Genomic DNA, 57,671 nt, shown 5'->3' on the forward strand with positions numbered 1-57,671 from the left:
AGAATACAAACGTTCAATGCCGGGAAGAATCATCGGAGTTTCTATCGATGTAAACGGAAACCGTGCGTTACGTATGGCTTTAGGTACCCGTGAGCAACACATCAAACGTGAAAAAGCTACTTCTAACATTTGTACTGCTCAGGTATTGTTAGCAGTTATGGCTGGTATGTATGCTGTGTACCACGGACCAAAAGGTTTACAGTACATTGCCAATAAAGTTCACGCTTCGGCAGTGACTACAGCGAAAGCATTATCCATCATCGGTGTAAACCAGGTGAACGCTGCTTTCTTTGATACCATCTTAGTGAAAGCGGATGCTTCTAAAGTAAGAGCCATCGCTGAGAAAAATGAAGTAAACTTCTTCTACCCGAACAACGAGAGCGTTTCGATTTCTTTCAACGAAACAACTTCTCTTTCCGACATCAATACAATCATTGCGATTTTCGCGGAAGCAACCGGAAAATCAGCGGTTCATGTTTCAGAATTGGCTTCGGAAGTTCAGGTTCCTGAAAAATTAATCCGTACCTCATCGTTCTTACAGCACGAGGTATTCAACAACCATCATTCGGAAAGCCAATTGATGCGTTATATCAAAAAATTAGAGCGTAAAGATTTATCCTTGAACCACTCGATGATTTCTTTAGGTTCTTGTACAATGAAATTGAATGCAGCAGCAGAAATGTTACCGCTTTCGATGCCAAACTGGAACAGCATCCACCCATTTGCTCCAACTGACCAAGTACAAGGTTACTTGACGATGCTTAAAAAATTAGAGCAGCAATTGAATGTAGTGACCGGTTTCAAAGGAACTTCGTTACAACCAAACTCTGGTGCTCAAGGAGAATACGCTGGTTTAATGGCGATTCGTGCGTACCACATCTCTCGCGGTGAAGGACACCGTAACGTATGTTTGATCCCTTCTTCTGCTCACGGAACCAATCCGGCTTCGGCTGCAATGGCGGGAATGAAAATTATCGTAACTAAAACCACACCGGAAGGAAACATCGACGTAGAAGATTTAAGAGCAAGAGCGATCGAGCACAAAGACGATTTGTCTTGTTTGATGGTAACGTACCCTTCTACGCATGGGGTTTACGAATCTTCAATCATTGAAATCACGAAATTAATCCACGATAACGGCGGATTGGTATATATGGACGGTGCGAACATGAATGCACAGGTAGGTTTAACAAATCCTGCTACTATTGGCGCTGATGTTTGTCACTTAAACTTACACAAAACCTTCGCTATCCCTCACGGTGGTGGTGGACCTGGTGTTGGACCAATCTGTGTGAACGAGAAATTGGTGGACTTCCTACCGACTAACCCGGTTGTAGCAACTGGTGGTGCAGCTGCTATCTCGGCTATCTCGGCTGCGCCTTACGGTTCTGCTCTGGTATGTTTGATTTCTTACGGCTACATCACCATGTTAGGTGCTGAAGGCTTACGTTCGGCTACGGAGCATGCGATTTTGAACGCGAACTACATGAAAGCACGTTTAGAAGAGCATTACCCAATTTTATATTCAGGGGAAATGGGACGTGCCGCGCACGAAATGATCTTAGACTGTCGTTCTTTCAAAGAAAACGGTATCGAAGTGGGTGATATCGCCAAGCGTTTAATGGACTACGGTTTCCACGCACCAACAGTATCGTTCCCAGTTGCAGGTACTTTAATGGTAGAGCCAACGGAATCGGAAGATTTAGCAGAGTTAGATCGTTTCTGTGATGCGATGATTTCCATCAGAAAAGAAATCGCTAACGCTACTGCAGACGACACGAACAACCCTCTTAAAAACGCTCCTCACACGTTAGCGATGTTAACGGCTGAGCGTTGGGATTTCCCATATTCAAGAGAAAAAGCGGCGTATCCGTTGGAGTATATTGCAGACAACAAATTCTGGCCTTCCGTGCGTCGTATCGATGATGCATATGGAGACAGAAACTTAGTTTGTTCTTGTGCTCCGATTGAAGCGTATATTGAGAATTAATATTTTTCTTTTATAGTGAAAAGCCCTTTCTGACGAAAGGGCTTTTTGTTTTCGTTTTCTTTTGTATAAGACGCTTTTGCATTGATGAAGTTCCGTACTTTGTCTTGACACAAAGTACCAAAGGTCAAGACTGGAACGCTACACCTAAAAAATAAAACCAACTCCTAAATTCTCCGAACTCCCTTCGGTCAAACAGCGGATAATTCTTAACGGAGTTGGTTTTATTTTTCTTAACGGTTGCGCGTTCTGAGGTCGAAGAGGGCTTTGATTCGCGTTTTGTTTTTGTACTTTGCATGCTGGAGGCAGTAACTTAAATTTATTCTCCTCAGTCGTTTAAGGTTCTTCATAATTCATAATTCATTTTACACTATCCTCAGAAATTTAAGAAATAAAAACACTTTGCTCAATTTTCATCTCCTTTCGAGGATTATTTATTAAAAATAACTTTTTGATAAACTTTTCACAACACTTCCACGTTTTAATACCTAACTTAGTATAAAGTTATCAAACAATGAATATTAAAATAACAGGATCAGGAAGTTATATCCCAACGAAAGTTGTTACCAATAAAGATTTTGCAGAACATGTTTTCTTAAACGATGACGGAACGCCGTTTCCCTTACCCAACGAAGTCATCACCGAAAAATTTCACGACATTACCGGTATTCTGGAACGTCGTTATGTTACCGACGATTTATTAACTTCCGACATCGGAAGCATTGCCGCTCGAAAAGCGATTGCCGATGCCAACATCGATCCTGAAACCTTAGACTACATCATTTTTGCCCACAACTTCGGGAATGTAAAACACGCTGCCATACAAACGGACATCCTCCCAAGTTTAGCCACCCGTGTGAAATTCGATTTACGCATCAAAAACCCTAAATGTGTGGCGTACGATATGCTCTTTGGCTGCCCGGGCTGGGTAGAAGGGGTGATTCAGGCGCAGGCATTTATTAAAGCGGGTATGGCAAAAAAATGTTTGGTAATTGGCGCGGAAACCTTATCCCGAGTGGTGGACCTGCATGACAGGGATTCCATGATTTATTCGGACGGTGCCGGTGCTACCATTGTGGAAGCCACTGACGAAGAAGGTGGTATCCTGGCGCATGAAACCGCAACCTTCACCTATGATGAAGCGTATTATTTACATTTCGGCAATTCCTTCAACAAAGAATACGACCCGGATGTGCGGTACATTAAAATGCACGGCAGAAAAATCTATGAGTTTGCTCTAAGCCAAGTTCCAAAAGCGATGGCAGCCTGTTTGGATAAAAGTGGCATCGACATTTCGGAAGTAAAAAAGGTTTTGATTCATCAGGCCAACGAAAAAATGGATGAAGCAATTATCCAACGTTTCTACAAAATTTACAAACAAACGCCTCCGGATGGCATCATGCCCATGAGCATTCACGAATTGGGCAATTCCAGCGTAGCTACTGTTCCCACTTTATATGATCTGATTGTGAAAGGTCAGATTGCAAATCAGGCGATTCATAAGGGTGATGTGATTTTATTTGCTTCTGTTGGCTCCGGAATGAATATTAATGCAATTGTGTATCGTTACTAGGGTTTTAATCGTGACTTAAAATCAATTTTTTCATTACTTTTTTACAGCGTTTGCTTTTCGCATGGCTTTGCATGGAGTATCCATGGCTTTAGCATGGGGTTACCATGGAGTAAGCATGGAGTAAGGATTTGTTTTCTTTTGTTTTAAAACAAGGTTTTTCCTATTTCTTTTTTTATCTAAGATGTTTTACTCTTTGATTGTTGTTCTGTACTTTGTCTTGATACAAAAGAAACAAAAAGTCAAGACAGAGAACGCTACACCTAAAAAATAAAACCAAACCCTAAATTATCTGAACTCCCTTCGGTCAAACAGCAGATAACCCTTAACGGTCTTGACCATATTTTTCATAACGGTTATGTATTCTTTTGTCGGGGTTCATTGTTGACCGTTTTGTTTTAGCACTACATTTTTCTGGATCCTTGAACTGTAATTCTATGAGCATAAAGTTTTTCAATCCCTATTTACACTCACATTAAACTTTTTGAAAAATCACCAAATTTGGTGATTGTATAGGTTATTCTTAACAGCTAAATTTACAACCCTTTGAATGGCAACTTAAGAAAACCAAAACTATAACCATGAAAACTACTAAAGCTTTATTAATAATCTTAATTATTACACTTAAAAACACAACTTGTTTTGCCCAATGGAATACAGACACATTTATAAACAATCCAATCTGTACTGTTCAAAATGATCAAAACGCTTCAAAGATAGTTTCTGACGGAAGCGGTGGCGCCATAATTGTCTGGTACGATTATCGAAACGGAACATCAAATGGCGACCTATATGCTCAACGTATTAATTCTAATGGCGTAATTCAATGGACACCCGATGGTATTCCAATTTGTACAGCACCGTTCAATCAAACAAATTTAACAGTTATTTCCGATGGCAATGGCGGAGCTATTATTGCGTGGAATGATAAGAGGACAAACAATTTTGATTCTAATTTATATGTGCAAAAAATCAGTTCTTCCGGAGTTACTCAATGGAATAACAATGGAATAGCGATTTGTAGTGCACCATTTGCTTATAATAAGGGAGAAATGATTCCAGACGGTAATGGAGGGCTTATTATCGCATGGCCAGACAGCAGAAGTCTTGACAACACTATGGATATTTATGCTCAATACATCAATTCAGCAGGAATAGCTCAATGGACAACTGACGGCGTTCTTATATATAATAATCCTACTAATGCAAGTAATTTTATAAAAATAGTCTCAGACGGTAGTAATGGCGCCATAATTACATGGCAAGATGCGAGGAATGTGGCAGGGTTTGACATATACGCTCAACGCGTTAATTCTTCTGGAGTTACCCAGTGGACCAACAATGGAATTGTTATTTGCAATGCAACAGATTCTCAAGCTTACCCCGCTATTATTTCTGATAATAATGGAGGTGCTATTATTACATGGAGTGATCTAAGAAATTCGGCCACGAGTGCAAGCTCCGATATTTATGCTCAACGAGTAAACTCAAATGGAATTGTTCAATGGACTAATAATGGCATAGCCATCTGCAATTCGATAAATGGACAAAATTCTTCAATTTTAGTTTCTGATAATAATGGCGGGGCTATTATCACATGGGAAGATCGAAGAACCTCAGCAAATTCGGCTGATTTATATGCTCAACGTATTAACTCGAATGGAATTGTTCAGTGGACAACTAATGGAGTTCCTATTTCAGCAACTGCATACAACCAGTGGTATCAAGAAATCATCCCCGATGGCAACGGTGGGGCAATCATTGCTTGGGCAGATTATAGAAACGGAACCAATAATGGAGATATATATGCTCAACGCATTAATTCAACCGGCGTTACACAATGGACTACTAATGGTGCAGCAATTAGCACTGCTTCTAACTCACAATCTTCGACTCAATTAATTTTGGATGATAATGGTGGAGCAATTATCACATGGACAGACTATAGATCCGGGACTAATAACGATATATATGCTCAACGTATCAATATGAATGGAAACCTGTCTGTAACCTCTCAATCCATTCATGAAACTTTTTTAAATATTTTCCCTAATCCTTCTAAAGGAAATATTACATTTCAGTCAGCAGAAAATTTGGCTGAAATCCAAATAATAAATCAATTAGGAGAGACAGTATATAAAAAAAACTCTGTAAATAGTAACAAAAAAGAACTTGATCTGGGTAATTTAGCAGATGGTATCTATATCTATAATATAATTTCTGAGAATAATATAATTTCAAACGGCAAACTGATAATAGCTCATTAATTTTATCAAAAAATTCAAAGACTCTTATAGAGTTTTACAACATGGCCTATACAGAAATAGTTTGAATTTCGATAATACTTTTAGGTATCTTCAAACAAGTCTATCATGATAAAGTCACTTATTACTTCTGTATTTTAGCCATACTATTGAAGTGAATCCATACTATTGAACCACAACTTACACCCCGACCTAAAAACGCGTAACCGTTAAGAAAAATTAGAATATTTGCGTTAAGAATTATCTGCTGTTTGACCGCAGGGAGTTCAGATAATTTAGCAAATGTTCTAATTTTTTAGGTGGAGCGTTTCAGTCTTGAAACCTTTAGGTTCACGAAATCCTTAGGCAAAATAACTCTTGAGTATTTTTTGTTTCTTTTGTATCAAGACAAAAGAAAAAACATTACAATCTCAAAAAACACTTGGTTTCCAGAGACTCAACCTCTACAAGCAGGGAACAAAAAAAGCGAGGCTCTAGAGCCTCGCTTTTTTATCGTTTTAAAGAAATTTAATTCTTAATTGCTTTAGCAACTTTCACACTGCCATCGCTCATGGTCATGTTCAGAAAATAAACCCCTGCTTTTAAATCTCCTAAATACATATCCGATTGCGGCTGTGCAATAGTTTTCACCTGCTTTCCTGTAACATCTGTAAGGACAATGGCTGCTACTTCATTAGCTTGATCAATATGAATCATATCCGTAAAAGGATTTGGATAAATGCTAATTGCTCGTTGGTTTGCCACATCGGTTGTAGATAAATTAGCCGGCACAAGTGTAACTGTTATCTTCCAAGTATTATTATCAACCTTATTATATGTTGCGTCACAACCTGAGCCTCCGTAAGTTCTCCAAGCTCTAAGTTCAAAATTAACATTCCCTGTAAGACCATTGGCAAGGCTTAATCCTGTTCTGTTATAAGAATAAGAACCTGTAGAATTCCCTGCTCCAGAGGCAACAGCCGCTTCAGGGGTAGTGTTAGTAGTACATACCAAAAGGCTTCGCTGCTCACTCATCCAGCCATTACTCGCAGTTGTCATCGTATAAGAAACATCGGTTGAACCAATTACATACCCAGTCGGAACATTTATTGTTAATGCACCCGAACATGAACTTGTAGTGGTAGTCGTAGGCGAAGAAGCATATTCCGTATTAATATCACCAATTGTATATGTCGTATTTATTTGACCTGTGGTAAACATTTTCATTTGCCAGAGACCTTGTTCGCTTCCGCAATTAGACCTCACCCAAAGGTAGTAAGTGGTTCCCAAATTAAGTCCGGTAAGCGTAAGCGTAGTTACACCGGCAGCGGTGCTACCCATTGGAGGCGTCGATGCGGTTGGAGCGGTTGGAGAAGTGCTGTAATAATATTGATACCCTGAAGATGGTGCACTAGCTGGTGCTGTCCAGTTAAAAATTCCCCCATCGTTTGTGGATGTATAGGTAATATTTGTTGGCCCAGGACAACTGGTATAGGCATCCGCAGAAAAAGCAAAAATGTTAGGAATCCCCCCTGTTCCTGTTTTTGTAACAGCAATACTTTGTATCAATTTGGATTGATTACCGGAACTTATAGCCAATGGAATTTGATAAAGTCTAGGATTGGTTCCGCCTCCTGATTCTAAACCATCATTCGAGATATTGATCCTTCCGATACCTTGTATTGCGAAATTGGATCCACCATACCAGTCTGCGATATTAATACCCGTGAATGTCTGATTGGTCGCATCAGAAAAGTTAACCGTTACCGTTACCGTAGCAGCCCCACTCCCACCGGTAGCCAGCATGTATAAATTAACTGCCGCTAATGGATTGGTTAAAACCAAAGTTCCCGTATCATTTGTATTTTGAAGTCGTAAAGAATTGTTTCCGCTATAGGAAGCAAGCTGGTAGGTTAACCCTGCCGGAGAACTTACAACACTGTTAATAAGTCCGTTTGTTGGAAGTCCGTACGTTAACGGAGTACTCCCTGAAGTCAACTGAAAATCTCTGGAAACAAAGGCATAACTCACTCCGTCCACATCGGAAGTTGTCGAAGTTGTAGCCGCACCAACTCCATTGGCAATTACATCGGCATTAAAACCGCTTTGAATCGAAATTGCTTGAAGATTTTGCCCAATTGTTTTTTGAGAAAACAACGAAGCCATTGCGATAAAAGGAATAAAAAGTAGTTTTCTTTTCATAAAGCGTAGTTTTTTTAATTTTTACTGACAAATTTACTACTTAAACCCTTATTCGTTTTGTTTTTTTTAAAACCCCGCTGCTTTTTCACATAATCGTTAGTTTTTGTTGTAAGCTTCAATATAATTAACTTAATAACAAATACATAACACTTTTAAAATTCAATTGTATCGAACACAAATGAAACAACACAAAACAACAACAGTATCAAATTTACAGCTGTCGGGAAAAACATAGAAAACCTACTTTTCCAGAATAAAACTTCTCTATTAAAATCAATAAGGGAATTGTCAATGATGACTTAAAAATCAAAGCGAATCCTAACTGCTTTTTGAATTCCTTTTTTATAGTATTAACTTACACAAACAACTTGAAGCTTACAATTTCAGAGACATTAAAGCATTACAAACAATTGATCATGACAACTAACAGCCATAAAAATCACTTGTTGCCAAATAGTGACTTTGGTAGCACCTCTTTGAATGGGATAATATTAAAGATTAAATTCCCAAGTGCAAAAATCACAAATGATACGGCAGGCTTGTAACAAAGCGTCAAAAACTTATTCTCAAAATCCGGCAAGAAGCTACCAACAATCAAAACAAGAATGAGAAGCCCTAATACATAAAGATACTTAGTACTAAAAGGATGCACTCCAAACTTTCGGTAGTTAAACACAATTTTAATTAAGTTGTATACCGTTAGTGAAATAGAAGTAGCGATGGCGACCCCCACAATTCCCATTTCAAAAATCAACAGGAAAACAAGGTTGTTTACGATCGTTAATAGCGCCAAAGCAATGGTGGTTGTATTGTTGAATTTGTAGTATTTAGAATTCGTAATGATGTAACCGTTAAAACCCGTAGCCAAATCGAACAATAGGGCAAAACCTAAAATATAAACCACCGGTAGCCCTTTTACCAATTCGCTCCCATTTTTCATCAAGAAGAACAAATCTTCAATACCGGAGGCAACCAATCCGAACAACACTGCTCCCATCGTGAACAAATAGAACGACGTTTTATGATGCAGGGATTTTAAATCGACCATATTATTTTCCTCAATGTGCTTGGCGATGATGGGTGCCGAAATAGTATAAACACCCAACGCCGGAACGGTAATCATACGCACTAAGTTTGCGGAGGTGTTATAAATAGCTAACTGTGAAAAGTCATCGATGAATTCCCCAATCATAACTGCGTCGATGTTGAGTGCCACAACTGACCCCAGACTTCCGAAGAACGTGTAGAACGAATACTGCATGAGTTCTTTCTGGAAATTGTTTTCTTTTAAAAACTTAAACGAAGTCTTTCCCGTAAACCGATCCAGACGTTGTACATAAAAATACATTCCGATTAGTGCCAAAAAGAAAAACAACACTACAATCCAAATAGCGGTAGCCGCGGAAACCTCAAAAAAGAAATAGGCGCTAAAAGCAAAAATCAGACCCAATTTCGGAAACACATTTTCGAAAATATTCGGGACTACGATTCTTTTTTTAATCGAAATAAACCTTGAGAACAACTGGATGAGCGCCAAACACAACATGACCGGAAAAATATATTCCGCAAAAGCATAAAACTGTGTTTCTCTAATTTGTCGGATAAAATAAGATAACAGCCAAAAAAGGAAGGTTACAATGGCAAAATTCCTGACAATGAACCAAATGGAATATTTTAAAAGATTATGCTGGTTTTGCGACTGTTCCATTTTAGGGTAAAATCGAACATTGGCGTGCATAATTCCAAAAGTAATCAGCGGCAAGTACAGTAAAGCCGTCGGTAAGATGTATTGTATTTTCCCGGCAAACTCTAAATCGTTCGGATACAAAAATACCGTTGACAGAATGCCTATCAAGGTACTGAAATAGCCTACGATGCTGTATTTTAAACTTTGACGAGCGACTACGGACATTATTTCTTTGGGATAAAAATAAAGTTGTTAATATAGCGATTAAAATCGTTTAGATATTCGTCTTTTTGAAACTCCGCCATTTGACTACAATCAAACGGAGCAGTTTTCAACGTTTTTCGGTCGAAGTAAAACACCTCATAACCAAAGCCGATAATGAAATCAAAAATGTCTTTAATCGGATAATGCGCGTGACGCAATTCAATTTCGATGATGAAAATCGGTTTGATGGTTCTCAGGATGTTTTCACAACCTTTTACGGCATCAAACTCATGCCCTTCCACATCGATTTTGATAACATCAATTCTGGACCATTGTTTTTCTTTGGCGAAATCGTCCAGCGCCACCATTTGGATTTCCACTTTTTCCACGTCCTCACCCATAGCTTCCAAAGAAGCACGTGTGTCCTGTAAGCCATTGCCTTTTTTCGGAATATTCAAGACAGCGGTTCCGGGTTGAGAAGAAACCGCCAACGGATAAATTTCCGCTTTAGGAAATAAGGGTTTGATATAATTCACCAGACTTTTGTTCGGTTCAAAACCAATTACTTTTCCAGTGGTAATGACTTTTTCCGCCTGATACAAGTAAATTCCTTTATTGGTACCGATGTCGACAAACACGGAATCCGGCTTCAGAACTTGCTGAATGTACAATAGTTCCGGTTCGCATTTGTAATTTCCGGTTGACAAGGAATCCAACGTTTTGTAATAACGTTTTTTGTACAACGAAGGCCAAAACTGATAGGCCATTTTGATTAAAAATTTCAGCATTTTATTTGGTAGTGGCCAGCGCCAGTAATTGATTTTCTAAATTGGTTTTTACGGTTTCAAAGGTATATTGCTGCAAATACGGTTGCAGTTTTTCGTATTCGGAAGCAAGTTGCTCAATCGTCAGGTTGTTTAAAATGGATTCTAAATCCGGAGCATTTTCGTAATACAGGTTGTGCCAATTCATTTTCGGATACGATGTTGGAAACAAACCAATTTTGCCGTTGTGAATGCAATCAGCTTCGCTTCCGCTCACTTTGGTTGTTCCGTAACTTTCATCCACCCAATAGAACGATGTTTGCGCTTTTATCGGACATAGTAACAAATGTGCCTTAGCAATTACACGGCTGTATTCTTCCCACGGAATGAATTGGTGATAATGGGTAATTTCGATTTGCGGCGAGCATTTTTGCTTTAACGCTTCCAACTGTTCCAATATTGCATCATTCTCAGGTTTTCCCAAAAACGTAAAATGCAGTTTGGATTTCGGTGTAAGCTTCGGCAAAATCGAGAACAGCATCGACACATCTTTACGCTTGTTCGACACGTTACCCGGCATCACAATATTAATGGTATCGGAGGTTGAAAAGGTATTCGATTGGCAATAATTCATCTGGATAATCGCTGTCCTCTCTGCAAATTTACCGTTGCGAACCACCTCATCATGCAAACTTTTGGACAAAACACCAAATTGCTTCGCTTTGACAATATGTTTTCGATGCGAACCGACTTTTTCCTTCAGATACAATTTCAGGAAATAGGTAAAACGTTCTTTTTCCTTAAAAACATTGCGCCATGAAATGGATTTGAAAAACAGGCTGAAGTTTAAGTTGTGCAGCAAACACAACACCGGTTTTTGCTCAAAAAGTGTTTGGTATTGATTAAAATTGCGGTGTAAGGTATTGATCACTATGGCGTCAAAACTGCTAAAAGAAATTTCGAAAACAGAAGGCACGACCGTAATTTTCTCTTTGGGAATGCTGCTGAGCTTGTGTAGTACTTTTTCATGTACAAAAAACTCAAACTCGATTTGGGACATTTCCTTTAACAAAAAGTACCATTGCTCGAGCAAAGCCGAATGGGTTTCCATTTCGATAAAGGCAAATCGTTTCTTTTCCAACGTGTAATTTTTCTAATCCCACAAAAATAAAGATATTTACACACTACTTTTGTACAATTATGAAATATTACATCGTAATCCCGTCGCATAACGAAGAAAAATTCATGGCACTGACGCTCGAATCGTTGGTAAAGCAAACCGTTTTACCTGCCAAAGTGGTGGTGGTGAATGATAATTCTACGGATAAAACTGCGGACATTGTTCAGGACTTTGCACAAAAACATTCATGGATTACTTTGGTAAACAAAACTTCGGATGCGGTGCATTTGCCGGGCAGTAAGGTGATTCAGGCGTTTCACAAAGGCTTTGAAACGTTGGACAACGAGTACGATCTGATTGTTAAAGCGGATGCCGATTTGATTTTTCCCGACAATTATTTTGAAACGATTATCGGTCATTTTAAAAGTGATGACCAAATTGGAATGGTGGGCGGCTTTGCCTACATCGAGAAAAACGGCGACTGGATTTTAGAAAATTTAACCGATAAAGACCACATTCGCGGGGCTTTTAAAGCGTATCGAAAAGCCTGCTTCGAACAGATTGGTGGACTCAAACCGGCTATGGGTTGGGATACCGTTGACGAACTGTTATGCAAATTTTACAATTGGAAAGTAGTGACGGATGAAAGCCTGAAAGTAAAACACTTAAAACCCACCGGAGCCAATTACAACCAAGCGTCCCGTTACAAACAAGGCGAAGCATTTTACACTTTAGGCTACGGATTTTTCATCACAGCAATCGCTTCTTTAAAACTGGCGATGCGCAAAGGGAAACCGCTTTTGTTTTTGGATTACTTAAAAGGTTTCTGGAAAGCGAAATCGGAGAAGAAAACGATGTTGGTTACGTCCGAACAGGCAAAATTCGTTCGAAGCTACCGCTGGAAAAAGATGAAAGCGAAACTATTTTAGTTTTTTCAGATTTTTGAACAATTGGCGATTTTGAAATGAATGCCGCGTGAGAGATTGCTTCGCCAGTTCGCATAGCTCGTGTGGAGCGGCATCCTTTTATGGAGCAACGCAGAATAAAAGATTACTTCGTCAGTTCGCTTCGCTCGGGTCAGCGGATAGCCAGACCTGAAAGGACACACCAAAAAAACTACTAACGCATAACTGATCCGCCAGTTCAAAAAATAAAACATTATTTTTCCCGGGTCATAACTTATAACTATTTTAGCAGATATTTTTACACGCATGATTCGATATTTATCCCAGATAGGAAAATACTTTTTGATGTTGAAGGAAGTCTTCAACAAACCCACCAAATGGTCGATGATGAAACAACTCATCATGAAAGAAATTGACGATTTGGTCATTGGTTCCTTAGGCATTGTCGCGTTCATTTCGTTCTTCGTGGGCGGGGTTGTGGCGATTCAGACGGCCTTGAACTTGACCAATCCGTTAATTCCGAGATATTTGATTGGTTTTGCGACGCGTCAGTCGGTAATTCTGGAGTTTGCCCCTACTTTTATTTCCATCATTATGGCGGGTAAAGTGGGATCGTTTATTACCTCAAGTATTGGTACGATGCGTGTTACCGAGCAAATTGATGCGTTGGAAGTAATGGGGGTAAACTCTTTAAACTATCTTGTTTTTCCGAAAATTATAGCGTTAATGCTATATCCTTTCGTAATTGGTTTGGCTATGTTTTTAGGGATTTTCGGTGGTTGGATTGCCGGAGTTTACGGCGGTTTTGCTACCAGTACTGAATTTCAAACAGGACTACAGGTTGAGTTTATACCGTTTCACGTTACTTATGCGTTTATCAAAACGGTGGTTTTTGCCTTTTTACTGGCTACGATTCCGTCTTTTCACGGCTATTACATGAAAGGTGGTGCGCTGGAAGTAGGAAAAGCGAGTACGACTTCGTTCGTTTGGACATCGGTAGCAATTATTTTAATGAACTATATTCTAACACAATTACTGTTAAGCAAATAAGAAAATGATTGAGGTAAAAAATGTAGAAAAATCTTTTGGCGAACAGAAAGTTTTAAAAGGGATCAGCACGACTTTCGATACCGGGAAAACCAATTTGATTATTGGGCAATCGGGATCCGGAAAAACGGTTTTACTTAAAAGCTTACTGGGAATTCACACGGTAGACACCGGTATCATTTCGTTCGATGGCAGAATTTATTCCGAAATGAATCCCGACGAAAAAAGAGAATTGCGTACCGAAATAGGAATGGTATTCCAGGGAAGCGCACTTTTTGATTCAATGACGGTGGAAGAAAACATCGGATTCCCTTTGAAAATGTTCAGTAATAAGAATCCCCGGGAAATTCAGGAGCGTGTAGATTTTGTAATTGACCGTGTAAAACTCATTAACGCCCATAAAAAGAAGCCTTCCGAGATTTCCGGAGGGATGCAGAAACGTGTTGCCATTGCGCGCGCCATTGTAAATAACCCAAGGTATCTTTTCTGTGACGAACCGAATTCCGGTCTGGATCCGAAAACCGCTGTGGTTATTGACAACCTGATTCAGGAAATTACAGAGGAGTACAACATCACTACCGTGATCAATACGCACGACATGAACTCGGTAATGGAAATCGGGGAAAAAATCGTATTCCTGAAAGAAGGGGTTTTGGCTTGGGAAGGTACTAAAAAAGAAATTTTCAAAACGGATAACGAAGCTATTGTGGATTTTGTGTATTCGTCAGAACTGTTCAAAAAAGTGCGAAAAGCACAAAACCGAGCTGATAAATTATAACAATAAAAAAGGAGTCAATTTAGACTCCTTTTTTTATGCGTACTATCTTCTTCTTAATGATTCAAATAAACCCAACCGGTTTTCACATCTCCGGAAGCAAACTTAACCACATAGTAATAGGTTGCCGGCGGGAGCAAACGCCCATTAAAATCTTTACCATCCCATTCGTCAATATAATTGTCTTTTTCATAAACGGTAACCCCGTAACGGTTGAATATTTTCGCATTGACTATACCAGTCAGACAGGATAAATCGAAAGTATCATTTAATCCGTCGTTGTTAGCCGACACACCTCTCGGAATACCACAATGGGTGCAGGCAACATCAATGGAATTAGTAACGGTACAGCCGTTTGGACTAGTCATGGTCAATATATAACTTCCCGTTACATTTCCGGTTACATTTATTGGATTGGTATTGGTTACCGTGGTTCCATCCGGATAGGTCCAAGTGTATTCCATTGAATCTAAATCGATAGCTGGATTTAACAATTCCACGGAAAGATACGTCAGACTGTTTTCGCAAGCATTTTTAACTGAAAAATATGGCAGGCTTTCCATCACGACCTCAACAGTACTAGCACCGGATTCACAACCATCCTGAAGTACGCTTACGGAATAAACGCCTTGATTCCCAGCTCCCATATTAGGAATTTCCGGATTTTGCTCGTTGGACACAAAACCATTTGGCCCTGTCCATTGGTACGTAACTCCGGCTATATCCGAGGCAAAAAGATGTAATGTTTCACCTTCACAAACAATAGTGTCCCCAGAGGCAACGGGAGCTTCAGGAATTTCCCCTATTTCAATTTGTACAAATGCTTCATCAAAAACACTACACAACCCATCCACACGGTATTTAAAGGTATAAGTTCCGGCTGCGATGGAAGTCGTATCCCAAAAATTATTGGTAAGCGTACCGCTTGATGAGATTTCTTCCCAAACTCCGTTAGCATCATAAGGCCCTGTCAGATAATCAAAAAGATTAATTACATTTTGCCCGCCACACAATACCACATTGTTATCCGAACCGGCAACAGGATTGTTTAATTCATTGGAAATGACAAAATCCATCACGGTATTCATACAGGAGTTAGGATTACTCGAATTGAAAATACGCACATGATAAGTTCCGAAATTGGCAGCCGAATTAAAACTGGGAAAAGTTAAAACATTCGTCGTACTCAAAATTGTTGCTGTATTGTTGTCTTTCCACCATTCGTAACTCAAAAAAGAAAAGTAGGGTACGGAAAGTGAACCGGTTTGCCCATCACACAAATTGCTGGAAGAAATGGCAAAACTTACCGGCGTACTGATATCGTATATCCTGTTAAATATATTACCACAGGAATCTTCAATCTGAAAATTGTAAACACCGGCATCAAGGCTTGAAAACAATGCAGACCCTCCGTTATTCACAACAAAAGGCTGCCCGTTTTTCAGCGTAATCCTGTATTGCAATGGTGCCGCCCCTACTGCATCTACAATCACATCCACTAAACTGTTGGAACAGGAATAACTGTAAACATTACTGATTTCCGGACCTGAAGTAAATTCAAACTCATGAAGCACGCGCTGACAGGTTCCATCTGCATTTTCTCCATTTGTAAAAACGCTGAAAGTGGTTACAATTCTGAATCTTCCTAAATAATTAAAATTGGTATTAACCATATTATTAATCATTGGGAGAGCATTTGCCGGACTTAACGGAAAATTGTCTGAATAGCCCGTTTGCGGATGCCCCCAACTGTTATTTTGCGGGAAATATTTTTGCAGCCAAAAATCCCCCGATGAAGAATTGGATGCAAAATTCAGTTGAACATCGAAAGAACTGCAATGCTCGGTTACAACTACCTGATTTGATGTTATCTGATAACCGGGTATTGTAATGGTTTCAACCTTCGACTGGTTACAGGTGTTCACATAACGCAGTGTATAGGTTCCGGCCGGAAGCGAATTCATCGAAAAAAAATCAATATCGCTTTTAATGTTGTGACTCACATCGTAAGGCAAAGTTTGCCCAAAGCCCGATGGTGCCGTCTCTATGTATACATTTTGAAAGCCCTCACCGTTTCTAAGAAATACAGAACCTTCCCCATCAGCACATCCTGGCAGCGTAAACACCATCAAACTGTTTCCTAACGGAATTGTAGTATATTCTTCTGTTGCTGTTCTTCCGCAAACATCAGTAATTCGTATCACATACGTTCCGTCCGGGTAAGGCACGGTTATATTAAAATATTCTGCCTGCAACACAAATGGTCCCGGATGAGCCGGGTTAAACTGTACCGGATTAAAACCGGCTGGTGCGGATAAAAACTCAACGGTAAAAGGTGACTCGGAGGCCGTCTCAATGGAAAACTTTTTAACACAGTCTTCCATATATTCCTGTATGGTAAACTCCAGAGGAAGCGGCCTTGTCGTATAACTTTTCGTAATCGTCCTGCCACAGGCATCGGTGATTTGTACTACATAATCGCCTTCCGGATAAGCTATTGCCGCATTTCCATACTCTGTTGGTTCTGTAAAAGGTCCTGGATGACTACTGTTAAACTGTAAGGGATTAAAACCCGGAGGAGCCGAAACAAAAGTCACGGTATAAGGAGCAACATAATTTATAGGATTAACGAGTAACTTTTGACCACAGAAAAACACCCCTTCTTGAAGTTCTAAATTTAAAACAATATTAACAGTATTATTATTTAGCTGATAAACGGTACCACAGGCATCCGTTATTTTCAGATTAAAAGTATAAGATTGATCTGGAAAAAAAGCAATGGGAACGGTCAACTGTTGCTGAGTAAGATGTCCTGCATTCACTGTCAAATTGCTCACTATAGGAGCTCCGGATGGCGGAAACACCGTAGTTTCCACATTCAGCGGATAGGCAATTATATTTTGCAGATCTGTAGTACCGCTTGAAATCCCAATTAACATATCAATTGAGTTACAAGTAAATTCATTGGGCATATACCCACCAATGATAAGATTTGGAATCGATGGCCGAGTAATGGTTACATCCCTTACGACACCGTTACCACAAGAATCAAATACACGCACTTGATAAGAACCCGTAGTCAATCCAACAAATCGATTGGACGTCTGCAAAGGAAAGGTCATCGGCCCTGATATGATTTCATAATTCACCGCACTTCCCTGCGTGACATTTACGGTAATTTCACCATCATTCCCACACAACACGTTTTTAACGTCTAAATTAAATTCAAGAGGTACAATCGCATTTACAATTACCGCATCCTGCTGCTGCGAATTGGATAAAGCTCCAAGGGATTGCGTCGCCACCACTCTGTAATTCCCGGCAACAAGTCCCGTAAAACTATTGGCGCTCGTTACGGTAATTGGCGTAGTCACATCCGGCAGCCTGTATACATTGTAAATGATGGTAGCTCCCGGTGTGGTATTCGTTACGGTAAAAGTAAGTACTCCATTACCGCTGCAGGTTTCATTCGTCGCGGTTACCTGCAATGTAAAATTACTTAACTGTCCAAAAGAAAAATTAGACACTAAAAAAAAGAAGAAAAAGATTAGGGCTCTTTTCATTATATAGTATTAAAAAGATTACTTCAATTCGTTCGCCATTGCTGTTATCCTCTTAATCTCCTGTTCCTTCCCTTTTGGATAAATTAACAACACATCGTCTTTATCAACAATAATAAAATCCTGAAGGCCATCCACCACTACTAATTTCTTGCCTTCTGTACGAATTATATTATTAGATGCGTTTTCCAGTATAACGGTTGCGTTGACTACCGCATTGTCTTGTTCATCTTTTGGCAATTTATCATACAACGAACCCCAGGTACCTAAATCGTTCCAGTCAAAAGTAGCCGGTAACACAAATACATTCTGGGCTTTTTCAAGAATAGCATAATCCACGGAAATATTCTGTGCCAGAGGGTAATTGTCTTGAATGAATGCATTTTCCTTATCGGTATTATAAACGTCGTAACCGTTCATGAAATGCGCATACATACTCGGCTGAAATTCTTCAAAAGATTTCAAAACCGTTTTTACACTCCAAACAAAAATACCGGCATTCCAAAGGAAATTACGACTCTGAATGAATTTACGTGCAGTAGCATAATCTGGTTTCTCACGAAACTGTTTCACTTTTTTTACGGGACGTGAATCAAGCTTATCGTATTCGATGTAACCGTAGCCTGTATTTGGAAAAGTGGGCAAAATCCCCAAGGTCATCAGGTTTTCATCACGATCACAAAAATCAAACGCTAATTGCAAATTGGCACAAAACTGCACCTCATCTTCAATCCAGTGATCACTTGGCGCAACAACCATAACCGCATCAGGGTTCATCTTCTTGATTTTTAAAGATGCGTATAAAATACAAGGTGCTGTATTACGCATCGCAGGCTCCAGAACAATCTGTTCCTGTTTCACCATCGGTAACTGTTCCAAAACAATGTCGTTATACACTTCATTGGTAAGAATTATAATGTTTTCCTTTGGAATAAGCTGCGATAAACGACTGAATGTTTTTTGAATTAATGTTTCTCCGGTTCCCAACATATCGTGAAACTGCTTGGGAAATTCTGTTGTACTAACCGGCCAGAAACGGGAACCTACACCGCCGGCCATTATGATTGCGTAATAATTTTTGTTCATTTTTTTTCTTAAGTTACTGAGTGACTTAAATTTACTTAACTCGGTAATAATTCTACTTCTGCATTCGGATTGAACAGATAAATCCTGCCCGTTTGCAATTCAATGCATTCATACCGTTTGGTGCGAAGCGCTATTTTTTTAAATATTTTTCCGTTGTGTATGCGAAAAGTACTACCATACGGGATCTCAAAGATATAATTTTTATCGTTAACCGGATCGAATTGTTTTAAGGCTAATGATAACGTTGCATCGGTATCGCTACTGGCTTTTGGATTTCTGAAATGACGCGCCAAAAGCGGCAACAACTGACTTGGAAAAACTTCCGGACGGATAAATGGCACCATCATTTTCTGAAATGTCAGCTTCCATTCATCGCCATGCGGTTTTATGTTTCGTCCATATTTTTCAAAAGCCACCAAATGGGCAATTTCATGAATTAAGGTAATCAGAAAACGGTATTTGTTCAGACTGGCGTTTACTGTAATCTGATGAAATCCATCGGGATGCCTACGATAATCACCATGACGGGTTACGCGCTCGTTGACAATCTTCAAATGTACACTATTGACTTTGATGAGTTCAAAACAAGCGGGAACAGCGTGTTCGGGCAGATATTTCAGAAGGACATCACTCATGGTTTAAGGCGTTGTAGAAGAAACCTGTAACACTTTCCCATTGTAATACTTGTTCCCTGATAAGGCAAAATCGAAAATATACTCCGCCATTTCCTTAGCCTTAATAGGGGCCTCATAACCGGGAAACGCTTCTTGTAGCATTTCGGTTTGAACCGCTCCTAACGCCAGTACATTGAAAGAAATACCTCTTTCTTTGTATTCCTCGGCTAGCAATTCGGATAACGTAATCACAGCACCTTTACTGGAACTGTAGGCAGACAAGCCTGGAAACTTCATACTTCCCTGAATACCTCCCATTGAACTTATCGTTACCACATGACTTCCTTTTTGAAGATACGGCAAACAAATTCGGGTAAGGCTCGCTACTCCAAAGACATTCACTTTATACACCTTTTCAAATTCTTCCGAAGAAATTTCTCCAAAAGGCTTGTTCAGTAAAGAGCCTGCGTTGTGAATAATCACATCTACTTTTTTCCAAGACGAATCGATAAAATGAGTGACTTTACTTAAATCTTCTTCAACTGATAAATCCACGGAAAAACAAGTAATGTTGGCATTTCCCAACAAGCCTTGCGGAATTTTACGCGAAAGCGCCAAAACCTGATGTCCGGCAGCCGCAAACTGCAAAGCCAGCTCAAAACCTATACCCCGTGAAGTCCCTGTGATGATAATATTCTTCATAAAACTAAAATACTAAAAATCCCGTCCTGAATTTCAAAACGGGATTTAATTTATTACAAACGACGGGCTTACGCCAACATCGTTACCGGATTTTCTAAATACTGACGCAATGTTTGTAAGAACTGTGCTCCTGTTGCTCCATCCACGGTTCTGTGGTCGCAAGCCAGAGTTACTGTCATAGTATTACCCACAACAATCTGCCCATTTCTTACTACTGGTTTTTCCTCAATAGCTCCTACCGATAAAATCGCGGAATTCGGTTGGTTAATAATTGAAGTAAACGACTGAATTCCGAACATTCCCAAATTGGAAACCGTAAAGGTACTTCCTTCCATTTCTGCCGGCGTCAGTTTTTTGTTTTTCGCTTTTCCAGCCAAATCTTTCACATTCGCACCAATTTGAGTCAAACTCATTTGATCGGTAAAATTTAACACCGGAACTACCAAACCATCTTCCACCGCAACGGCAACACCGATATTAACGTGGTGGTTGATAATCATGGCGTCTTCTCTCCATTGTGAATTTACCTGCGGATGTTTCTTCAATGCCATTGCACATGCCTTCACTACCATATCATTAAAAGACACTTTAGTATCCGGCACTGTATTAATAACTGCTCTCGATTTCATCGCTTCGTCCATTGCCACTTCAATAGTCAAGTAGTAATGCGGAGCCGTGAATTTCGATTCTGCCAAACGACGTGCGATCGTTTTGCGCATTTGCGAATTTTTGATTTCTTCCTGGAATTTCTCTCCAGCCGGAACAAATGGTTTTACAGCCGGCGCAGCAGTTGTAGCTGCTGGTGCTGCTACCGCTTGAGAAGCTGCAGCTTGTGGTGTAAAGCCTTCCACATCGCTTTTTACGATACGTCCGTTTTCTCCGGAACCTTTTACCTGTGATAAATCGATTCCTTTGTCTTGAGCGATTTTTTTAGCCAATGGAGAAGCAAAAACTCTTCCTCCAGAAGCGGTTTGTGTTTGCACTGGTGCCGTTACTTCCGCTTTTGCTTCGGTTACAGTCTCAGCCTTAGGAACTTCAACCGCTCCACCTGCAGTAAAATTAGCCGCAACCCCAGAAACATCAGTTCCTGCAGGGCCGATAATAGCCAAAATACTGTCTACCGGAGCCGTTTGCCCTTCGTTAACACCAATATATAAAAGAGTGCCTGCATTGAACGATTCAAACTCCATCGTTGCCTTATCGGTTTCGATTTCTGCTAAAATATCGCCTTCTTTAACGGTATCTCCAACTTTCTTTAACCAAGTCGCCACCGTTCCATCGGTCATGGTATCGCTCAAGCGTGGCATGGTTACCACTTTCACTCCTGCCGGAAGTTCTGCTGAAGCTTTTGGAGTCTCTGCTTTAACTTCAGCCACTGGAGCAGCTTCTGTTTTTGGAGCCGGCGCGCTTCCTCCATTTAATAAAGCGGAAATATCTTCACCCGGTTGTCCTATGATTGCTAAAAGTGAATCAACCGGAGCCGATTCGCCTTCTTGAATTCCTATATGCAAAAGTGTTCCTGCATTGAACGATTCGAATTCCATCGTTGCTTTATCGGTTTCGATTTCTGCAAGAATATCTCCTTCTTTCACTACATCGCCTACTTTTTTTAACCAAGTTGCCACAACACCTTCGGTCATGGTGTCGCTCAAACGCGGCATGGTAATTACTACTGCCATAATCGATTATAATTTATGTGGTAAAAATGGATAATTTTCCTGTTCGTAAACAACATCATACAACTGACCAACTTCTGGATACGGAGATTCTTCGGCGAATTTTTCGCATTCGTCTACCAAGTCTTTCACGCGCTGATCAATTACCTCAATTTCCGCATCGGTAGCATAGTTATTTTCTTTAATGATATCCAAAACCTGAGTGATTGGGTCAATTTTTCTGTACTCATCCACCTCTTCTTTAGTTCTGTAATGCTGTGCATCCGACATTGAGTGACCTCGGTAACGGTACGTTTTCATCTCCAAGAACGTTGGTCCATCACCACGACGTGCTCTTTCGATAGCTTCATGCATGGCTTCTGCCACTTTAATCGGATTCATTCCATCTACTGGCCCGCATGGCATTTCGTAGCCTAATCCTAATTTCCAGATGTCGGTATGGTTTGCGGTTCTCTCCACAGAAGTTCCCATCGCGTAACCATTGTTTTCCACGATAAAAACTACGGGAAGTTTCCACAACATCGCCATATTGAAAGCTTCATGAAGCGATCCCTGACGTGCTGCTCCGTCACCAAAATACGTTAAGGTAACCCCGCCAGTATTGAAATATTTATCCCCAAAAGCGATTCCAGCCCCTACTGGGATTTGCGCACCAACGATTCCGTGACCACCATAAAAACCGTGCTCTTTGTCGAAAATGTGCATGGAACCACCCATACCTTTAGATGTTCCGGTTACTTTTCCCAGCAATTCCGCCATTACGCGTTTAGGATCGGTTCCCATACCAATAGGCTGAACGTGGTTACGGTAGGCCGTAATCATTTTGTCTTTAGATAAGTCCATAGCGTGCAAAGCTCCAGCTAATACCGCTTCCTGACCGTTATATAAATGCAAAAATCCTCGAACTTTCTGTTGGATATACAATGCAGCGAGTTTGTCTTCGAACTTTCTCCAGAACTGCATGTCTTCGTACCATTTCAGGTAAACTTCTTTTGTAATTGGTTTCATTTGTTTAAACTATTTCTTTATCAGCCGGAACAAGCACGCTATACGAAACAAGCAACTCATTCACAAGCTTTAAGCGATGTTACACAATTTTGCGAAATGCAAAAGTAACACTTCAATTTTAGAAGTAAAAATTTAAAATCAGGATTTTAAAAATATCACAAAAAGTTTTTATCGAACGTTAATGGCAACAAATCCTTCAACGAATCCGACTTAAACACTTTTCCGACAGCACCCATAAAATAAATTTCAATCGGCATATCCTGACGGAATTCATATTCTGCAATAGATTGGCGACAAGCTCCACAAGGCGGAATAGGATCCGAAACCTCTTTACTGTCTGCAGTAGCCGAAATGGCAATTTTTAAAATTTTAGCTTCCGGATAAATGGCCCCCGCCTGAAAAATCGCCACCCGTTCCGCACACAATCCCGACGGATATGCGGCATTTTCCTGATTCGACCCTACTACAACTTTTCCGTTATCCAACAAAATAGCTGCACCAACTCTGAATTTAGAATAAGGCGCATACGCTTTCTTTCTGATTTCAACCGCCTGATCCATCAAACTCTTTATTTCCGGAGAAAGCTCTTCTGCAGAATCATAAACCAAAAAAGTTGACGTAATACTAATGTTCTTCATGCAATCAAATTATTAGAGACAAAAAATCCAAATTCATTGCGAATTTGGATTTTTAATTAAATTATGTTTCTTGCTACAAATCATCGTAGGAATCACCGAAATTAAATGACAACGAGAATCGTAGGGTATTTTCCAACGGATTTTTAACATTTGATGTCGAAAACAAATACGAAACATCCACTTTTACAACGTTGTATTTGAATCCAGCCCCGATGGTCGCAAACTTACGCGCTCCTTTTTCTACGCTTTCATTAAAATAACCGGCTCTGAAAGCAAATGATTCCTGATACCAGTACTCTGCTCCTAAAGCCCAGGTAAACTCTTTCATTTCTTCACCAAAACCGTCCGGTGCATCTCCGAAAGACTTAAACATTCCAGACACCCAACCTATGCTTCTGTAGCGTTGATTTGCTTCTGAATAAGCCGTATTTACTTCACTTGGCTCAATATTTCCATTACCGTTCAAATCTACAGGCGTTACTTTCTCGGGAGTAGGAACCATTAACTTATTCACTTCTCCGACCGCCGAAATCTTATTATATTCATCCAAAATAAAATCAAAACTTCCTCCTAATTTCAGATTGGAAGGCAAAAAGTTGGAACTGCGCTCTACATCACCATCATACGAAATCTTAGGCCCCATATTCTGAAGGTTCAACCCTAATCGGTATCGGGCATTAAAATCACTCATCGCAAATTCTTCCGACTGATAAAAAGCAGCCACATCCACTGCAAACGAATTCGCCGCAGAAGCATCTACATTATCTGTAGCGATTTTCAGATTGGAACGGATATAACGCCCCGCAATTCCCATGGAAAATTGCTCATCCAGTTTTAACGAATAAGACAGATCCACCGCAAACTCATTCGGGCTCACTGTATTAAGTTCATTTCCTTGGTTGTCCGTAAGCCCAATATCTCCTAAACCAAAATAACGAAGACTTGCCGCAAAAGCACTTCGTTCATTAAAGCGATTATAGTAGGTCACCTGCCCTAAGGAAATATCATTGGCGATACTTGTTAAATAAGGTGTATAACTAACCGAAAAACCATGTTTATAAGGCGAAAAAGCATACTTTGCAGGATTATATTGTTGTGAAAACACATCTGCTGAAGTGGCCACTCCCATATCCCCCATACCTGCCGCTCGGGCATCTGCGGTAATCAAAAGAAAGGGAACTCCTGTAGTAATTACCCTATCTTGAGCCGTAACCGTTTGAAAAACAGACAAGAGAAGAGCTGCTATTGCAATTTTTTTCATTTTTACTGTAAAAGTTAATTTGACAAATATACTATTTTCTTAAAGTATTACAAGTTTCTCAATCTTTTCGGAAGTTTTCCCCGTTGTTGAGGAACGTACTGTTAATTTATAAACATACACGCCTTTTCCGATGCGATCGCCAAAATCATCACGTCCGTCCCACTTTATATTACGGGACAAAAAGCCTTCCGTAGTAACCGACTGATTGATAGTTTTAACCAATTTGCCGTTAATAGTTAGAATCTGAACCTGAACATCCAAAGGCTCAAACGGCTTGTTGTGAGAAAACCAAAATTCTGTGTAACTCACAAACGGATTGGGATAATTCAACACGTTGGATAAAGTTACCTCGCCTTCATCCGCCACAACAAACTGAATTTCCGCCGTAGCAAAATTGTTATACACATCCCAGACTTTTAAGGTAAGCGTATGCAATCCTTTGGCTAAATTCCGAAATGGAAAACGAATATCGCCTTTGGTATAATCGTTCGGCTCGGTTTCGTAATAATCATTCAGTATATATGGATTGTTTTCATTACCGTCTAAAATTGCCACAATATCATGACCGATGCCGCTTGCTGTATTAATTCCGTTTTCATCTTCAAGTCTTGCCAAAAATATGGGTGATGCGTTTGTAATGCCACCCGAAACAAACGATTTGTCGTTCATCCACAATTGTATTCGCGGCGGTAAATTATCTGCAACAGCATTCGTATTAATATCTCCTACCTTTATGGTCTCGTCATACCCGGTCTGATCCTCAAGTTGGGAGCCGTTCTTGACATAAAAACTGATGCGTCCGTTACCAACCGGAATCCTGATATCTCTCGGCACCACAAATCCAAATTCAAACAAACCATTTCCTACGGAAGCATTCCCACGGAAAATCGTTTCTCCTAAAGTACTAAAATCCATCCTTATAAGACCAGACGAATTACTGATACCATCATTACCAAGTGTAGTTCTGCTCAATCTTTTATCAAAAATCTGAACCGCCAAATCACCATTATAGTTTGAAATGACATTGTCGGATTCATCCACAACTTCTCCTGACAACTTTACATAACTTAAAGCTTTTAAAGTATCTATAGGCTGCGTAATTGGTACATCGTTCACTTTGGTTAAACGCACTTTTGGCTTTGGAATCGCCAATTTCAACGCTGGATCACCAATAGAAAACACTACCCTGATATCAGATGAAGCCATCTGATTTTTCGCCCTTAAAAGCGCTTCTGCCACTGAAGGGTAATCATTTGATCCATAGGCAAACAAAGCCTGAGCTAATTTCTCATTCATCACCTCACCGGTAAACTGACTTATTTCCCTTGTAGTAGCCACCAAAGAAATCGCTCCTCCATTTGCATTCCAATACATGTATTCGCCTCCGGTTTGTCGCTGCGGATTATCAAACCGGGTAAACTCACAGGTTATGGTAACAAACAACGGATAACGATGACGGTTATTCAGATTTTGCGCATCCAGTTTTTCAAAAAGTCGCTCCTGAGCCAAACCATCTTCCCCACCATGCCCAAAATAGTTTATCACCAAATTACCCTGGTCGATTTCGTTCAGCATATCTTCTGTAGCTTTCGGATAACGGTTTCCTCCCGCCGTTGTCGTCTGCATATAGGAATCAGCATGAATTTTTTTAACATTCATAAATGGCTTTTGCACCTGTATCTGATTCGCCAGGTTATCCAAATCCGACTGTAAGGTAGCATCACCCTGCTTGTCAACATCATCCGAAACAAACAAACAACTGTTTCTCCATCTGCCATACGATTCTTCCGCATGGTACTCGATTACTTTATTTACCATCGCCTCCGCCTGAGCCACCGAACTCACCAACATTCTTCCAACAGCAACATCAAGCCCTTCCGAAGCATTTACTGTCCCTTCATTAATATCCATCAGGCCGTAAAAATCATCGGACATAAAAGCCATAAAATTTGAAAAATTAGTAGCATAACCTCCGGAATAAGGCATCGTATAACCATAAAAGGCATGAAAAACAGGTACTATGTTGGTATTATTATTAAGACGGTCTTTATAATCGTAGGAAGCATCTCCAAAAAGATTTACATATTTTATTTTTTCGGTAACTCTTGGATCATCCTGAGTATAGATATATTTAACAAGGTTTCTGATCGCACCAATATCCTGTTTCCCGGACGAGAACTCCTGATAAATTTGAGGCAGCTCCACAACCTTCACTTTAAGCCGCGAATAATTGCGGTGAAAATCAGCCAATTTTTCGGCTTGTGCCTTCAAAAAAGATGGCGTTACGATTAAATAATCCAAATTTTGAAAATTCCCAACACCATCTGTAAACAATGTTCCTTTCAAATTCTGATTCGCAATTCTTGCATTGGCACTTCCAGAAGGAAAATAAACATCGGCCAAATCCAAAGCAACATATTTTCGAACCTCTCCTAAACTCACCTTAAATGAATAAGATGCTTGGCCCGCATTCTCGTACTTCCCTACATTATAAATATCCGTCACATCCCATATTTCCGATATGGCAGACGCACCTGATAACTGATACTGCCCGATTCCCACATTGCTTCCAGCCAAATTGTTCTTAAAAAGGAATTGCTTTCCGTAGCCCTGAAGATTTCGTTTTGCTGAAAGGGAAATATAATCCAGATACCCATCAGAAGAAGGTACCCCTCCATTATTGTACTCCATTTGAATACTCACATTAGGTGTCGAAGCATTAAACTGCGCTACCATCAAATTCTCAAAAGCCGCATAATTCACACCTGCTGTAAGTGCCGAAAAAGGTATTGTTCCAATTTCCTGATTGTTGGCTTTCACTTTAAAGGAAGTTCCCACAAACGAAGCGGAAACAGCGTTTATCCTTATTTGTAAAGGCGAAGAAGTTACCAGATTGGGAAAGTTAAAGACAAAGTCTTGTATGTTCTCGAAGTTAAAATTATCTCCTACCCATTTTCTCCCCAACTTGCCGATATTGTTCTTATCCACTTCATAATACTGGTTATCATCAAAATCAGAGAATACAAAATCCGGATTTGCAGATGGCTGTGGTTTTACAGCAATCCTTTTTCCATCACCACCTACAACAGTAACATAATAATACGATTTCGAATCGTATAAATTGACACTCGTTAAACTCTCATCATTCCAGACATCGACTCCTTCAGCATAAAAAAGAATATAATCACTATCATCAAAAGAACCGTCTTCCTCCCCAACCACTTTAATCGCATTTTCTTCCAAATCTTCAGGATAAGCAACCTGATTGCTCAAAGGAATCATCCTCCCGCCGTTACCATAAATTTTAAGCTGACGGGGATTCACATTCGTATTCATCCCCAATTGCTGCAAAAAGCCTTTTGTAACCTTATAAATACCCGATTTTTCAACATGAAAACGATACCAATCTCCGCTTGCAAGCACCGAATTGGAAATTGCAAGTATGTCACGCCTTGAAGAGTTGGCATTGGCTTTATAAGAAAAGGAAAAGTCAATACTTTTTACTCTTTTTAGCAAATTCCCTTCCTTAATAATAGGAGAAAAAGAAAGCACTCCTGAATAATCGTTGCGCGAAACAGAATTAACAAGTGTTGCTTTAATTGACGAAGGCAGGTTCTCAAAAGACAAATCTTTAAGGTCTGATTTTGCCACCCCTTCATAAACAATCTTTTCAATTTTAAGACTCTTTTCATCAATAACAGCAGAAGTAGCAAACTTTTTCCTAAAGGCAAATGTCCGGTCCGCAGGATTGAAATCAATATTATCACTTTGGAATTTAGGAATGACATAAGAAATTGTATCGACATAAAATGCCGATGACTCATTCCACTGAACTATTACACTTTCTTTTTGTTGGGAAAAACAAAAAAAAACATTTAAAAGAAGAACAAAAAGTACTGTATTTCTCATTCTATACAAAACGTTATTTCTAAAAAGTTATTACAAATAGAAAAAATATTTTTCGTAATAGCTAATTTTGAACAATATATCTCACCGGAACACGTTACTATTAATGACTTTAACACCAATTTAAGTTTTTTTTAATAATTTGAAAAAAAGTTGTTGCAGTTTAATGGTTAATTACTATATTGCGGCACTAAATTTATTACCTACTTAAAGTATGAAAATTAGAAGAATTATGACTTTACAGATGTTGGCAGCGCTAGCGCTTACAATATCATTTGCTAGTTGCAGCAAAAAGGGGTCGTCTAAAGGAGGTTCTCAGGCAACAGGTTGGAAAATCAACGACAAAAAAGGTGGTTTCCAATACAATGACAAGTTTAAAAAACAGGAAACTCCTCCAGGAATGGTTGCTGTAGAAGGCGGTACCTTTACAATGGGTAAGGTAGAAGATGACGTAATGCACGATTGGAACAACTCTCCAAATCAACAGCACGTTCAATCATTCTACATGGATGAAACTGAGGTAACCAACATGATGTACGCTGAGTACCTGTTCTGGTTAAAAACAGTATTCCCTCCGGATGATGAAAACTATAAAAACATCTATACAGGTGCGCTACCTGACACGTTAGTATGGAGAAATCGTTTAGGATATAACGAAACGATGACTAACAACTATTTAAGACACCCTGCATATGGACACTATCCTGTAGTTGGTGTTAACTGGATCCAGGCTACTGAATTCAGCAAATGGAGAACTGACCGTGTAAACGAAGCTATCTTAGAAAGAGAACAGTACCTTAAAAAAGATGCTAAAATCAACGATGTTGATGCTCAAAACACATTCAGCACTGAGGCATATTTAGCAAGTCCTTCAACCGCATTTGGCGGAAACGAAGAAGTTGTTTTCAGAGGAAGAAAAGGTGCTAAAGGTAAAAATGCAAAACCACAAACCACTAAAGACGGTAAAACTATCGAGCCTAAAAACGTGTTCGCACAGAGAGCTTCAGGTATCATCTTACCGGAATACAGACTTCCAACCGAAGCTGAGTGGGAATATGCTGCTACCGCTTTGAACGGAATCCGTGAGTACAACATCTACAGAGGTAAGAAAAAATACCCTTGGAAAGGTCAATACACTCGTTCTGGAAAAAGACAAATGAGAGGCGATCAATTAGCCAACTTCAAACAAGGAAAAGGAGATTACGGCGGTATCGCAGGATGGTCTGATGACGGTGCTGATATCACTAACAAAGTAAAATCATATCCTCCAAACGATTTCGGTTTATACGATATGGCTGGTAACGTAGCGGAGTGGGTACAAGACGTTTACCGTCCAATGGTTGACGACGAAGCGAATGACTTCAACTACTTCCGTGGTAACGTTTACATGAAAAACAAAATCGGTGAAGACGGTAAAGTTGAAATGGTTACTTCAGAAAATGTTAAATATGACACTTTAAGTAATGGTAAAGTTTTAGCAAGAAACTTCCCTGGACAAATTGCTCAGGTACCGGTTGACGAAAATGAAACATACTTAAGATATAACTTCTCTACTTCTGACAACAGAAATTATAGAGATGGTGACAAACAATCTACGCGTTACTTCAAATTCGCTAGTTCTGAAGAAGAAGAAGGCGGTGAGAAAGAAAACGACAAGAAAAGAATGTACGATTCTCCTAAACACCAAATTTCAGTTGACAGTTTGGGTGTAATGAAGAGACAGTTTGACAAATCTTCAAAACGTACAACTTTAGTAAACGATGATTCAAGAGTTTACAAAGGTGGTTCTTGGAGAGACAGAGCTTACTGGTTAGACCCTGCTTCAAGAAGATACTATCCTCAAGACATGGCAACAGATTACATTGGTTTCCGTTGCGCAATGTCTAAAGTTGGTCCGAAAGACAACAAGAAAAAACCAAGAGGTTAATAAATAAATTTTCATACTATACAATAAAAGCCCTATTTTAGGGCTTTTATTTTTATACACGCTTTTCAAATGAGAATCGAAGAATTATACGAATGCTTTTTACAGTGTAAAACCGTTGCAACCGACACCCGAAAAATCGATTCAAACTCCCTATTTTTTGCCTTAAAAGGTGACAACTTCGACGCAAATGAATTTGCTCAGGAAGCCTTAAAAAAGGGAGCCGCTTTTGCCGTCATTGACAACAAAAAATTCTTCACCGATGAAGACAAAATGATATTGGTTCCCAACAGCCTAAAGGCATTACAGGATTTAGCAAATTATCATCGTCAGGAATTAGGTTTACCTATAATTGCCCTAACCGGAAGCAACGGAAAAACCACAACCAAAGAACTCATCAATACGGTTCTTTCCAAAAAATACAACACCAAAGCAACTGTTGGTAATTTAAACAACCACATTGGGGTACCTTTAACACTTCTGTCGTTCGATGAAAATACCGACATAGGCATCGTAGAAATGGGTGCCAATCACCAAAAAGAAATTGAATTACTCTGCAGAATTGCACAACCCGATTACGGTTATATTACCAACTTCGGAAAAGCACATCTCGAAGGCTTTGGCGGTGTAGAAGGCGTTATCAAAGGAAAAAGCGAATTATACCAATATCTCGAAGAACATAACAAAACTGTTTTTGTGAATCTGGACGATCCCATTCAAAAAGAAAAAACAGCTTCCATAAACCAGAACTCTTTTTCGCAAACCGAAAAAGCTGATGTCACTATTGATGCCGTTACCGCTAATCCAATGGTAAAAATATCCTTCAACAACACACAAGTAAATTCACACTTGATTGGGATTTACAATGCCAACAACATCAATGCTGCCATCACTATTGGGAAATATTTTAATGTTTCGGATTTGGATATCAAAGACGCAATCGAGCACTACATCCCTTCCAACAACCGTTCACAATTAACAGAAAAGAATGACAACCGCATTATTTTAGATGCCTATAATGCCAACCCGAGCAGTATGGCAGCGGCAATTGCCAATTTTATTCAATTGGAGGATTCAGGGAAAATTGCAATTTTGGGCGACATGTTTGAACTCGGCAATGAAAGCATTGAAGAACATCAAAAAGTTATTGGCTTACTAATCAACCATCCAGAAATTGAAACTCATTTTGTCGGGAAAGATTTTTTCGCCAACAAAACAACTCATATGCATTTCCATTTTCACGAAACTTTTGACAATCTTTCAGAAAGTTTTAAGAATAACAAACCAAAAAACAAAATGATACTAATAAAAGGTTCCCGAGGCATGGCTTTGGAAAGAACCTTAGATCTTTTATAATCTGAAAGCCGCATTACCTGCGGCTTTTTTTATTTCTTCAAAAAAAATCATATTTTTCTGTAACAATCCCCTAACCCCTGCATCAAAAGAGAAATTCAATTAAACAACCTAAAACATTATATCATGAAAAAATTGATTCTCTTAGTATTAGTTCTGTTAGCCACACTTAACGTATTTTCACAACACACTTCTTTTGATGTAAAAGTTATCGGAAAAGGGCAACCGGTAATTATGATTCCAGGCTATTCCTGCAGCGGAGAAGTCTGGAATGAAACGGTAAATCGTTACCAAAACCAATACCAACTCCACATACTTACTCTCGCAGGATATGCAGGTATTAAACCTATTCAGAATGAAGAAATCCTAAAAACGGTTCGCAACGAAATCATCCAGTATGTAAAGGATAACAAAATGAAGAAACCCATGTTAATCGGACACAGCTTGGGCGCCTTCATGACTTTATGGCTACACAGTACTGAACCGGATTTGTTTGGAAAAAGCATCTGTGTGGATGGCTTACCCTTTGTTTCTGCAATCAACAATCCCTCAGCTAATGCAGAAACACTAAAAAAGTCAGCACAATACAACAAAGAAACTGTGATTAACAATTTTAAGGCTTTGCCCGATGAAGGCTATGTAAAAAACATGACTAAAGCGATGTTATACCAAGTTAACGATTCCATCCGTGCCAAACAAATTGCAGAATGGAGTTATAAAAGTGACCGCACAACCCTAGGCAGTACGATAGTAGAAATGGCTACGACCGATTTACGAAAAGAAGTTGCAAAAATAAAAGCCCCTATTCTGGTTATGGCCAGCATATTCGGAACCAAAGAAGCCAGTGAAAAAGAATACAGCACACAATATGCCGAATTAAAAAACAAAACCATCAAAGTAGCCGATGCCAAACATTTCATTATGTACGATCAGCCGGAATGGTTTTACACACAAATAGATGCTTTCTTTAACCAAAACCAACAGTAGTGACATTATCCAACATTCAAGAACAAGAATTCAGGAAGATTTACAGCGACTATTCGCCTAAAATTCATCGCTTGTGTTTAGGTTATACCGGAGATGCGATGCTGGCAGACGATTTATTACAGGAAGTTTTTATCAAAGTATGGCAGCATTATGACAAATTCCGAGGCGAATCCCAAATCAGTACCTGGATGTATCGAATTGCCGTAAACACCTGCCTGCAATACCTTCGTGCTGACAAATCTAAACACAAGACAGCACTAGACAACTTACAATTTAAAGAGGACGACACCGAGACAGAAAAAGAACAACAAGTTCAATTACTATACAAATGCATCAGTGAGCTGGCCGAAACCGATCGTTTGATTATCACGCTATTGCTCGAAGAAGTCCCGTATCCTGAAATTGCAACAGCTACAGGCATTTCCGAAGGCAATCTCCGGGTAAAAATTCATCGCATCAAACAACAACTAACGACGATCTATTCGAAATATGAAAGACTTTAACGACATACAAAATTTATGGAACCAACAGGAAACAAAACCGTTGCCTGATGTAACGCAAATTATCGCCAAATCGAAGAAAGACAAGCAGGATTTTACCAACAAAATAATTGTACAAACCACTATTCTGGCACTTACTTTACCTTGCTTATTATGGATAGGCAGTATTATTGATTTTAAAAAAACTACCTCTTACATAGGATTAACGTTAATGTTTTGCTGTGTCTTTATCTTTTCAGCCATCCGATTGTATCAAATTATCCGTTTGAAAAAAATGGATGTAACTGCAGAACCACAAATCAATCTTCAAAAGCTGGAACAGTATTATTCCTTTCAAAAGCTGGTGAGCACCAAAATAACAGCAATCTATTTCATCGTAATGAACATTGCCTTTGGATTTTATTTTATTGAAGTCATGGCACCAATGTCTGCACTACTGAAAGCAACTGTACTGATTGCCTATGTTGCCTGGATGCTGTTTGCTTTTTTCTACCTAGGCAAAAAACAAAAAGCAAAAGAATATGCACGAATCCAGCATTTGATTGACACTTTAAAAGAAATAGAAAAGAATTACGAGAAATAAAAAAAGCACCTCAAATGAGGTGCTTTTCTGTGGGCGATGAGGGGTTCGAACCCCCTCTTATATAAAACTGTAATTACTGGGTTATACAAATATTATTATTTTCAAGTACTCCTTCTGGTCTTCCTTCAAGCAAATTTCAACCCTTATTATTCACCAGAAGCAAATAATTTTTATTGATAAATCTGGGCTTTCCATAGATAATTTGTATTTCCTTTTTCCTTGCTCTAAAAATAGTAAAATATACAATTCTCCAAACTTTAAATCTTCTACTCCATTCATCAATAACAATTTCTTTGGAAGCATTAAATACCAGGAATTGGTTAATAACTGTGAGTTGATTAATATCTGAATTCTTAATTGTAATTATTACTGCTGTCAAATAATCAGCATTAAATATCAGTTCAGTTTTATGTGTAGTAAAGTTCAGAAAATAATTAAGCTGTTTACCTATATATTTATAGCTGTGGTAACCTCTTAATCTATCATCTAATGCATCTAACTCAAATTGCCAATTCTCATGTTGCCTGTCAATTTTGAAAGGTAAATCAAGTTGTTTCATTTTACTTTCGGGTATAAAAAAACCACCTAACAGGTGGTTTATATTTTTCTACAAATCTTTCTTTTCACTGGGAATCTTTGAAAAAATCTCATCCCATTCTTTTAATTTCTCAGGATATAATTTTTTATTTTCATATAAATCAAAATAGACATCATAAAATCTGACTGAACTTTTAAAATCATCTTCTCTAATTATAACCCCAAAAGATTCATCAGGTGCATCAGAAATATGTAAAGTCTTAATTCCATCTGAGTTAAACATCAAAAAGGTGTAGAAATGCACTCCAATTTTTGAGTATAAATCATAATACTTAATTACCCAATCTCTCAAATCTTCATCAATACATAAAAAAGTCATGTATTCATCATAAGCCATATAGCATTTTTCCTCTAACTTATAAAGTTCAGTCACAACATCTAATTCATTATAAAACTTTATAAATTCTTGATATTCTGGTATTTTATTACAATTAACTTGTTTTAAAAAACAAGTAATGTATAGATTTTCAGCTCTCCTTTTTAAACAAGTATCACACAACTTATTGTATGATTGAAAAACCTTTTTATACAAATCCCCATATTTTAACAGCCACCAACTTACTTGGTGTATGGAATATTTAGAATTGTCTCCTAATTCCTTTAATTCTTGGTATGATGTTAATATCTCAACTTTCATTTTATTGCTAAAGCTATCAGTAGGAACACAACTCCAAACACTATATATAGTACACTTTTAATTTTTAATGATTTACTTGTATAAATACTTTCTTTGGGATAAAACATTAAAGCAATGAATGGTGTAACAACATAAAGAGATATTAAATTTCCAACAATCAATATTAACCAATGGAAATCTAACCCTACAAACAAAGGTATTGCAGCAAAGATAAGCCCACTAACAAATACTAATGCTGAAAGTCCAATGTTATCTTCAAATCTTCCATTTTCAAATTCATAATCAAAAGACTTGAGAGGATTAAAGGCTTGCATTCTTTTAAACCTTCTAACTGTATGCTGATATATCCCAAAAGGCATTTGGAACATTATAGTTGATAACAAAAATAAAACTACTGTCATAAAACTCAAATTTGATTAAAACCAGAATCTAAAAACTACAATTTTGTTAGGCTCACTCCTGTGCCAACCTTTTGAATGCCCATAAGCAAAAACTGGCTTACCATTTATCATGGTAATTTCAATTTCTGAGTCAGTCCCTCTATCAAGTACAGGTGAAAATTTCATCACCTTATTACCATCTTTATCTTGCTTAATTTCAATTTCCAATTTATATATTAAAGAAGTGCCTTTGTTAGGAGAAGTTATTTCAAGACTACCACCAGGGATAAGACTTATTGATTCAACAAAAGCATTTTCTGTTGTTTGACTCCATTTATTTTGTTGTACATCAACTAAAACTTCAGTCTTTGAAACATTGTATTCTTGGGAATATACCAAACAGTTTATAAATAAACTCAGGAATATCATCATTGTTTTTTTCATAGTTTATATGATTAAGGTTTACACAAATATATGTGTTATCAAATTTGATAGCAATATTTTTATCAATAATGACAACTTTTGAATGCTAATAGCCAAAAGTTGACTAAGAAAGAATTTCAAATAGCATTAGGTAAAAGAATAAAACAGTTAAGGGAAGAAAAGAACATTTCTCAAACTGCTTTAGGCAACATGTGTGATATTGAAAGGTCTAATATGAATAGGATTGAAGCAGGTAATACTAATCCATCAAGTTATTTACTCTATTTACTTGCTGAAAAATTAGGAGTTGAAGCATCTGAACTTCTAAACTTTAAACCTTTAAATTAAAAAAAGGCTATTAATACCTATCCTGGTTTCATAAATCCATATTGAAAAACAAGAAAATCATAGGCTTTTCAGTTTCTTCACTCTCTCACTGATTTTGAAAAACCAGGAATCTAAATGATTATATTGCACAGATTTTCTTTTTAGTATATATAGCTCAGGAAAATTTGTGCATTTTTTACAAAATCCCTTTTTCAGCAAAACTGAAATATTCACTTTTAGTTATTATCAAATGGTCAACTAAAGTAATATCCAACAACTGACAACTTTTTTTCAATTTATTAGTTATTTGTTTATCAGCTTCACTTGCTATCATATTCCCACTTGGATGATTATGTACCAGGATAATACCAGAAGCATTACATTTAAGTGCAATACCTAAAATGACTCTGACATCAACCACAGTTCCAGAGATTCCACCCTTTGAAAGGTCATAAATACCCAATACAAAATTTGCTCTATTGAGTAAAATGATTTTACATTCTTCCTGAAATTCAATTAAATCCACATTCCACTGAGATAAAATAAATTGATAAACCTCTTTACAATGAGTCAGCTTTATTCTATTGTTCATATTGGTGGAATAAGAAACTTTTATTTCTGCTATTTTCATAAAGTAATTATTTTAAGAAGACCTGTACTTCAAATACAGGTCTTCTTAATTGTTAAGCATGTGCCATTTCATGTTTATCATTCAAGGAAAAGGCTTCAACTGATGGCTTAAAGCTCTCATAAGTTGATTTTTGCTTCTCCTTTTCATCTGGTACATAACAGTATCTGTGGGTCAAAGTGATTATCTCACCTGTTTCTCTTACTGTGTATTCATAAGGTTCACATGCTTCCTTTTCAATACTACCAGACATTTGTGTTCCAATTAAAGCCTGACATGTTAATGCATCAAAAGTTGAAGGTAAATAAGCCTTTTTTGCAGTAGCATAAAAATTACCAGTCATTTTACTTTGCACCATTTCAATACCACCTTGGACTTCCAACACAAAGAATGATGAGCCATCCTCTTTGTTTCTTTCTTTAAAATTAATAATTGTTACCATTGTTTTGAGTTTTTGAGTTTAATTTTCCAATACAATGCAGTTTCTATGTGTAAATTCAGCTATCACCTTGAACAATACATCTACCTCAACAAAGTATTAGTACAATGACATTCATTGCTCCAGATGAGTGAGGGTTTTTAGGGGAGTTTTGAAAAGTAAAATGATTTAATTTTGGGTAATTAAGTTTACAACCAACAAATCAGATGAGTTAAACAGATGAGACACCAGAAATTGAATGAATTCATTATTATATGAATGAATTCATTTAAAAATGAAATACAATTTCAATCATACACATTTAAAATCATACTTCAAAAAAACTAACCAACCATCTTTTTCAAGATATTTTACTTCTGGTTTAAAAAAAAACACTTCAAAAACTTGGTAGGGGGATGTTGACTCATGAAGTTGTGGGGGTAGTTTTCTATATGGTGGTTTGCTCTTGAATTTTTTTTAGAATTAAAAATTTTTCAAAAAAAAAAAAAAAAAAACAGATTTGTATATTTGATAGTTCCTCAAAATTCTATAAATCTAAGGTTCTTAAAATGGCATATTTAACAGAATACTCATTTCGACAATTGGTCAAGACAACAGAAATTAAAGACTTAGATAGAATAAATCTGCAATTTTTCATATCAAACATTTATGAAAACAGTTATTTATTTTATTTTTTTAATCAGTTTGAATTAAAAACGTTATTTAAAGAAAAACTTATTTTATCAAGTGACAAAAATTACATATTAACCTATAGAGAGGTTCCAGTCAGAAATGATGATTTAAATTATGTTATTAAAATAAAAGGCAAAGTTAAGTATCACTTTGACAAAGGATGTGAAGCCTTAAATAGAGGTTTCAAAAATTTCTTTATTCCTGAAGCTGTTGTTAGATTAAAAAATCACGATATTGAAAAACACAGGTTAATTGTAGATGATATTAGAAATTGGTTCATAACAAATAATCTTACTATAGAACGTTATGAGGGAGGTGAAATAAACTCATTGACAATAACAAAAATGTATAACTCATATTTCCCTGATAAATACAACATTGAACCAATTTCTATTAGTCAATCAGACAATGAACAAAATAACTTTCAATGGTACATAGCAAAAAAAACTAATAATGTAGAAATTGAAAAGACCACTTTTGATTATGACATTTTTTTAAAAAATATAATTGAATTGATAAAAAAAAGAGAATACCTATGTAATAGCAGAACAATGCAAAACTTATCAAGATACGATTATTTATTAGGTCAAAATGATGATGATATTATAAAAATCATAAACACAAATATTGAAAAAGGGATATTAAATGAAGTAAGTCCTAATTTTATAGACAACTATGGTTTATCAAGTTTAAAAGAGTTCTGGGGAAAACATAAAAAATTAAAACAAGAAGCCTACAGTGAACTATCAGAGTATTTTAAATGGACATATAACTTAAAAGAAAAACAATTTGACAACCTATATTTAGAAAGTTTTAATCTTGAAGCCTGTAGTCTTTGTGGAAATAAAAAACAAGACAATACACTTTAACCTACTTTATAAACTTTTCTAAATTTATTTCATAATGGAAGGACAAAATTACTTTATGGTTTTCAACTCACAAGATGAGCTAGATGATTACTTAAACAGATCACCTGAACTTTATCATGAGGAGTATGGTAAATATTATTTTGAACAATCATTATTTACTTTTCATGCCAATTTTAGAAACATCAAGAGCTTTGAAAGTATTGTCTATTTTCAAAACTCTGAGTTTAAAAAAACTGTCACTTTCAAGAATAAGACCTTCAAAAAAGAAGTCCATTTTGAAGGTTGTAAATTTGAAGATCACGTAGATTTCTCCAATGCAGAATTTCATGATGTTGTAACATTTCCTGATTTTTCCTCAGTTATTAATTTCAGAAAAGCAAAATTTAACAGTGATGTTTTTTTTGGCAAAAACTTCAATGATGTAGTCACATTCTCTCACTCAGAATTTAAAAACAATGTTGATTTTAGTGAATCTACTTTTGAAAAAGATGTCTATTTTAATGACTGCATATTTGAAAAAGATGTCTATTTTGAAGTAGTTGATTTTGTTAATAAAGTAAACTCTTGGAATGTAACTTACAAGAGTAATGTCACATTCAAATGGTCAAATTTTAGAGGAAAAGCCAATTTTTCAGAAATTAAAGTTGAGAAAGGGCTACTCGATTTACATGGTGTTAATTTTGAAAAAAACTCATATTTCTATAATTCAACCATAAAAAATCTAGATTTAGACAAGAGTGTTATCGATAAAGGGGTCTTTTTTTTAGGTTCAAAAATTAAAAAATCAAATAGAGAAACATTTAGAATCATTAAAAATGAATTCAACAAACAAAATAATCATATTGAATCACTCAATTATCATCAAAGAGAAATGTACTCTTATTTTAAAGAATTACTAGCAGAGTTAATCCCTAAAAAAAATGAGTCAATATTAAATTACTTGCTGAAATTTTTAAGAAACTTAAATAATCTAGTAATACTCCTTTTAAATTTTATTTCAAATTTTTTTGGTTTATCTTGGATCTTCGGTGTGGTATTTACTTTCACTTCAACATATTTAATGTATAAGTTATATGTTTCACATTTGACATTTGAAGGAGAAATCTCATTTTGGCAGTATTATCCCCAGTTTCTTTCTCCTATCCATAAATTTGATTTTATTGAAAATGTAAAACAAACTAAATATTCTTATCTAATAGATTTTTTAGGAAGAATTGTTTCTTCTTTTGGTTTTTATCAAACTGTACAAGCATTTAGGAAATATGGAAAATAGTTTTGAATATAAAGAAACTAAACTACAACACAGTCAAACAGGAATAGCTTCTGAATTTTATGTTGCTGGTGAGTTATCAAGATTAGGGTACAATGTAACTTTTACCTTTGGCAACACTAAAAGCATAGATTTATTAATTGAAAAAGACAATAACATTATAGCAATCCAAGTTAAAGGTATACAAAGAACAAAATCAATTTGTTGGAACATAGACAAGACAAAAGTAAAAGGTAACATATTTTATGTCCTGGTAAACTTACATGTTGATGCTCCTAGTGAAAAACCAGAGTTTTTTATATTGTCTTCTTATGAAGTATTAGAATTATTTACAAGTCCTCCAAAATCAGGGGATAAAAGAGCATATTTAGATTATAAAAAACTTAAAAATCTTAAAGAATATCAAGACAAATGGAGTAAGTTATTCTAAAAATAATTTCAGCTCCCATCCCCTTTTTTTTTATCACATTTCAGGTTAAATAAACCTAATTATACAAAAAATAAGATAGCTTTGTCATTAAAAAATTTTAGTCTTATTGCATGTATAATCACTTTTTAATAAATTTCTATTTTTTTTAGAAATCTTAATCAATACAATGACTTTTTAAAGCTTAGTAAACTATTAACTTTTACTATCTTAAGAGTATACAACAATACGACAATCATTTATATTATCATCTAAAAGCTTTACACCCTTAAGTATAAAGCTGTAAAACACATAATTATGCTACCTAACAATCCAATATTAAAATCATTAATTAATAGTCTTTGGAATGTGCTATGGGGTGGAGGAATTTCAAACCCTTTAACTGCAATAGAACAAATTACATATTTGTTATTCATGAAACGATTAGATGAAATTGAAAAACAAAGAGAAAATGAAACTAAAAAATATGTTTCTAAATTTTCAGGAAAGTATACTCCTGAATTTATACTAAATAAAACTGAATCAGAAAAAAAATCCAAAAAAGAAATTCAAAGGCTAAAATCTGAATTAAGATGGAGTTATTTTAAAGAAATAAAATCCAAGGAAGAATTATTAAAACATGTTCGACATAATGTATTCCCTTTTATTAAGACTTTAAATGGGGAAACTTCTCCTTTCACAAAGCATATGTCTAATGCAGTTTTTGTTATTGAAAAACCTTCATTATTATCTGAAGCAATTGAAAAAATTGATGATATTTTTATTGAAATTGAAAAAGATGCCAAAGATGGAGGGCATAACTTTCAAGATATTCAAGGAGATGTTTATGAAATGCTTTTAAGTGAAATAGCACAGGCAGGCAAAAATGGACAATTTAGAACTCCAAGACATATCATAAAATTGATGGCTGAATTAATTAAACCTAAATTAGGCGACAAAATTGTAGATCCAGCTTGTGGCACATCAGGTTTTCTATTAGGAGCTTATCAATATATACTAACTGATTTAACTAGAAAAAAATCAAGCATTCAGTTAGAAAAAGATGAAGATGGATTTGAAACAGGTTCATATTCATCCGTTTTAGATGAAAAAACAAAAGCTATTATTGATAAAAGTTTTTATGGGTTTGACATAGATATTACTATGGTTCGTTTAGGTTTAATGAACTTAATTATGCATGGAATAGATAATCCAAAAGTTGAATATAATGATTCTTTAAGTAAATCATATAATGAACTAAATTGTTATGACGTAGTCCTTGCTAATCCCCCATTTACTGGAAAATTAGATAAAGATGATTTAAATTCTAACCTAAGAGTTGATACCACATCTAGTGAATTGCTGTTCTTAGACAGAATATCATCTATGCTTAAAATTAAAGGTAAGGCAGCAGTTATCATCCCAGAAGGTGTTTTGTTTGGAAGTTCAAATGCACAAAAAAGAACAAGAGAAATCATATTAAAAGATAACAATTTAGAAGCAGTCATATCATTACCTAGTGGAACATTTAAGCCCTATACTGGAGTTAAAACAGCAATTTTAATGTTCACAAAAGTAAAGGAAAACAGCGAAGAATGGAATACGAAAAAAGTTTGGTTTTATGAACTTCAAAGTGATGGGTATTCATTAGATGACAACCGTAGAAGATTAAAAGATTTTCCTTTACCTGAAACAGTCATTGAATTTGATAATCGAAATAAGTCTAAAAAGACTGATAGAAAATCTCACTTTTATGTTCCAATTTCTGAAATCCAGGAAAATGATTTAGACTTGAGTTATAACCGCTACAAAGAATATGTATATGTAGAACAAACTTATGACCCTCCAAAAGAAATTTTGTCAAAATTAATTTTACTTGAGCAAGAGATTTTAAAAGACATGGAAGAGTTAAATAATTTGATAGGATGATAACACAAAAATTTAAATCCCTTTTTAAATATTTACCCAAGTCTAACTTGAATGCAAGTCAAGGAAGCAATGAAGGCTCATTTTTATTTTACACTTCGAGTTCAAAAGTTTCAAAGAGAACTGATAAGCCTCTGTTTTTCAAAGAAGCAATAATTTTTGGCAATGGAGGTTCTGCTAATATACATTACTCTAATGAGCCTTTCAGCACCACATCACACTGTATTGTTGCTACCCAAAAAGAAGAAAACATAAACATAAAATATGTATATTATTATTTATCAGGAAATCTTCATCTAATAGAAAGAGGCTTTAAAGGAGTTGGACTTAAGAATATTTCTCCAAAATATATTGAAAATTTAGATATACCAATTTTTCCAATTGAAACACAAAATAAAATTGTTTCAGTTTTAGATAAAGCAAATTCTATTATTAGTAAGAGAGGGAGAAGTTTAGAAATTTTAGAGCAATTCATAGTTGATTCTTTTTTAGAAATGTTTTCTGATCCAGTTTTAAATACAAAAAAATGGAAACTAAAACCTCTAAGTGAAGTTGTTCACAAAATTGATGCAGGTTGGAGTCCTGTTTGTGAAGAAACCCCTAGAGAAAGTTCAAATCAATTTGCAATTCTTAAACAAAGTGCTGTTTCAAAAAGAGTTTTTGATCCTTCACAAAATAAGTTGTTACCAGAGAATACTGTAATCAAAAAGAAAATACTTGCTCAAAAAAATGATGTTTTATTTTCCAGAAAAAACACTAAAGAAATGGTTGGTTCAACTGTTTATCTATTTGAAGATTATGAAAAATTATTATTACCAGACACAATATTTAATTTAAGATACAACTCAAATAAAATTTCTGGAGTTTATCTTTATTTTTTATTCAATGATAAAAACTTTCAAAAAAAAATACAGCAATTAAGGAGTGGTGCTGCTGATTCAATGTCAAATATTTCTCAAGATAAATTATATAAGCTCCAAATACCATTACCAGATATAAAACTTCAAAATAATTTTGAAAATATTGTACTGAATGTTAATGCAAAAAAACAGAAAATACAGAATTCCTTAAATGAATTAAATGGCTTGATAGGTTCAATAATGCAAAGAGCATTCAATGGACAATTAAATTTTAATGTTGATTTAGAATTAGAAGCATTAATTAATGAAATTGATTTACAAAAAAAGACTAATGATATTAAAGAAATAGCCGGAGATATTGCTTATTTACAAAGACTTATTGACAAATTAAACACCCAAGATTTCAGTGAAAAAATAATGTATGATAAAGCTAAACTTGTTGCTTTTCAATTAATGAATGAAAGTGAAGAGAAAAGGAGAGTTTCACAAGAATATGATGAGAAAACCAAAAGTATAAGATTATCATTATTATGAAGTTATTGAAATTTGAAATAGGAAAACTCCCAAAAGAAAAACAGTTTAGAAGTCTCCAGTCAGGTTTCAAAATTGAGTTTCACAAACTTTATGCAGATGATAAATCAAAGGAGTTGGATGAGGAAGGAATTTTAGCAATGGATTCATTCAATCCTTTTTGCTTGGCTGGTTTAAATGGAAGTGGTAAATCTAATGTTTTAGAAGCATTAGCTAATATTTTTTTTCATTTAGAATCTTGTGTAGCAAAATTCAAACCTAAAACTTTTCAAAAACATTTTAGAGCAGAAGAATGTAACCCAGATGCTTATACCTTAGAATATTTAATAGGACAGCATGATGGTAATCCTTACTCTTTGAGTTACTATGATAAAATAACAATTGTAAAAGAGGAAGGTAAAAGTCCTAAAATGTATAAGCAAGCCTATCCATTTTCAAAAAATGAAAAACCTCTTTCCATTTCTTTAAAACCAAGATATGACAAGCAATTTCCTGAAGCAGCAGAAGGTAAAAGTTATTTACCTGACATTGTTGTAGGCTATTCCTCTGGTGAAAATGAAATTTTAAGCCTTCCTTTTAGAAAAAGTCGTTTAATTAATTTTGACAAGTACAAAGAAGATTATAGAAAAAGATATTTATTTGAAGAGCCTGAAAACAGTTTAATTTATATCGATAATGAAATGAGTCAAGCTGTTCTTTTAGCTTGTCTTTTATATGAAGATAAAAAAACCCTAAAGCCATTAAGGAAAGAATTAGGAATTCTAAAGTTGAGAAGCTTCAGAATGACTTTGAACATAAATCCTTTATTTATTGACAATAAAACACTTGTACCAATTCTTCAGCACATTTCTGATAAAATTGAAATACTTAAAAAATGTGCAAGTTCATGGTTTCTCAGCAAGGATGGTGAAAAAGTAGATTTTCAGGAAAGTAATTCAATATTAACACTTGACTTTAAAGTAACTAAGGAAACAAAAGATTTGTTCAAAGAGCATTTCCCTACCTCTTTTGAGCTATTTAGGTTTTTTCAAGTTTTGTATGAATTAAACTCAAATATTGTTTCAGATGATATAAAGGAAGAAGTATATAAATCATCTGGTTTTTATACTGACTGGAAAATCCCTAAAAGTAGTCCAGGTCAAAATGTGTTCTATTTTGAAGATTACTACATTTTAAAATTGATAAATGGAGAAAAAAAACCTCTTCTTCTAAGAGAATTTTCAGATGGGGAACATCAATTTTTGCATACTATGGGTATCTGCTTGATGCTTAAAGAGAGAAGAAGCTTACTTCTTTTAGATGAGCCTGAAACCCATTTTAATCCTAGTTGGAGGGCTAAATTTATTAAAATACTAGAAGATAGTATAACAACTGGAAATAATAAGAATCATAATAAAAATTTTAATGTCCATGCATTAAAAGATATTTTATTGACTTCACATTCCCCATTTATAATTTCAGATTGCATGCCTGACAATGTAATATTTTTCAATAAAAATTTAGAAACAGAAACACTTGAAGCAAAAAAAGCTTCTCAATTAGGTTTTAAAACATATGGCTCTAGTGTTGATTATATTCTTAAAAATTTCTTCAAAACAAATCTTATATCTAATAAATCATTTGAAGAATTAAAGGATGTTATAGACAATGGTACACTTGAAGAATTAGAATTTGCAATAGAAAAATTTGGTGAGTCAAGTGCAAAACAATTTTTATATAAAAAAATATACGAAAAATTAGACTTAAAGGATGATAACTCAAATTGAAAAAACCAAAACTAGACTAAGTATCATTCAAAATATTCCTAAAAAGTTTTTTTCACTCATTGAAGAATCAGAAAACTTTGATGATCATCTTTTTCCAACTTGGTCAATCAATGTATTTGCTCCAACTGATTTAAGAAGCAAATTTGAAGAAGTATACAATGTTTATAAAGCAATAAACAATCCAAATTCTAGATCAAGAATTATTGAAGCATTTGAAAATACAAATAAAATTGAAGATTTATGCAGTAACAATTTAGACATATCAATGATTGTTCTTAATGATTTGCCTTTTTCAATAAGAGCATGTTTAGCTAGACTTTTTTCTTATTTGTATAAAACAGCCATTAATTATCATGGTTTTCAGACCTATGTGAATGATACACTAAAAAAAACAATAACAAGGTTCAAATTAAAAAATAAAATTGTGGTTTGTCCATTTTGTGGAATTGAAAGCTATATAAATAGTGGGGGACAGGCAAGGTTATCACTAGACCACTGGTTGTGTAGAGATTACTTTCCAATGGCATCTGTAAATTTAAATAATTTAGTTCCTATAGGGCAAAATTGCAATCAAAGACCTGCTAAAGGGAACAAAAATGTTCTAATAAATGAAAGTACTAATACAAGATTAAATACGTCATATTATCCTTATTCATCTCATAATGGTATTCAAGTTATTTTTAATTTTATTAATGAACCCAATGTTAATGGAATTACTGATAATGATTGGAGTTTAACAGTTGAGCCTATCAATCCTCTTGAATATGATATTTTTCAAAATTGGCATTCTATAATGAATATACATGTTAGATATAATGAATATTTCAGAGATGAAATATTTCCAATTTGGGAATCTGACTACAGAGAACATATAAATGACCACGATAATGATTTAACTCCAGCTCTTAATATTGTAGAACTTAAACATAACTTTAGGAATTGGAAATCTACATTTAAAATAAATGGAAGGCCAGGATCAATAATTTATAGAGCTTTTATTGATTACTTAATGGAAAGAGCTTCAGATGCATACCTAAATGGATTATTATATGCTTTAAATAATTAAACCCAACCTCCAATTAAAAAGAAGTTGGGTTATTTTCAACTCAAAAACCAATGGTAATCTCCATCACCAATTAGTGCTTTCTGAATGCCATGAGTAAAATCAAATGCATTCACATTCCTGTCAAGAAAAGTATCAATATAACTGCTTTTATTGGCTTGTGTAAAGAGGTTATACACATCCCAAAGGTTTATATCTCCTTGCTCATTTCTACTGAAGCTAACATCCTCATAATAATCCTTTGCTATGGTATTAATATGACCATCTGTAAAGTTCAGACTTGGGATTAGGGATTTTTCATTTTTTGGTAAATGTTGATATAGCCTTGCTCTACCAATCAGTTGAGCAAATTGATGTTCAGTTAATGAATGCTTTGAAAAATCCTTCATTTCCAACAAATGCTTTTCAGCATTGTAATTTTGAATAACAGCCAAAATCTTGGTTTGTAATTCCTGGTATGAAGTAACTCTCATATCATCTACAAAGCCATCACTCCAAACACATAGATTGCAACAAACCTTATTTTGAAAACCAATAAAAAACTTGAACTTTTCAAATGATTTTTTGTTGTACAGATTTTCCAAATTGTAACTTCTGACTCCACCAATTGTAAGAGCAATTTCATTACCATTAATGGAATCCACAATACCAGGAATCCTAATAATGAATGCCATTCTTTCAAAATATTGGGTTCTTTCATGGTCTAATAAATCAGCAACATTTTTATGAATTGCTTCTGGTGTTCTACCTTTTATCTGATGGCTCACTCTGATTTCTGGTTTATCAAAAATTTGGTTTGGGAATACCTTTGAAAGACAATCCTGAGCAATCTTTATAAATTCCTGATGAGCAATAGTTCTTTCATTATCCTTACTGAAAACAGGAATTACACAATCATTTTTCAGATTGTGTAAATTGATTTCCTGTGTATTGGCTTCAATGAATGGCTTATTTGGAAATGATGTTACAATTGGAGTAACAACATTTTCAGATTGTGAAATACCAGGAATTGTAAAGACATTATTTTGCTTTACAGGAAGTAATCTATGTGTGTCCTGGTTTACTTTGGGTTCAAGGATGTGCAGTGCTTCCATTTGTACTGAATGTTTTAGGGTTCAACAATAATTCTTTTGAGTTAATTGTATCTTTTTGGAGTTTGAAATCATATTCCAACAATTCTCTCCAATTGCTGTATTGGTTATAGAGTTGCTTCAATTCATCAAGGTTTTTTGTATTTTTTATTTTCTCCCTTGCATCTTGTAGATTAGTTCCACTATTGCACCATTCCAAAATCTTTTTACCTGTATAAGAGTTTATTACAAATTCTGGTTTACCCATGAATAAACCTGTTCTGTCTTTACTTGATACAGCAAAATGTTTTATATCAATATCAAAGACCAAAGTGAATTCATAATCTAAATCATTCCTTTGCACAGCTTTCAATCCAACTTTTTCAGGAATGAACTTTCCATCTTTCTGATTTAAAACATAATCCTGTTTGGTTCTCATTGTTGCAATAACATGAGCATCTGCCTGTAAAATCTTATCAATAAAAGCATTTTGCCTTGGTGTCACTTTTGCCCAATTAGTAAATGAGTTTCCTGCTAAAGAACTGTGATAGTCTAACAATTCTTCCCATGATTGAGAAATTGAATCAATAATGATAACTTCCATCCCTGCTTTCTCACAGACTTCAATTGCCTTAATATAATTTTCTGGTGTAAATGGTGGTTTTAATGATAGTACATTGTATTGCCCTAAATGAGCATACAAATCTGCACTCCCATTTTCACTGTCAATAACAGCTACTTTGCTAAAATCTCCATTGGTTAACCCTTGTGCAAGCAGTAAACTACTAAATGTTTTTCCTGAGCCTGCTGAACCTTGAAGAGCCATTTTAATTTTGGCTTTCTTCCTTTCTGATTGTCTTAGTTGCATAATTTTAATCTTAAATGGTTAATAGTTCTTTTAGATTCCTGGTATTTTTAAAACAAAAAAGCCAACCTCAAAATTGAGATTGGCCTTGAAAAAGTGCACAAATTTTCTTTTATATTATATAAGAAAAAGAAAATCTGTGCATTTACAGAATTGCTTCTGGTATTCTGTTGTATAAAAAATTTGTGGTTAAAGAATCTAAATTAATCCTCTCAACATCCTTATAATTGTTTATTCTTTTAATTTGTTTATACTTAGCATTTTTCCTAAAAAAATTAGCCACTAAAACATTATAAAAAGTCTCAACTTTCTTTTCTTTTTCAGCTTTTAGATAAGTATCCTTTAAAGTAGTTATATCTTCTTTAACTATCATATCAGTTTTTATCAAAAACTCTAGTTCCTCTGACATTTTGTCTTTTTTGAATTTTGCTTTAAAATCATCACATGGAGAAGTAGACAAAACTTTAGTTCCATTATAGTCTTTTATATCATACTCAATCAGATCAACATACTCAATCCATTTTTTATAATGTAGAATTTGTTTAGCGATTTCATCATCCAACATATAATCAAATCCATATTCTGTTTTTGTATATAAGGCCCCTTCCTTGTTAAACAATTCAACTCCAGAAAATTTCACACAAGATTGAAAGTATATTTTATTGAGAATCTTACCTAATTCCATGAAACTTATACTTTGCAATCCTTCCAAAGACCTTTCTTTTCCATGTTGAATTGTAAAATAAACCAAAGCCCTCTTAAAGTATTTAATTTGAGTACTATCTGCTCTTTCCTCATTAATATAAACTTCTTTATTCTCTAAAAAAGATAAAATCCACCTAAATATCTCATATTCAGAATAATAGTCAAAGTAAAACTCTTCTACATCTCCCTCAAAAGCTCCAACTCTTTTAAAAGCAAAATCACTATAAATTTCAAATGCTGCACCTAATACATTCCCATCCTCAATTAAAATCTTATTATCAACTAATATCTCATTCAAAGTACAGTTGAGAAATTGATTTGTTATAGCTCCAAAAAATGTATATGTTGCTAAATCCCCACCAAAAAAGTTTTTGGTTAAAAATCTTTCCCCTTTTTCTAATATAAACCTCTCTTTTGAAGGATAATCTAAAGTATTCATACCTGATCTATCTACACTTTCAATATTGCGAGTAGCTAATATGTTTAACTTTTCTAATGTATCATATGCTTTAAGCAGCAATTCGTTTTGTAAATTAACATTTGAATATTCAACCTTTATATCACTTGCATACTTCTTAAATATATCAACAATATTATCATTAATCTTCTGACTATATGGAAGTGATTTTTCATTTATTTTATATGGTGTAGGCATAACAATATAAATTTCACCAGCCTCTCTTTGCCTTGCTAAAGTTTGAATTAAAGAATTTAGACCTGAAGAAAAAACACCTTTATTGTTAATAAAGTTATTTTGAAGTCTTTTTGGCAAAACAACAATTAAGGTATGGCAATTTTTAGTAATATTAACACCTGTAGTAAAATTTGTTCCTACATTATTCAAATCATTACTATACTTCTTATTTGATTTCTTTGCAAAATCAAAAACATCACTATAACATAAATTTAATTCATTTTTTATTGAATGGAGAAGTCCATTAGTATCTAACAATTGCTTTGCCTGCTTTTTAGAATATAGAATTACATCAAAAGCTTTCTTTTCATCAATAAGTTTATTAACAAGTTTTTTCAAATAAGAGTTCTTTGATATAGGCTTGTAATCATTAAAAATAAGACTGAGTTTACTTTGTCTATTGACATTTTTAACTCTCTCTGATTCTACTATACTTATTTTTCTATTAGTGAATTCTGACAGATATTTTACAACTTGTTTTGAAGCTTCATTGAAAGTTGCACTAATTATGAAAATTTTAAAAATTAACCCTTGAAAACTCCATAACTTATAAATATACTCTTCTTTAAAATTTTGAATTCCATCATGTATTTCATCAAAAACAACAACTATCTTTTTATTATTTTGTGTACAAAAAAAAGATAATTCAGAAAAGTATTTGACCCTTTCTTTGGATTGAAAAATTGATTCATCACCAGAATTACCTAGTAACGCATTAATTGTCATAACATGAACTTTAAAATCAGAAATTTTTGAATTATCTGAATTAACAAGATTATCATCAATGCCTTGTTTATTAAGGAAGCTATATTCTTTGATTTTTTGAATATTGAATACTTCATTAGGACTAATCCCCCTATTTATACAATCTTTCTCATACTGTTCAATAAGATTATTATAAGGAACAGCAATAACAACAATGTATTCATCTGATTTTGAGTAATCAACTACTTTCTCAATAATAGCTTTTGACTTTCCTTGACCAACACCTGCATTAATAACTACTGTATTGTTAATACTAAACTCACTATCTAGGATAGGCAATAATTCTTCACTAATATAGCCTTCTTTATTAGGCCTAATCTTAGTTATTGAAGATTCATAAAGATTAGAATCAAAATCATCAGGGCTGATTTTTTTAAATTCAATTGGGATGTCTATTAGTTCAAAATCTATTGCACTCATAATATAAAATTAGCTATGCTGTAAAAATAGAACAACACAGCTAATTTCTTATTTCTTTCTATCAAGTTTCTTACTTAATTTCATCATGTGTTCACTAACTTTAACCTTAACCACTTTTCCATAATGAGCCTGAGTAACACTCATTTCAGAATGTCCTAATAATTCAGAGACAATCTCCATAGGCACATCATTATAAAGTAGTACTGTAGTTGCAAAAGTTTTTCTAGCAAGATGATGGGTTAGATTTTTTTTAATACCCACTATTTCAGCTATTTCTTTGAGGTAGGAGTTAAACTTCTGGTTTGAAATTACTGGCAATAGCTTTTCAGAATCATCTTCATATTTATTGAGTATCTCTTTGGCTTTTTTCAGAATAGGAATAGATACTTCTTTGTTAGTTTTCTTTCTGACAATTTTAATCCATTCAAAACCATCAAACCCAATTTCAATATGCTTTCTTTCTAAACTACTCATTTCATTATAAGCCAATCCAGTATAACAGCAGAATACAAACATATCTTTTACATTTTCTAATCTGCTTTGTGAGAATGTATGATTAGCTAATGTTTCTAATTCCTTTGGAGTCAAAAAAACAACTTCTTTTTTAGGTTTAGGATTCTTATGAAGCATAAAAGGGTCTTTAAAAATATAATCTTTTGCTACAGCAAACTTCACAATCTGTCTAAACCTTTGGATAGTTTTATAAATTGTATGATGCTTAAACTTCTTTTCTGCCTTTAGGTAGAATTCAAATTCTGTTATAAAGTTTCCTTTCAGTTGCTTCAACATATAATCATTCTTCTTGAATTTATACCAAATGAAAGATTGCAGATGTTTCTTGGTTTGATAAAACTTTGCAACAGAAACCTTTGTAGTTTCAATGCCTATCAGCTTTTCCTGGTTTTTTATATGTTCATCAAAAACTTCCAAAATTGACTTATCAATATTTAGTTTGATACCTGCATATTGATTATAAACATCATCAGCACTAAACACATTTCCTTGAACTTGTAGAAATAAAAAAGCCTGATTAATTTTAGTTTTAATCAGGCTCAATTGGGTATTAATAAACTTATTATCATCATTTAATGGCTTAGCTATTTGGGTTTTATTGTTCCATTTATCAGCTTCTACAAACAATCCTGTTGAGAAAACTTTCCTTTTGTTATACAATGTAATCCTACATCTGATAGGGGCTAAACCCTGTTTATTTGTCTTTACTCTACTGATTAAAAACAAAATATATAAATCGTTAACATTCATGATTTTAGGTGTTTGAATTTAGGGTGTACCTGAGAAAAACATGGGTGTACCCAGGGTATGCCTTTGAGGTAAAAAAATGGGTGTACCTGAAAAGGTGATTTTTAATTAAAAAGTATGCCTTTTTGAGAAAATTGAAAGAGTTCTATGAAGTATGCAAAAACTCTGTAAAGCCCAGTAAATACAAGGCATAAAAAAACCCTATACATTTGTATAAGGTGTCTTTTTTGTGGGCGATGAGGGGTTCGAACCCCCGACCCCCTCGGTGTAAACGAGGTGCTCTGAACCAGCTGAGCTAATCGCCCAATAATTTTTTTATTATCAGTAAGTAGTGATAAAAGTGGTGGGCGATGAGGGGTTCGAACCCCCGACCCCCTCGGTGTAAACGAGGTGCTCTGAACCAGCTGAGCTAATCGCCCTTTTATCGACAACAACGTTTTTCCGTCATTGTGGGTGCAAATATAAAGGTTATTTTCACTTCTACAAAATTATTTTACACAATTTCTGCCACTACAAACGTACTGCCACCGATATAAATGAAATCATCCCCGACAGAGACACTTAGGGCAGCCTTATAAGCTTCTGAAACTGAATTATATACTCCCCCAATCAAACCAAACTCTACTGCTTTTTGCTGTAATTTTTTTTCATCTAAGCCACGCGGCACATTCGGCTTACAGAAAAAATACTTAGCCTCTTTTGGAAATAACGGCAAAATATCATCCAAATCTTTATCATTCACCACACCTAAAACAAAATGTAATCGCTCAAATTTTTCATTTTGAATCTGATTCAGCACAATTTTCAATCCATGACTATTGTGTGCGGTATCACAAATCACCTTCGGATTCGAACCAAGCTGCTGCCAACGCCCTAACAAACCGGTATTTTCAACCACTTTCAACAAGCCGTTTTTAAGATTATCATCTGAAATTTCAAAATCAGCCCTCAACACCTCAATTGTTTGTACCACCGTCTTCTTGTTGTGAACCTGATAATCTCCTAACAAACCGCAAGGGTAATCCTGAGTTATCAAATCAGAAGCAAAATAAATTTCTGATTGACACTCTTCCGCTTTTGCCGTAAAAACCGGTCTGGTTTGCTCTGTATATTCTCCAATTACAACAGGAACAGCTGATTTAATAATACCCGCTTTTTCTCCCGCAATGGTCTCCAAAGTAGTTCCCAAAAACTGAGTATGATCAAAACCGATATTGGTAATTACCGAAACCAAAGGCTGTATAATATTAGTAGAATCCAAACGACCACCCATCCCAACTTCAATCACAGCTACATCTACCTTTTCTTTGGCAAAATAATCGAAAGCCAAACCCACCGTCATCTCAAAAAAACTTAACTGACGTTCTTTAAAGAAGGATTTGTTTGTTTCGATAAAATCCACCACAAAATCTTCCGAAATCATTTGGCCGTTAATCTTAATCCGCTCCCGGAAATCCTTCAGATGTGGAGACGTATACAAACCAACTTTATAACCAGCCTCCTGTAATACAGAAGCAATCATGGACGATGTCGAACCTTTCCCGTTCGTTCCTGCCACATGCACACAGCGAACCAATCGCTCAGGATTACCCAAATGCGCGGCCAGTGAAATCGTGTTGGTTAAATCTTTTTTATAGGCAGATGCCCCTTGTTGTTGATACATGGGTAATTGGGCAAACATCCACTCTAAAGTTTCGGCATAGGTCATTTTGGAATACTATTTGCTGTTAAAATCTGTACCCGTAAAATAAATAATCTTTTTTTTAGTTTATTAGGGTATAGAAATTTATCTTTATTGCAAAATTGAGATTATTTTTAAAATAAATTATAGCTATCATTCGAATTTATGACTGGATTTTTTTTACAAGTACAAAATGACACAATTAGCCAAGCTGCAGGCGCAGTAGTAGAGGGTGTGGTAAAAGACAACGAAATCTCCGTATTGGAATTCATCTTAAAAGGCGGAATCTTTTTAATCCCGATTGCCTTACTGCTTTTCTACACGATTTACATCATCATCGAACGCTACATGTACATCAAAAAGGCAACCAAAACCGATCCGCATTTAATGAAAGACATTCGTACTCATTTAAATGCAGGAAATATCGACATGGCTATTTCTGCGGCGGAACGTGACGGTGCTGCATCCGCGATTGTAATCAAAGAAGGCATCCAGACTATTGGCCGTCCGATTTCGGAAATCGAATCCAACATGGAGAAAGCCGCCAATATTGAAATCGGTGAAATGGAAAAGAAACTGGGTGTATTAGGTTTAGTGGCGGGTATTGCTCCAACCCTTGGCTTCATCGGAACCATTTCCGGAGTAATCAAGATTTTCTACAGCATTTCGGTTACGGAAAACATCAGTATCGGAAACATTTCCGGCGGACTGTACGAGAAAATGATCAGTAGTGGTGCGGGCCTTGTGGTGGGTATTATCGCGTATTCGGCGTACCACTTGTACAATAGCATGATCGATAACTACTCGCTCAACATGCAAAGACACGTATTGGAATTCGTTAACATAATACAGCGACCAAATGCCGATAAAACGAAATAAACGATTTCATGCAGAAGTCGCCACCAGTTCGTTGAGCGACATTATGTTCTTCCTGCTTTTGTTCTTCTTGATTATCTCGACTTTAGCCAATCCGAACGTGATTAAAATGACGTTACCTAAATCGAAAAACAACGAAAAAACTAACAAGCAGCTAATCAGCTTGTCCGTAACGGAAGAAAAACGATTTTATCTAGACAAACAGGAAGTACCTTTTGATCAATTGGAGCAGGAATTACTAAACAAAATCGGTGACAATAAAGAACAGGCCGTAGTGGTTCGTATTCCGTACAATTTACAAGTACAGGATCTGGTAGACGTATTGCAGATTGGTGTAAAAAACAACCTGAAATTTGTAATAGCCACAAGTGCTTCAAAGTAATATTTTAAGGAGCTTATTCCCGCTATACGCTCTATCTTTTATAAAAAATCCCATTCTGAAAGAACGGGATTTTTTATAAAAGGATGCCGCTGCTATCGGGGCTAAAATTTCACTTTTAACAGAACCATCATTAAAAGCAACGAAAATGAAAAGACTTTTCTTTTTAACCATCGCCTTAGTCTCAACTATTGCATTTAGTCAGGAAAATGATGATTTTGCAAAACGCCTTAAAGCCATCAACAACAAAACAATTGTTTTTTACAACACAGACGGAGTTGATTTTTCAAAACAAGCCTTCAGCAACGAATTCTCCGAAAAAGGACTGAAAAAACTATACCGAAAGTATGACATCAAAGACAGTGATGCTAAAACAAAAGACGAAACGTTGCGTCATAACAATATCTACATTACTAAAACAGAAAATGTCGCGGAGAACATCAATCAGATAAGCTCTTACTACTTTATAGAAAACAAAAACAAAACGATAACCGTTATTTGGTTCGGTTATTATAACGCATTGGACAAAGCCTTTGAAAGAAAATATGTCAATCGGATTGTAAACGATCAAATCCCAAAAGAAGTTTTTGAACCCATGATCATTGAAAGCATCGATTTTGCCGGAAGAAAAATTGAACTGGGAAATAGTTGCTATTGGACTAATATCAATACGGTGCAATGCCCTTATTACGGAGAAATGAATTGGTCAGTTCACAAAACGCTTGAAAGCGCGAAAAACGCCATCCACAATCAATTTACTGTTACCAAAAGCAAAAAGGGCGGGAAAGTGCTTTCCGAAGAAGAGGTTGACGTACTGTTTGAAGGCACGGAAACCAAAGCCAAGAAAGTTGTTTATGATTTCACCGGAGTAAAATCGGTACTGGCCGGCATGTCGGGCGGAAAAACACTAACCATCTATTATGTAGCGTGTAACGTCAGGGATAACTACGTTAGCTGTTGCATGAGTTTCTGGAACAATGACACCCTTACCGAAAACGGATTAACCCCCTTACTAGAAAAAGTAATGCAACTAAAAAAATAAAGACCACGGCGAAAAAATCTTAAACTGCAAAACGATACCAAACAAAAAGAGTCAACCAAACCGATTGACTCTTTTTTATTCCTACTTCTTTATTTTTGCTTAATTCAAACTAAAGGTATAAATAATTTTTCCCACCTGACGTTCCGGAGCATCCTCACTCGCCTGCCATTTGGTGTTCATCGCGGCAATTCGCGCCTGATCCAACAAACATTTGGCCGTATTGGTCGTTCCTTTGATTCCCGGTGTAGCTGCAATGGTTTTACCGTTTTTATCTACGGAAACCTCGACCACTACCCGGCCTTCTTCGTTACAATTGTAGTTTGGCGCGGGTTTTGAAAGTGCTTTTCGGTTTCCTAACGAATACCCTGAACCGTTTCCGGTTCCTACACCGCTTCCGTTTCCACCGCCAGAACCACTTCCACTACCAGGACCGGTTCCTGTTCCGTTGCCAGTTCCGTTCCCACCGCCTGTTCCTCCACCGGATCCGCCGCTACCATAATAACCGTTTGAAGCTAAATCACCGTTGGATTTCCCTTTGTTACCGGCTTGGTTGTCATCACCGTCACCGCCTTTTTTGGAACCGTTCATTAAATTCGCCAACGCATCATTGGTGTTTTTAGAAACGGTTGGTTTTTTAACCTCAACAGGTTTCGGGTCGGTCTTCACGACTGGTTTCGTTTTTACCGGATTTGGATTTTTCGGAATCACCACTGCGTTGTCTTCCGGAGTATCACTGGAAATGACATCTTCCTCAGGTGCAGTTTCCGTCACCGCCTGTTTCACATCATTCTTCACATTCAGCACTTCACTCTGAAAAT

At 35.9% G+C, this 57,671-nt stretch carries 47 protein-coding genes and 2 tRNA genes (2 of these 49 cut by a window edge); 22 read left to right on the forward strand and 27 right to left on the reverse strand.

The genetic code is table 11. The features are described 5' to 3' along the window. From gcvP to ABGT15_RS08870, 3 genes are all read left to right on the forward strand, one after another. Nucleotides 1-1,990: the 3' portion of an aminomethyl-transferring glycine dehydrogenase gene (gcvP, locus tag ABGT15_RS08860; protein ID WP_367231049.1), read on the forward strand. The gene continues 860 nt to the left of window position 1, outside the view; only the last 1,990 of its 2,850 coding nucleotides appear in the window; its start codon lies off the left edge, out of view; its stop codon occupies nt 1,988-1,990. 511 nt (nt 1,991-2,501) lie between these two features. Beyond that, nucleotides 2,502-3,560, forward strand: a complete 1,059-nt coding sequence (locus tag ABGT15_RS08865; RefSeq protein WP_367231050.1) for a 3-oxoacyl-ACP synthase III family protein — start codon at nt 2,502-2,504, stop codon at nt 3,558-3,560. Nucleotides 3,561-4,138: 578 nt separating this feature from the next. Next, complete coding sequence (locus tag ABGT15_RS08870) at nt 4,139-5,824, forward strand: T9SS type A sorting domain-containing protein (RefSeq protein ID WP_367231051.1); 1,686 nt, start codon at nt 4,139-4,141, stop codon at nt 5,822-5,824. A 504-nt stretch (nt 5,825-6,328) separates the two neighbouring features. On the opposite strand, the gene ABGT15_RS08875 is transcribed toward ABGT15_RS08870, so the two are convergent. The 4 genes from ABGT15_RS08875 to ABGT15_RS08890 all read right to left on the reverse strand — a co-directional run bounded on the left by ABGT15_RS08875 (nt 6,329) and on the right by ABGT15_RS08890 (nt 11,798). Next, entirely contained in the window at nt 6,329-8,002 is a 1,674-nt protein-coding gene (locus ABGT15_RS08875) for a T9SS type A sorting domain-containing protein (protein ID WP_367231052.1), read from the reverse strand. Nucleotides 8,003-8,441: 439 nt separating this feature from the next. After that, nucleotides 8,442-9,914 (reverse strand): lipopolysaccharide biosynthesis protein, encoded by a 1,473-nt coding sequence (locus ABGT15_RS08880; protein ID WP_367231053.1) that lies wholly within the window; start codon nt 9,912-9,914, stop codon nt 8,442-8,444. Then, nucleotides 9,914-10,681 (reverse strand): FkbM family methyltransferase, encoded by a 768-nt coding sequence (locus ABGT15_RS08885; protein WP_367231054.1) that lies wholly within the window; start codon nt 10,679-10,681, stop codon nt 9,914-9,916. The genes ABGT15_RS08880 and ABGT15_RS08885 overlap by 1 nt, the downstream gene beginning before the upstream one ends. 1 nt (nt 10,682) lies before the next feature. Beyond that, on the reverse strand, nt 10,683-11,798 hold the full coding sequence (locus ABGT15_RS08890) for a hypothetical protein (protein ID WP_367231055.1): 1,116 nt from the start codon (nt 11,796-11,798) through the stop codon (nt 10,683-10,685). A 59-nt stretch (nt 11,799-11,857) separates the two neighbouring features. Between ABGT15_RS08890 and ABGT15_RS08895 the strand changes: the two genes are divergently transcribed. The 3 genes from ABGT15_RS08895 to ABGT15_RS08905 all read left to right on the forward strand — a co-directional run bounded on the left by ABGT15_RS08895 (nt 11,858) and on the right by ABGT15_RS08905 (nt 14,507). Next, on the forward strand, nt 11,858-12,706 hold the full coding sequence (locus ABGT15_RS08895; RefSeq protein WP_367231056.1) for a glycosyltransferase: 849 nt from the start codon (nt 11,858-11,860) through the stop codon (nt 12,704-12,706). A gap of 282 nt (nt 12,707-12,988) precedes the next feature. After that, entirely contained in the window at nt 12,989-13,732 is a 744-nt protein-coding gene (locus ABGT15_RS08900; RefSeq protein WP_367231057.1) for an MlaE family ABC transporter permease, read from the forward strand. A gap of 4 nt (nt 13,733-13,736) precedes the next feature. Continuing rightward, nucleotides 13,737-14,507 (forward strand): ABC transporter ATP-binding protein, encoded by a 771-nt coding sequence (locus tag ABGT15_RS08905; RefSeq protein ID WP_367231058.1) that lies wholly within the window; start codon nt 13,737-13,739, stop codon nt 14,505-14,507. Between the two features lie 53 nt (nt 14,508-14,560). Here ABGT15_RS08905 and ABGT15_RS08910 read toward each other — a convergent pair whose 3' ends face one another. From ABGT15_RS08910 to porU, 9 genes are all read right to left on the reverse strand, one after another. After that, nucleotides 14,561-18,067, reverse strand: coding sequence for a gliding motility-associated C-terminal domain-containing protein (locus ABGT15_RS08910; RefSeq protein WP_367231059.1), 3,507 nt, complete (start codon nt 18,065-18,067; stop codon nt 14,561-14,563). A gap of 18 nt (nt 18,068-18,085) precedes the next feature. Then, nucleotides 18,086-19,150: a mannose-1-phosphate guanylyltransferase gene (locus ABGT15_RS08915; protein ID WP_367231060.1), complete on the reverse strand. Its 1,065-nt coding sequence runs from the start codon at nt 19,148-19,150 to the stop codon at nt 18,086-18,088. A gap of 35 nt (nt 19,151-19,185) precedes the next feature. Beyond that, nucleotides 19,186-19,785 carry a SprT-like domain-containing protein gene (locus ABGT15_RS08920; RefSeq protein WP_367231061.1) on the reverse strand — a complete coding sequence of 200 codons (600 nt, stop codon included), beginning with the start codon at nt 19,783-19,785 and terminating at the stop codon, nt 19,186-19,188. A 3-nt stretch (nt 19,786-19,788) separates the two neighbouring features. Then, nucleotides 19,789-20,466 (reverse strand): SDR family NAD(P)-dependent oxidoreductase, encoded by a 678-nt coding sequence (locus ABGT15_RS08925; protein WP_367231062.1) that lies wholly within the window; start codon nt 20,464-20,466, stop codon nt 19,789-19,791. A gap of 68 nt (nt 20,467-20,534) precedes the next feature. After that, complete coding sequence (locus ABGT15_RS08930) at nt 20,535-22,145, reverse strand: pyruvate dehydrogenase complex dihydrolipoamide acetyltransferase (protein ID WP_367231063.1); 1,611 nt, start codon at nt 22,143-22,145, stop codon at nt 20,535-20,537. Nucleotides 22,146-22,151: 6 nt separating this feature from the next. After that, the gene (gene pdhA, locus ABGT15_RS08935) at nt 22,152-23,150 is read right to left on the reverse strand and encodes a pyruvate dehydrogenase (acetyl-transferring) E1 component subunit alpha (protein ID WP_367231064.1); all 999 of its coding nucleotides are present in this window, start codon (nt 23,148-23,150) and stop codon (nt 22,152-22,154) included. A gap of 155 nt (nt 23,151-23,305) precedes the next feature. Further along, nucleotides 23,306-23,788 (reverse strand): cytidine deaminase, encoded by a 483-nt coding sequence (cdd, locus tag ABGT15_RS08940; RefSeq protein WP_367231065.1) that lies wholly within the window; start codon nt 23,786-23,788, stop codon nt 23,306-23,308. 73 nt (nt 23,789-23,861) lie between these two features. Continuing rightward, nucleotides 23,862-25,049 (reverse strand): type IX secretion system outer membrane channel protein PorV, encoded by a 1,188-nt coding sequence (porV, locus tag ABGT15_RS08945; RefSeq protein WP_367231066.1) that lies wholly within the window; start codon nt 25,047-25,049, stop codon nt 23,862-23,864. Nucleotides 25,050-25,088: 39 nt separating this feature from the next. After that, a complete protein-coding gene (gene porU / locus ABGT15_RS08950; RefSeq protein WP_367231067.1) occupies nt 25,089-28,958 on the reverse strand; it encodes a type IX secretion system sortase PorU in 3,870 nt (1,289 codons plus the stop codon). A gap of 211 nt (nt 28,959-29,169) precedes the next feature. On the opposite strand from porU, the gene gldJ reads away from it, so the two are divergent. The 5 genes from gldJ to ABGT15_RS08975 all read left to right on the forward strand — a co-directional run bounded on the left by gldJ (nt 29,170) and on the right by ABGT15_RS08975 (nt 34,302). Next, nucleotides 29,170-30,882, forward strand: a complete 1,713-nt coding sequence (gene gldJ, locus ABGT15_RS08955; RefSeq protein WP_367231068.1) for a gliding motility lipoprotein GldJ — start codon at nt 29,170-29,172, stop codon at nt 30,880-30,882. Between the two features lie 69 nt (nt 30,883-30,951). Further along, nucleotides 30,952-32,235: a UDP-N-acetylmuramoyl-tripeptide--D-alanyl-D-alanine ligase gene (locus ABGT15_RS08960; RefSeq protein WP_367231069.1), complete on the forward strand. Its 1,284-nt coding sequence runs from the start codon at nt 30,952-30,954 to the stop codon at nt 32,233-32,235. Nucleotides 32,236-32,358: 123 nt separating this feature from the next. Beyond that, nucleotides 32,359-33,219, forward strand: coding sequence for an alpha/beta fold hydrolase (locus ABGT15_RS08965; RefSeq protein WP_367231070.1), 861 nt, complete (start codon nt 32,359-32,361; stop codon nt 33,217-33,219). Beyond that, nucleotides 33,219-33,722 (forward strand): RNA polymerase sigma factor, encoded by a 504-nt coding sequence (locus tag ABGT15_RS08970; RefSeq protein WP_367231071.1) that lies wholly within the window; start codon nt 33,219-33,221, stop codon nt 33,720-33,722. The genes ABGT15_RS08965 and ABGT15_RS08970 overlap by 1 nt, the downstream gene beginning before the upstream one ends. Then, nucleotides 33,709-34,302 (forward strand): hypothetical protein, encoded by a 594-nt coding sequence (locus ABGT15_RS08975; RefSeq protein WP_367231072.1) that lies wholly within the window; start codon nt 33,709-33,711, stop codon nt 34,300-34,302. The genes ABGT15_RS08970 and ABGT15_RS08975 overlap by 14 nt, the downstream gene beginning before the upstream one ends. Nucleotides 34,303-34,438: 136 nt before the next feature. Here the strand turns inward: ABGT15_RS08975 and ABGT15_RS08980 are convergent, their stop codons facing one another. Genes ABGT15_RS08980 through ABGT15_RS08995 form a run of 4 tightly spaced genes read right to left on the reverse strand, consistent with a single transcriptional unit; the run spans nt 34,439 to nt 36,360 of the window. Continuing rightward, complete coding sequence (locus tag ABGT15_RS08980) at nt 34,439-34,861, reverse strand: hypothetical protein (RefSeq protein WP_367231073.1); 423 nt, start codon at nt 34,859-34,861, stop codon at nt 34,439-34,441. A 48-nt stretch (nt 34,862-34,909) separates the two neighbouring features. Next, nucleotides 34,910-35,536, reverse strand: a complete 627-nt coding sequence (locus ABGT15_RS08985) for a hypothetical protein (RefSeq protein ID WP_367231074.1) — start codon at nt 35,534-35,536, stop codon at nt 34,910-34,912. Further along, a complete protein-coding gene (locus ABGT15_RS08990) occupies nt 35,533-35,937 on the reverse strand; it encodes a hypothetical protein (protein ID WP_367231075.1) in 405 nt (134 codons plus the stop codon). The genes ABGT15_RS08985 and ABGT15_RS08990 overlap by 4 nt, the downstream gene beginning before the upstream one ends. A gap of 15 nt (nt 35,938-35,952) precedes the next feature. After that, nucleotides 35,953-36,360, reverse strand: a complete 408-nt coding sequence (locus ABGT15_RS08995; protein WP_367231076.1) for a hypothetical protein — start codon at nt 36,358-36,360, stop codon at nt 35,953-35,955. A 99-nt stretch (nt 36,361-36,459) separates the two neighbouring features. On the opposite strand from ABGT15_RS08995, the gene ABGT15_RS09000 reads away from it, so the two are divergent. After that, the gene (locus tag ABGT15_RS09000; RefSeq protein WP_367231077.1) at nt 36,460-36,687 is read left to right on the forward strand and encodes a helix-turn-helix domain-containing protein; all 228 of its coding nucleotides are present in this window, start codon (nt 36,460-36,462) and stop codon (nt 36,685-36,687) included. Nucleotides 36,688-36,862: 175 nt separating this feature from the next. On the opposite strand, the gene ABGT15_RS09005 is transcribed toward ABGT15_RS09000, so the two are convergent. Both ABGT15_RS09005 and ABGT15_RS09010 read right to left on the reverse strand, forming a co-directional pair. Beyond that, a complete protein-coding gene (locus tag ABGT15_RS09005) occupies nt 36,863-37,297 on the reverse strand; it encodes a JAB domain-containing protein (protein WP_367231078.1) in 435 nt (144 codons plus the stop codon). A gap of 52 nt (nt 37,298-37,349) precedes the next feature. Next, on the reverse strand, nt 37,350-37,736 hold the full coding sequence (locus ABGT15_RS09010) for a hypothetical protein (RefSeq protein ID WP_367231079.1): 387 nt from the start codon (nt 37,734-37,736) through the stop codon (nt 37,350-37,352). Between the two features lie 545 nt (nt 37,737-38,281). Here ABGT15_RS09010 and ABGT15_RS09015 point away from each other — a divergent pair. The 7 genes from ABGT15_RS09015 (at nt 38,282) to ABGT15_RS09045 (ending at nt 47,099) form a co-directional block, all read left to right on the forward strand. Continuing rightward, nucleotides 38,282-39,274 carry a hypothetical protein gene (locus ABGT15_RS09015; protein ID WP_367231080.1) on the forward strand — a complete coding sequence of 331 codons (993 nt, stop codon included), beginning with the start codon at nt 38,282-38,284 and terminating at the stop codon, nt 39,272-39,274. Nucleotides 39,275-39,308: 34 nt separating this feature from the next. Continuing rightward, entirely contained in the window at nt 39,309-40,547 is a 1,239-nt protein-coding gene (locus ABGT15_RS09020) for a pentapeptide repeat-containing protein (protein ID WP_367231081.1), read from the forward strand. Then, nucleotides 40,537-40,974, forward strand: a complete 438-nt coding sequence (locus ABGT15_RS09025; RefSeq protein ID WP_367231082.1) for a group I intron-associated PD-(D/E)XK endonuclease — start codon at nt 40,537-40,539, stop codon at nt 40,972-40,974. Before ABGT15_RS09020 ends, ABGT15_RS09025 begins: the two co-directional genes overlap by 11 nt. A gap of 294 nt (nt 40,975-41,268) precedes the next feature. Continuing rightward, nucleotides 41,269-42,879 (forward strand): type I restriction-modification system subunit M, encoded by a 1,611-nt coding sequence (locus tag ABGT15_RS09030; protein ID WP_367231083.1) that lies wholly within the window; start codon nt 41,269-41,271, stop codon nt 42,877-42,879. 47 nt (nt 42,880-42,926) lie between these two features. Then, entirely contained in the window at nt 42,927-44,270 is a 1,344-nt protein-coding gene (locus ABGT15_RS09035) for a restriction endonuclease subunit S (RefSeq protein WP_367231084.1), read from the forward strand. Next, the gene (locus ABGT15_RS09040; RefSeq protein ID WP_367231085.1) at nt 44,267-46,033 is read left to right on the forward strand and encodes a restriction system-associated AAA family ATPase; all 1,767 of its coding nucleotides are present in this window, start codon (nt 44,267-44,269) and stop codon (nt 46,031-46,033) included. Before ABGT15_RS09035 ends, ABGT15_RS09040 begins: the two co-directional genes overlap by 4 nt. After that, a complete protein-coding gene (locus ABGT15_RS09045) occupies nt 46,017-47,099 on the forward strand; it encodes a hypothetical protein (protein ID WP_367231086.1) in 1,083 nt (360 codons plus the stop codon). Before ABGT15_RS09040 ends, ABGT15_RS09045 begins: the two co-directional genes overlap by 17 nt. A gap of 35 nt (nt 47,100-47,134) precedes the next feature. On the opposite strand, the gene ABGT15_RS09050 is transcribed toward ABGT15_RS09045, so the two are convergent. The 7 genes from ABGT15_RS09050 to ABGT15_RS09080 form a co-directional block, all read right to left on the reverse strand. Then, entirely contained in the window at nt 47,135-48,190 is a 1,056-nt protein-coding gene (locus ABGT15_RS09050; RefSeq protein ID WP_367231087.1) for a DUF3871 family protein, read from the reverse strand. Then, a complete protein-coding gene (locus ABGT15_RS09055) occupies nt 48,168-49,034 on the reverse strand; it encodes an AAA family ATPase (protein WP_367231088.1) in 867 nt (288 codons plus the stop codon). Before ABGT15_RS09055 ends, ABGT15_RS09050 begins: the two co-directional genes overlap by 23 nt. Nucleotides 49,035-49,176: 142 nt before the next feature. After that, nucleotides 49,177-51,615 carry a DEAD/DEAH box helicase gene (locus ABGT15_RS09060; protein ID WP_367231089.1) on the reverse strand — a complete coding sequence of 813 codons (2,439 nt, stop codon included), beginning with the start codon at nt 51,613-51,615 and terminating at the stop codon, nt 49,177-49,179. Nucleotides 51,616-51,663: 48 nt separating this feature from the next. After that, nucleotides 51,664-52,878, reverse strand: coding sequence for a site-specific integrase (locus ABGT15_RS09065; protein WP_367231090.1), 1,215 nt, complete (start codon nt 52,876-52,878; stop codon nt 51,664-51,666). Between the two features lie 227 nt (nt 52,879-53,105). Then, nucleotides 53,106-53,180, reverse strand: a tRNA-Val gene (locus tag ABGT15_RS09070). Nucleotides 53,181-53,216: 36 nt separating this feature from the next. Beyond that, nucleotides 53,217-53,294 (reverse strand) — tRNA-Val (locus ABGT15_RS09075). A gap of 74 nt (nt 53,295-53,368) precedes the next feature. Next, on the reverse strand, nt 53,369-54,583 hold the full coding sequence (locus ABGT15_RS09080) for a bifunctional folylpolyglutamate synthase/dihydrofolate synthase (RefSeq protein WP_367231091.1): 1,215 nt from the start codon (nt 54,581-54,583) through the stop codon (nt 53,369-53,371). A gap of 138 nt (nt 54,584-54,721) precedes the next feature. On the opposite strand from ABGT15_RS09080, the gene ABGT15_RS09085 reads away from it, so the two are divergent. The 3 genes from ABGT15_RS09085 (at nt 54,722) to ABGT15_RS09095 (ending at nt 56,853) form a co-directional block, all read left to right on the forward strand. Then, the gene (locus tag ABGT15_RS09085) at nt 54,722-55,435 is read left to right on the forward strand and encodes a MotA/TolQ/ExbB proton channel family protein (RefSeq protein WP_367231092.1); all 714 of its coding nucleotides are present in this window, start codon (nt 54,722-54,724) and stop codon (nt 55,433-55,435) included. Beyond that, nucleotides 55,416-55,814, forward strand: coding sequence for an ExbD/TolR family protein (locus ABGT15_RS09090; protein ID WP_367231093.1), 399 nt, complete (start codon nt 55,416-55,418; stop codon nt 55,812-55,814). The genes ABGT15_RS09085 and ABGT15_RS09090 overlap by 20 nt, the downstream gene beginning before the upstream one ends. Nucleotides 55,815-55,959: 145 nt before the next feature. Further along, nucleotides 55,960-56,853 carry a hypothetical protein gene (locus ABGT15_RS09095; RefSeq protein ID WP_367231094.1) on the forward strand — a complete coding sequence of 298 codons (894 nt, stop codon included), beginning with the start codon at nt 55,960-55,962 and terminating at the stop codon, nt 56,851-56,853. 99 nt (nt 56,854-56,952) lie between these two features. On the opposite strand, the gene ABGT15_RS09100 is transcribed toward ABGT15_RS09095, so the two are convergent. Next, nucleotides 56,953-57,671, reverse strand: partial view of an energy transducer TonB gene (locus ABGT15_RS09100; protein WP_367231095.1) — the 3' portion only. 205 nt of this gene lie beyond the right edge of the window; only the last 719 of its 924 coding nucleotides appear in the window; its start codon lies off the right edge, out of view — the gene reads right to left on this strand; the stop codon is at nt 56,953-56,955.

The sequence above is a fragment of the Flavobacterium enshiense genome, from assembly GCF_040750275.1.
In the GTDB taxonomy this organism is placed as follows: Bacteria; Bacteroidota; Bacteroidia; order Flavobacteriales; family Flavobacteriaceae; genus Flavobacterium; species Flavobacterium enshiense_B.

What these genes read in the sequence shown, in the direction of transcription:
- ABGT15_RS09010 (WP_367231079.1), bottom strand. Translation starts at nt 37,736, where the DNA reads ATGGTAACAATTATTAATTTTAAAGAAAGAAACAAAGAGGATGGCTCA.
- ABGT15_RS09005 (WP_367231078.1), bottom strand. Translation starts at nt 37,297, where the DNA reads ATGAAAATAGCAGAAATAAAAGTTTCTTATTCCACCAATATGAACAAT.
- ABGT15_RS09085 (WP_367231092.1), top strand. Translation starts at nt 54,722, where the DNA reads ATGACTGGATTTTTTTTACAAGTACAAAATGACACAATTAGCCAAGCT.
- ABGT15_RS08995 (WP_367231076.1), bottom strand. Translation starts at nt 36,360, where the DNA reads ATGAAAAAAACAATGATGATATTCCTGAGTTTATTTATAAACTGTTTG.
- gldJ (WP_367231068.1), top strand. Translation starts at nt 29,170, where the DNA reads ATGAAAATTAGAAGAATTATGACTTTACAGATGTTGGCAGCGCTAGCG.
- ABGT15_RS09095 (WP_367231094.1), top strand. Translation starts at nt 55,960, where the DNA reads ATGAAAAGACTTTTCTTTTTAACCATCGCCTTAGTCTCAACTATTGCA.
- ABGT15_RS08875 (WP_367231052.1), bottom strand. Translation starts at nt 8,002, where the DNA reads ATGAAAAGAAAACTACTTTTTATTCCTTTTATCGCAATGGCTTCGTTG.
- ABGT15_RS08920 (WP_367231061.1), bottom strand. Translation starts at nt 19,785, where the DNA reads ATGAGTGATGTCCTTCTGAAATATCTGCCCGAACACGCTGTTCCCGCT.
- ABGT15_RS09065 (WP_367231090.1), bottom strand. Translation starts at nt 52,878, where the DNA reads ATGAATGTTAACGATTTATATATTTTGTTTTTAATCAGTAGAGTAAAG.
- ABGT15_RS08905 (WP_367231058.1), top strand. Translation starts at nt 13,737, where the DNA reads ATGATTGAGGTAAAAAATGTAGAAAAATCTTTTGGCGAACAGAAAGTT.
- ABGT15_RS08925 (WP_367231062.1), bottom strand. Translation starts at nt 20,466, where the DNA reads ATGAAGAATATTATCATCACAGGGACTTCACGGGGTATAGGTTTTGAG.
- ABGT15_RS09060 (WP_367231089.1), bottom strand. Translation starts at nt 51,615, where the DNA reads ATGAGTGCAATAGATTTTGAACTAATAGACATCCCAATTGAATTTAAA.
- cdd (WP_367231065.1), bottom strand. Translation starts at nt 23,788, where the DNA reads ATGAAGAACATTAGTATTACGTCAACTTTTTTGGTTTATGATTCTGCA.
- ABGT15_RS08985 (WP_367231074.1), bottom strand. Translation starts at nt 35,536, where the DNA reads ATGAAAGTTGAGATATTAACATCATACCAAGAATTAAAGGAATTAGGA.
- porV (WP_367231066.1), bottom strand. Translation starts at nt 25,049, where the DNA reads ATGAAAAAAATTGCAATAGCAGCTCTTCTCTTGTCTGTTTTTCAAACG.
- ABGT15_RS09020 (WP_367231081.1), top strand. Translation starts at nt 39,309, where the DNA reads ATGGAAGGACAAAATTACTTTATGGTTTTCAACTCACAAGATGAGCTA.
- ABGT15_RS08910 (WP_367231059.1), bottom strand. Translation starts at nt 18,067, where the DNA reads ATGAAAAGAGCCCTAATCTTTTTCTTCTTTTTTTTAGTGTCTAATTTT.
- ABGT15_RS08895 (WP_367231056.1), top strand. Translation starts at nt 11,858, where the DNA reads ATGAAATATTACATCGTAATCCCGTCGCATAACGAAGAAAAATTCATG.
- pdhA (WP_367231064.1), bottom strand. Translation starts at nt 23,150, where the DNA reads ATGAAACCAATTACAAAAGAAGTTTACCTGAAATGGTACGAAGACATG.
- ABGT15_RS08880 (WP_367231053.1), bottom strand. Translation starts at nt 9,914, where the DNA reads ATGTCCGTAGTCGCTCGTCAAAGTTTAAAATACAGCATCGTAGGCTAT.
- ABGT15_RS08915 (WP_367231060.1), bottom strand. Translation starts at nt 19,150, where the DNA reads ATGAACAAAAATTATTACGCAATCATAATGGCCGGCGGTGTAGGTTCC.
- ABGT15_RS08870 (WP_367231051.1), top strand. Translation starts at nt 4,139, where the DNA reads ATGAAAACTACTAAAGCTTTATTAATAATCTTAATTATTACACTTAAA.
- ABGT15_RS09015 (WP_367231080.1), top strand. Translation starts at nt 38,282, where the DNA reads ATGGCATATTTAACAGAATACTCATTTCGACAATTGGTCAAGACAACA.
- ABGT15_RS08990 (WP_367231075.1), bottom strand. Translation starts at nt 35,937, where the DNA reads ATGACAGTAGTTTTATTTTTGTTATCAACTATAATGTTCCAAATGCCT.
- ABGT15_RS09080 (WP_367231091.1), bottom strand. Translation starts at nt 54,583, where the DNA reads ATGACCTATGCCGAAACTTTAGAGTGGATGTTTGCCCAATTACCCATG.
- ABGT15_RS08960 (WP_367231069.1), top strand. Translation starts at nt 30,952, where the DNA reads ATGAGAATCGAAGAATTATACGAATGCTTTTTACAGTGTAAAACCGTT.
- ABGT15_RS09090 (WP_367231093.1), top strand. Translation starts at nt 55,416, where the DNA reads ATGCCGATAAAACGAAATAAACGATTTCATGCAGAAGTCGCCACCAGT.
- ABGT15_RS09050 (WP_367231087.1), bottom strand. Translation starts at nt 48,190, where the DNA reads ATGGAAGCACTGCACATCCTTGAACCCAAAGTAAACCAGGACACACAT.
- ABGT15_RS09055 (WP_367231088.1), bottom strand. Translation starts at nt 49,034, where the DNA reads ATGCAACTAAGACAATCAGAAAGGAAGAAAGCCAAAATTAAAATGGCT.
- ABGT15_RS08865 (WP_367231050.1), top strand. Translation starts at nt 2,502, where the DNA reads ATGAATATTAAAATAACAGGATCAGGAAGTTATATCCCAACGAAAGTT.
- porU (WP_367231067.1), bottom strand. Translation starts at nt 28,958, where the DNA reads ATGAGAAATACAGTACTTTTTGTTCTTCTTTTAAATGTTTTTTTTTGT.
- ABGT15_RS09030 (WP_367231083.1), top strand. Translation starts at nt 41,269, where the DNA reads ATGCTACCTAACAATCCAATATTAAAATCATTAATTAATAGTCTTTGG.
- ABGT15_RS08980 (WP_367231073.1), bottom strand. Translation starts at nt 34,861, where the DNA reads ATGAAACAACTTGATTTACCTTTCAAAATTGACAGGCAACATGAGAAT.
- ABGT15_RS08975 (WP_367231072.1), top strand. Translation starts at nt 33,709, where the DNA reads ATGAAAGACTTTAACGACATACAAAATTTATGGAACCAACAGGAAACA.
- ABGT15_RS09045 (WP_367231086.1), top strand. Translation starts at nt 46,017, where the DNA reads ATGATAACTCAAATTGAAAAAACCAAAACTAGACTAAGTATCATTCAA.
- ABGT15_RS08885 (WP_367231054.1), bottom strand. Translation starts at nt 10,681, where the DNA reads ATGCTGAAATTTTTAATCAAAATGGCCTATCAGTTTTGGCCTTCGTTG.
- ABGT15_RS09025 (WP_367231082.1), top strand. Translation starts at nt 40,537, where the DNA reads ATGGAAAATAGTTTTGAATATAAAGAAACTAAACTACAACACAGTCAA.
- ABGT15_RS08965 (WP_367231070.1), top strand. Translation starts at nt 32,359, where the DNA reads ATGAAAAAATTGATTCTCTTAGTATTAGTTCTGTTAGCCACACTTAAC.
- ABGT15_RS08930 (WP_367231063.1), bottom strand. Translation starts at nt 22,145, where the DNA reads ATGGCAGTAGTAATTACCATGCCGCGTTTGAGCGACACCATGACCGAA.
- ABGT15_RS09040 (WP_367231085.1), top strand. Translation starts at nt 44,267, where the DNA reads ATGAAGTTATTGAAATTTGAAATAGGAAAACTCCCAAAAGAAAAACAG.
- ABGT15_RS08900 (WP_367231057.1), top strand. Translation starts at nt 12,989, where the DNA reads ATGATTCGATATTTATCCCAGATAGGAAAATACTTTTTGATGTTGAAG.